This is a genomic window from Dyella psychrodurans (assembly GCF_003363265.1).
Lineage (GTDB): Bacteria > Pseudomonadota > Gammaproteobacteria > Xanthomonadales > Rhodanobacteraceae > Dyella_B > Dyella_B psychrodurans.
The window spans coordinates 336283-393953 of the sequence record NZ_QRBF01000001.1; the positions used below are offsets into that span (position 1 = coordinate 336283).

Consider the following 57671-nt stretch of genomic DNA (forward strand, 5'->3'; position numbering starts at 1 on the left):
ATGCGCGCCACCGTGCGGGTGGCTTTCATCGGCAAGCTGAAGACCGTGATGCAGATGGTGGCCCTGATCGTGCTCATTCTTCAGCACGAAAAAAGCGCCGAAGCCTTGCGCCTCTACCACATCGGCGAAGCGTTGCTGGTGATTGCCGGCGTGCTGACCATTTGGTCCGGCCTCTACTACCTGCGCGCCGCGTGGCCGGCCCTGCACGGCGACGCCCCGGTTCTCACGCCCGGGCAAGATCGAAACGCTTGACGAGCCCGTGACAGCCGTTACAATGCGCGGCTCCGATGCGGGAATAGCTCAGTTGGTAGAGCACGACCTTGCCAAGGTCGGGGTCGCGAGTTCGAGTCTCGTTTCCCGCTCCAGATTTCAGACAAGGCCCCTGGCGCAAGCTCGGGGCCTTGTCTTATGCAGTACTTCAAGTTTGTGCGGCAAGTGGCTTGAATTGCTGCAAAAAATCAGCTTCGGCTATTCACAACGTGGCCGAATCTGCTATAGTTACAAACTCCGATGCGGGAATAGCTCAGTTGGTAGAGCACGACCTTGCCAAGGTCGGGGTCGCGAGTTCGAGTCTCGTTTCCCGCTCCAGTTTCAAGCAAAGCCTCGGACCACCGGGGTTTTGTTTTTTAGAGAAATCCCGATCCGGTAAGATCGTGATTTCCAGCAATGGCCGGGTGGCAGAGTGGTCATGCAGCGGCCTGCAAAGCCGTGTACGCCGGTTCGATTCCGACCTCGGCCTCCATTGCAAATCAAGTGGATCAAACAGTTAACCGCCGCAAGGCGGTTTTTTGTTGCGTGAAATTCCTACGTTTCAGGGCAAAACCCCTTTTGCCACCCGGTTTCGGATGGCAATTAAAGGAAAAAGGGCAGGGACTTGGCACTACGTCATCAAGCGAGCGGAGTGCTTCCAAAACCCATCTATCTGAGCTTCGAGACTGAAATAGAAGGCGATGAATAGGTAGGTCGGCTGGAGGCGTTGCTCGATCGTCGTGTGGTGCGTAAGTGTTAGAAAGGTGGTGACAGAGGGGGCGGCCGATGGGTCGCTTTTTTGTGGCTGCAACATATATGTTTCATGCAACAAAAATGTTGTATACAATACATGCGTACGGTGGCGGCACGGCACGGAGGCGATGAAGTACAGCGAATTTATCCGGTGGTTGAGGCGCAGGGCGTAGTTTTTGAGCGGCAGCGCGGCAGCCATCTATTTGTGAAGTTCGACGGCAAAACTTCGGTGGTACCGAATCACGGCTCAAAAGAAATACCCGAGCCGCTGAGAAAGAAGATCAGGAAAGACCTCGGCCTGTAATGGGCCGAGGAATCGAGGAAGGAAGAAAACTATGCGCTATGCCGTGAAGTTGATGGAAGACGGTGGTGCCTTCGTGGTTACCTGCCGCGATCTGCCCGCATTCAACAGTGTGGGCGATACGGTGGAGGAAGCCTTGCGCGAGTCGGTTGATGGGATCGCGTTGGCATTGGAAGGCTACATGGACGAGCGGGCGCCGATTCCCGCCGCGACCGAAAAGAAGCGCGGGGAACATTGGGTTTCACTGCCGGCGCTGGACGTTGCCAAGATCGGGCTATACCAGGCCATGCTGGCTAACCATCTACGAAAGGCGGATCTCGTTCGTCTGCTTGGTGTCCACGCGCCACAGGTGGATAGGCTGCTGAGTCTTTCGCACAAGTCGAAGTTGGAGCAGGTTGAAGACGCGCTCGGGCACCTTGGTTATCGGGTGAATGTCACTGTCGAACGCGTGACTGCACGGTACGCGGCCTAAATTTGCGCGGCCAGGAACTGGCGAGTACAGCCTTGGTGTCGGGAACGGGTAGCCACTACTGCTCTCTGCTTCACAATGGTCTTTAAAAACGTTGCAGTTGGCCCAGTACCTTTCCGGTTGATCTTCGTCTGCGAGAAGGGTTGCAAATTCCATAACACGATCCCAAACGTCCGATCTAAGTTCCATCGCTTTCACACCTCAACCCTTGATCGCGGATAAGCCGCGACCTTTAGCGATCACTCCGTAGTGAAAAGGACAGCAGTCGCCGAGATGGACGGATTCGATGCTCGTGAATCCTGCTTGTCGAAGCCATTCGATGCACTGCTCGGGCGTCGGCCGAATGGCGAGCGGTGGTCCGCGCGGTGTCGGAATATCGCTGCGCCAATGCATGACGGAGAGCGTGCCTTCTCGATCAAGTGCAGTGAAGGCCTTTCGCAACAGGGCAACAGGTTCTTCGATATGCAACAGGTTGTAGATCATCACGTGCGACTGGCTGCCAGGGGCTACGCCGAAGTCGCTTTCGATGAAGTCTCTTTCCACTGCGCGGATATTTGCGATGCCTAGTTCCTCCGCCTTGCATCGCACGTGGGCGACCATGTCCGGATCGATATCCAGCGCGGTGACGATCCCTCGTGTACGCCGCGCGGCAACCAGGGTGAAGGTGCCATAGCCGCAACCCAGCTCGACGACGTCGCCGTGTGCGGCTGGCCACAGCTTGTCCATGGCAGCGGAAGCATCGAAAAAGGATGACCAGGTGGTCTCCTCCGGCATCCCGCTTTCCCGGCCCTTCAAGACCGGCCTCCCGCTGGTTTTATGGGGAAAAGGGGCAGGGGGCGGTGGTCGGCTGTCATAGTCGTATTGTTGACATAGTCCGACTACAAAGTAAGCGCTAAGCCAAAACCGCTAGTCTTATGCTGGTATAGGCCATGAGGCTGGAGGCGTTTCGGTGCGGTTGCTTAAAGTTTGGCCACATCAAAAAGCGGCATTTGGCTCGCGCCTGATGCGAGCGGGTGTGTTGGGGGGCGTGCTGGTGTTTGCCGGTTGCGCGACCTATTCGCCGCTGCCGCTGGGCGACGGTCAGGGCGTCAAGGACGCCTCGCAGCTCACCGTGAATGCCGCGGATATGCCCTTGCCGGCGTTGCGCACGCATACGTTCGATCCCTCGCATGGCTTGGACGTGACGGATGTGGCCATGCTGGCCGTGGCCAACAATCCCGATCTGCGCCTCTTGCGGGATCAACTGGGCATAGCGCGCGCGCAGGCTTTTCAGGCAGGGTTGTTGCCGGACCCGCAGATTTCGATCAACCAGGAATTCCTCGATCACGCCGTGCCTGGTTACACCACGTCGTATGCCTATGGCATCAGCGAAGACATCACCAGCCTGCTGTTGCGCTCGACGCGGAAGGCCGCGGCGAACAGCCAGGCCGATCAGGTGAATCTGGAATTGCTTTGGGCCGAATGGCAGACCATTGCGCAGGCCCGGCTGCTGTTCAATCAAGTGGTCTCCTTGCGCCTGCAGCAACACCAGCTTGCCGACGAACAAACGGCGCTGGCACCTGTCGACACCTATGTGCGCAAGGCGTTGCTGGACGGAAACCTGACCCATGACACCGCCAGCCCCGGTATCAATGCGTATGCCGATGCCAGCAAGCGGCTGTCCGATTGCACGGTTCAACTGCATCAGGCCGAGCATGACCTGCGCCTGCTGCTCGGCCTCGCGCCGGACGCTTCGCTCGATCTGATCGGCGAACCGTTCCAGGCGTCGCCCACTGCCGAACAGATGCAGACCGCGCTGAGCGATCTGCCGAAAAGGCGTCCGGATCTGCTGGCCCTGCAGGCTGGTTACAAGGCGCAGGAAGCCACGCTGCGAGGCGCCATTCGCGCGCAGTTTCCCGCGCTCAGCCTGGGTGTCGATCGTCAGAGCGACAACAGTGGCGTGTTGTCCCACGGCATCAATATCGGATTCACGCTGCCGTTGTTCGACCGCAATCGCGGCAATATCCGCATCGAAACCGCGACCCGGCAACAGCTCAAGGACGACTACGAAGACCGCGTGCTCACCACGCGCAACGACATCACGCAACTGACGGCCGACCTGGAAACACTGAGCCGGCAACGCGATCAATTGCAGATTCAATCCGCGCGCATGGATGAAGCCAGGCGCGCGGCAGAAGCGGCCTGGCAGAAAGGGTTGCTCGACTGGCCGACGTATCTCTCGATTCGTGCCAATGCATTAAGCGCCGACATGGATTACATCGCCGCATGCGATCAGCAATCGCAGCAGGCCATCGCGTTGGAAACGCTGCTCGGCGATACCGATCTTCAACCGCCTTCATCATCTCCGTCAAAATCATGAATCGACTTTTCCTGACTCGTGCCGCCATCGTGGCGATGCTTGCGTTGCTTGCCGGATGTGGTGGCGGTGCCGCCGATGATGGCGCCGACGCCGACGTGAGCGGCCAGGTGCTGGTAACCACCACGGTACCCGTGAGCCGGACGTTCAACGACACGATTCAGGCGTGGGGAAACGCGGCCGGCGATCCGCATCGTGCCACCAACATAAGTCTGGGGCACGGTGGCTTGGTGACTGCGCTGGATGCCGCGGCAGGACAAAGCGTGCATCGTGGCCAGGCGTTATTGCACGTTGCGCCTGATCCTGCCGCGCGCAATGCCTATCGGCAGGCGCAAAGCGCATGGACCCTGGCCAGCGGCGAGTTGAAACGCACCGAGCAAATGGTCGCGCAGCATCTGGCGACGCAATCCCAGCTCGCCGCGGCGCGCAAGGCACTCGACGATGCGCAAGCAGGGTTGGAAGCACAGCGTGCGCTTGGTGGTGGATCAGCCGAGGAAATCATCAGCGCTCCGTCCGATGGCGTGGTGACGGTGCTCAACGTCAATCTGGGGGATCGATTCCAGGCCGACGCGCCGTTGTTGTCGTTCACGTCTTCGCATGGATTGATCGCGCGCCTCAGCGTGCAGCCCGAAGACGCTCCTCGCCTGAAGACAGGGATGCCGGCGTGGGTACAGGGCGAGTACGGTTCTGCAGACGTGCTGAAGGGGCAGGTCAGCATGGTCGGCCAGTCGGTCGACGCGCAAACGCACCTGGTGCCGCTTCAAGTGACCTTGCCACCCGAGGCCAGTAACACGCTGGTGGCAGGTGCCGCGGTGCGCGCCACCATCGATACGGCGGGCTACACGGCCTGGGCTTTGCCGCGCGAGGCGGTGCTCCACGACGACAAGGGCGATTACGTCTTTACCGTCGATCACGACAAGGCCAAGCGCATCGATGTCACGTTGAAACATCCCGAAGGCGATACCGTCGGCGTGCAAGGCGCACTGGATGCGAAGACGCAGATCATCGTGCTCGGCAGCTACGAGTTGAATGACGGCGATGCTGTACGCGAACAGCAGGAGTCGTCCAAGTGAGTATTACGGCATGGATGCAGCGCCATCGGCGCTCGCTGTTCTTTCTGGTGTTGATGTTGGCGGTCGGTGGTATCGCCAGCGCCATCTACATGCCGGTCGCGTTGTTTCCGAACGTGGCGTTTCCCCGCGTGCAGCTTTCGCTCGATGCCGGCGATCGTCCTGCGGACCAGATGGCGATCGAGGTCACCACGCCCATCGAAGATTCGTTGCGCCGCGTACCCGGCGTGCGCGACGTGCGATCGACCACCAGTCGCGGCAGCGCCGATATCTCCGTGACGTTCGATTGGGGCACCGACATGAGCCGTGCCCTGGGCGATGTCAATGCCGCGGCGAGCCAGGTGCTGCCCGAGTTGCCGGCAGGCACGGTGCTCACCAGCCGGCGCATGGACCCGACAGCCTTTCCGATGCTGGCCTATAGCCTGCGTTCCCACACGGTGTCGCCGAGCGCGCTTTACGACATCGCGCAATATCAATTGCGCCCGCTGCTCAGCAGCATCCCGGGCGTTGCGCATGTGAGTGCGCAGGGTGGGGAGGTGGCGGAGTTCCATGCGGATGTCGATCCCAGCAAGCTGCGCGCGCTGGATCTCAGCCTGGTCGACGTCGCGACGGCAGTCACCCACGCGGCAACCATCCAGGCGATGGGGCATGTCTCCGATCACTACAAGTTGTATCTGCTGTTGGCCGACAACCAGCCAGGCACGGTGGCGGCGTTGCGCGATATCGTCGTGCGCGCGGACAGTCACGGCGTCGTTCGTCTGGGTGACATTGCGGACATCACGCTCAGTCACGTGCCGCAGTGGATTCGCGTCACGGCCGACGGTCAGGATGCGGTGCTGCTGCAAATCTTCCAGCAGCCCGACGGCAACAGCGTGCAGATCGCGCGCGACGTAAAACAACGCCTGCACGACTACGCCCCGCAAATGCCGCCTGGCGTGAGAGTCGCCAACTGGTACGACCAGACGCAACTCGTGACCGGTGCAGCAGGAAGCGTGCGCGACGCGATTCTGGTCGGCATCGTGCTGGCGGGACTGGTGTTGTTTGTCTTTCTGCGCAATACGCGCGTGATCTTCGTCGCCATGATCGTGGTGCCGGCGGTACTGACCATCACGGTACTTCTGCTGCACATGCTCGGCATGAGTTTCAACATGATGACCCTGGGCGGCATGGCCGCCGCAGTGGGCCTGATCATCGACGACGTGATCGTGATGCTCGAGCACATCATGCGCCGGTTGCGTGACAACCCGGGCGAAGTGCGCGAGCGCATTGCGCATGCGGCGTGGGAGTTCACGCGGCCGCTTACCGGCTCCAGTGCCGCTACGGTGGTGATCTTCCTGCCGCTGGCGTTTCTCACCGGCATCACGGGCGCGTTTTTCAAGGCGCTGTCGCTGACCATGGCCAGCGCGCTGGTGATCTCCTATCTGCTCACGTGGATTGTCGTGCCGTTGCTGTCGGAGCAACTGCTCGATCGGGAGCACATCGCCGATCACGGTGCGAATCGTGCGTCGCAGCGATTGATCGGCGGCTATCGAAATGTATTGCAGCGCTGGCTGAAGCGGCCGGTATGGGTGTTGGTATTGGTGCTGCCGCTGCTTGGCCTGGGCGCATTGGCCTTCAGTCGCGTCGGCACCGGTTTCATGCCTGCCATGGACGAGGGCGGTTTTACCTTCGACTACGTTTCCAAGCCCGGCACGTCGTTGGAAGAAACCGGGCGCCTGCTCAACCAGGTCGAAGAGATCATTCGGTCCAATCCCTATGTGGATACCTATTCGCGTCGCACGGGCCTACAGCTGGGCGATTGGTTGACGGAAGCGAACACGGGCGACATTTTCGTTCGCCTGAAGCAGGGGGCGCGTCCTCCTACCGAAGACGTAATGAACGACGTCCGCAAGGAAGTGCAGGAGAAAGTGCCGGGTCTCGATGTCGATGTGTCGCAGCTGATGGAGGACATGATCGGCGATCTGGTGGCGGTGCCCGAGCCCATCGAGATTCAGCTGTACAGCGACAACGCCGACGAACTCAACGATACCGCGCTACGCGTTGCCGATGCCTTGGGCAAAATCAAAGGTGTGAACGGCGTACTCAACGGGATCAACCCAGCTGGCGACGCGCTGACCATGACGGTTGACCCCGCCAAGGCCGCATTGCAAGGCCTGGATCCGCAGGCCATTACCGATCAGGTTACGACTGCGATCGATGGCACCGTTGCGGCCCAGCTACCGGCAGCGGGCAAGGTGGTGGGTGTGCGCGTGCGCTTGCCAGCAACCTCTTATCGACACCTGGAGCAGGTGTCGGCTTTGCCGATTCGCGCGGCTGACGGTCATCTCTTTCCGTTATCGCAAGTCGCCACGTTGCAAGTGGTGCAGGGGCAGCCGGAAATTACTCGCAACAATTTGAAACGCATGGTGGCGGTGACCGGTCGCATCGCCGGGCGGAGCATGGGCGCAACGGTCGACGATGTCAAAACCATGCTGGCCAAGCCCGGCCTGTTGCCCAAGGGCATGTACTACGAGCTCGGTGGTTTGTATCAACAGCAACAGGAAGCCTTTCGCGGCCTGACCGTCGTGCTGCTTGCCGCGATCGCGCTGGTGTTTACGCTGCTCTTGTTCCTTTATGAGAGCTTCCGTGTCGCCATCTCGATCCTGGCCATGCCGCTGCTGGCCATCGGCGCCGTGTTCATCGGCTTATGGATCACCGGCATCGAGCTCAACATTTCCGCGATGATGGGCATGACGATGATTGTCGGCATCGTCACCGAAGTGGCGATCTTCTACTTTTCCGAACTGGAGGAGGTGGCTGCGGACCTTCCACTGCACGATGCGTTGCTCGCCGCCGCCCAGCATCGAACGCGCCCGATTTTGATGTCCACGCTGGCGGCTATTTTGACCTTGCTGCCGCTTGCCCTGGCATTGGGCTCGGGCTCCCAGATGCAGCAGCCGCTGGCTGTCGCCATTATCGCGGGCATGCTGGTGCAGGTGCCGCTGGTACTGTTGGTGATGCCGGTGCTGTACGGTCTGCTGATGCGCTCGCGCAAGCACGCTGCAGCATAACGACCTGCCTGCCTATCCGTTGCCTCGTCGGAATGACGACGAGGCTTGCAGGTATAGCCGCCAGTTCAAGCGTTTCGTGGTTCCGTCGCGGCGTCTGTCTTGGCCGTCCGTTTCAACAGCCAGGCGAGTATGGGCGGCGTCACCATTGCCGTCAGCAGCGACATGGCAACGATGATGGCGTACATCTGATCGTTGAAGACACCTGCGGCGAGGCCCAGGCTCGCAATGACCACACCAACCTCGCCACGCGGCACCATGCCGAAGCCCACGATGGCTGCGCCAAGGCGTCCCAGTGGCAGCGCGCCAAGAAAGCCGCCGAGCAGCTTGGACACGATGGCGATCACCGTCACCACGGTCAGTGCGATGAGTGCATCCGCATTGGCCAGCAGGTGCAGGTTGATCTTGCTGCCCGTCAACACGAAGAAGAACGGCGTGAGCAGGGCCAGCAACGGCTGGATCTGATTCTCTAGCGTGTGCTGCTGACGGGTTTCCGAAGCGATCATGCCGGCGAGGAAGGCGCCGATGATCGCCGCCAGTCCAAACAGCGTGGAGACGTATGCGAGCCCCAGGCACAGGGCCAGCACGATCAACAAGGGCGAATGGACGCTGCTGGGTTTGTCGAGCCAGGTTGAATTCCAGCGCATTACGCGCGTGCCGCCCCAGCCCATCACAGCGATAAAGCCGATCGCGCCGGCCAGGACCATCACCAGATGCGAAGGGTTGAAACCTTCGCCACCCTGCAACGACACCACGACACCGAGCAGCAGCATGGCCAAGATGTCGTCAATCACCGCGGCGCCGAGGATCACCTTGCTCTCCACGCGTTGCAGTGCGCCTAGTTCCTGGAGTACGCGGGCGGTGATGCCGGCGGACGTCGCCACGAACGCGGCAGCGACAAAAAGCGACTTGCCCCAATCATAACCGCTGGCATGTGCCCAGAAAGCACCCATGCCAAACGGAAGCAGCACGCCTAGTACACCGACGAGCATGGCCGATTTGCCGACTTTCTTCAGATCTTCCAGGCGCGTTTCCAGGCCAACCGAAAACAGCAGCAGCACCACGCCGATTTCGGACAGCACATCCAGCGGGGTACCCATGGCAATCTGTTCGGGCGTGATCCAGCCCAGCAGCGACGGCCCGATGATGCACCCCGCGGCGATTTCGCCAACGACGCCAGGCAGCTTCAGCCGCTGCGCGATCTCCGCGCCGATCTGCGCGGCGACGAAGACGATGAAAAGTGAAAACAGAATTTCGTTGGCATGGTGCATGGTCGGAATCCTTCGATCATGAGCATGTTCGCCATGCTACTCGGTCAGGCGGTCGATGACACCGTGGCCATGGGCTTTTTGTCGAGTCGGGCAAAGACGCGACTGGCGACGGCAGTGATGATCGCCAGCACGATGACCGTCCAGCGGAATGCCACGACATAAGCTGCCGCATCACCATGTCCATGCAACAGCGTTTGCATCAGCAGCGTCGCCAGCGCGATACCAAAGCTCATGGACAGATACTGTGTGGTCGACGCCATCGAGGAAGCCATCGATGCATATTTGACGTCCAGGTCGGTGTAAATCAACGTGTTCATGGTGGTGTATTGCATCCCCATGAAACCGCCATAGATGAACACCAGCAATGCAATCGCCGCCACGGGTGTATGTGGGCCGAGCAAGGCGAACATCGCCAGCAGTGCTGCCACGATCAACGTGTTGCTAAACAACATGCGGCGATAGCCCATCCGTATCAGCAGACGGTTCACCAGCCACTTCGCGCTGATCGAGCCGACAGCCTGCGGCACCATCATCAAGCCCGCCATCAACGGCGACCAGCCGCAGCCCACCTGCAGGAAAAGAACAATCAGCAGGAACATGCCGCTGACGCCCAGACGCGTAAGCAGATTGCCGGACAACGCCACCCACACACTGCGTACGCGCAGCAGGCTCAGGTCCGCTACTGGGTGATCGGTGCGGCGGCTATGCCACACATAGGCTGCGCCGAACGCGGTGGCCAGCAGCACCAGCGTTCCCATTTGCACCCAGCGGATCGTTTCGTCCGCGGCAAATTCGGAAGCAGTCAACAGTAATGCGGACGCCGCCGCAAACAGCAAGAAACCCAGCAGGTCGAAGCGATTGGCACGTTCCAGCCGATATTCGGGCATCTCTCGCAAATTGAGCCAGATGCCAACCAGGCCGACGGGCACGTTGAGCAGGAAGATCAATCGCCAGCTGGTGTATTGGACCAGCGCGCCGCCAAGCAGCGGCCCCAGCACCGAGCCAAGCAATCCGAAGGTGGCGACGGTGCTCATCACCTGCACGAAATCGCGTTTGTCGATGCTGCGCACGAGCACATAACGTCCCACCGGCATCAGCGCCGCGCCGCCGCAGCCTTGCAGCACGCGCGCCAGCACCAGTTCCGGCAGCGTCTGAGAAATGCCGCAGAGCAGGGAGCCGATCGCAAAGACGCCGATCGCGATGCCAAAGACCCTTCGGGTACCGAAGCGATCGCACAGCCAAGGGCTTGCCGGAATCAGAATCGCCAGCGTCAGTACGTAGCTGGTCAGCGAGCTGCGCATGTTGAGCGGCGTTTCGCCCAGGGCATTGGCAATGGCCGGAACCGCTGTATTGACGATCGTGGAGTCGAGCGCCTGCATGAAGAACGCGGCGGCCACCAGCCAGATCAGGCCGCTGTAGCGTTGGCGGGAGGACAGCTCCCCCATGTTTCCCGTGGCCGCATCGGCGGTGGCGGAGGAAACGGCAGACGTAGGGGGCATGGGCGTTATGATACCTGCTATGGCAGCTAATTTCGTGAATGGTGCCGTGCTGGAATAGGTGTGCGTACGCGGCTCCGGGAAAAACGGCACTGCAACGGCGGCCTTGGAGAACGCTATACCTCTCAGGCGAGCCCGGGTATCCCCATATCGGGCCATCAACCGGCAACCTCTGAATCGTTACACTTCGAAAATGAGCAAACCGTCAGCATCCCCTTTGCCGGTACAGCGCGCCGATGAGCTGCGCCAACGGATCGATCAAGCCAACTACCGCTATCACGTTCTCGACGACCCGGAGATTACCGACGCCGAATACGATGCCTTGATGCGTGAATTGGAAGCGCTGGAGACAGCGCATCCGCAACTGGCGACACCGGACTCGCCAACGCGTCGCGTGGGTGCTCGCGCGCACGGTGGTTTTGCCGAAGTAAGGCATGCGCTGCCGATGCTCTCGTTGAGCAACGCCTTCGAGCAGGAAGGCAACAACGATCGCGAACGATATCGCGACATCGCCGAATTCGAGCGCCGCATCGAACAAACCCTGGGACGCAGCAATCCGGTGTTTTCGGTCGAGCCGAAACTGGACGGCCTGGCGATCAGTCTGCGCTACGAGAACGGCGTTTTCGTGAAGGGTGCAACGCGTGGCGACGGTGAAACGGGGGAAGATGTCACCGCCAACTTGCGTACCGTGCGAGCGATCCCGTTGCGCCTGCGCGGCGACGATTGGCCGCGCGTGCTCGAAGTGCGCGGCGAAGTGATCATGCTGCGGAAAGATTTCGAAGCATTCAACGCGTACGCACGCCAGCACGACGAAAAGACACTGGCCAATCCGCGCAATGGCGCGGCGGGTTCGTTGCGACAGCTCGACCCCGCCATCACGGCGAAACGCAAGCTCAGCTTCTATGCCTATGCGGTGGGCGTGGTGGAAGGGCGGGAACTGCCGCCAACCCATTCCAGCACCTTGAAGACATTGCGCGACTGGGGTTTCCCCGTTTCGCCTGAAGTGGATGTCGCCAAGGGCTTCGATGGCCTGATCGCTTATTTCAAGCGCATCGGAGCCAAGCGCGACAGCCTGCCTTACGACATCGATGGCGTGGTCTACAAGCTGGACGATTACGCAGGCCAGCGCGAGATGGGCTTCGTCGCGCGCGCGCCGCGCTGGGCGATTGCGCACAAATTCCCGGCGCAGGAACAAAGCACGACGGTCGATGCGATCGAAATACAGATCGGTCGCACAGGTGCTGCCACGCCGGTGGCGCGTCTCGCCCCGGTGCAGGTTGCCGGCGTCACCGTCACCAATGCCACCTTGCACAACGCGGATCAGGTTGCGCGCCTCGACGTACGCGTCGGCGACACGGTGATCGTGCGGCGCGCGGGCGATGTGATTCCCGAAGTAGTACGTGTCATCCTCGAAAGGCGGCCGGAAAAAACCAAGCCATGGCACATGCCGACGCATTGTCCGGTGTGCGGTTCGGCGCTGGTACGTGAGGAAGGCGAGGCTGCATGGCGGTGTTCGGGCGGCCTGATCTGTGCCGCGCAACGCAAGGAAGCGCTGATCCATTTCGCCTCGCGTCGCGCCATGGATATCGAGGGTATCGGCGAACGTTTCGTCGACGCACTGGTCGACTTCGGCTACGTGCACACGCCAGCCGACCTGTACGGCCTGACACTCGATCACTTCCTTGAGATGAAGCAGCGTGCCGACGAACGCGACGGCACGACACCGGAGACTGTCAAGGCCGGCAAGATCGCCACGAAGTGGGCAGAGAACCTGGTCGAAGCCATCGACGCCAGCAAGAAGACGACGCTGGCGCGTTTTCTTTACGCCCTTGGCATCGTGCATATCGGGGAAAGCACGGCCAAGACCTTGGCAAGCTGGCTCGGGAGCCTGAAGTGGGTACGCAGCGCACCTGCGGCCATCCTGCGCGAATTGCCGGATATCGGTGGCGAAGTGGCCGGCTCGATTGATGCCTTCTTCAAGCAGGAAGGCAATCGCGCCGTGGTCGATGCATTGTTGAAGGCGGGCATGGCGATCGGCGATGAAGCCGCTCCGTCACCGCGTCTGCATCAAAAGCTGAGCTTTGCCGTGCTGCTGGAAGATGCGGGTATCAATGGCGTGGGGCGCCGCAATGCCGAACTGCTCGCCACCCATTTTCCGACGGCAGGTAAATTGCGCAGCAGCGGCAGTGCTCATTGGATTACGGCGGGTTTGTCCCAGAACGCCGCCATCAATCTTGAGGATTATCTTGCCGACGACGCCCGATTCAAGGTGCTGCACGAAGCAGAGGCCGCCATGAATCACCTTCTCGCCGCCGCGCCGCAGGAGGACGTTTCCGCGGATGCGCTCCCGCTATCCGGGCAGACCGCGGTGCTTACCGGGACCTTGGCAAGCATGGGTCGCGACGAAGCCAAAGAGAAACTGGAGGCGCTCGGTGCAAAAGTTGCCGGCAGCGTGTCGAAGAAAACCAGCTTTGTCGTGGCCGGCGAAGCCGCCGGGTCCAAACTCGACAAGGCGCAGGAACTGGGTGTCGACGTGTGGGATGAGCAGCGCCTGCTCGATCTGTTCAAGAAACATGGAGCCTGATTGCTCATGGACACCAATATCGTCACGCCATTTCTTAATCGACTGCAGGGGCGCGCCCAGCTTTACGCGATGATCCGCGCGTTCTTCGCCGAGCGTGGCGTGTTGGAGGTGGAAACGCCGATCCTGTCGGCCGCCGGCAACACCGACCCCAATATCGAGAGCTTCAACGCGCCTTTCAGCGGCCACGTCGATGCGGGTGCGCGCGAGCGTTGGTTGCGGACGTCGCCAGAACATCCGTTGAAACGGCTGCTCGCCGATGGGGTGGGCGATTGCTACGAATTAGGGCGCGTATTCCGCAACGGCGAAGCAGGGGAGCGGCACAACCCCGAATTCACCATGCTGGAGTGGTATCGCGTCGGCTGGAACCATCGGCAATTGATGGAAGAAACCATCATGCTGGTTGAAAGTGCGCTCGCGCTGACGGGGCGGCGCGCGGAAGTGCTCATCGAAGGCTACCGGCAATTTTTCATCGACGAGCTTGGACTCGATCCGCTGCATGCCGATATCGACGCACTGCGCGAACCGTTGGCCCAGTACCACATCGATCCTGCCGGCCTCACGCGGGATGACTGGCTGGATCTTCTGATCACGCACAAACTGCAACCGGCCTTTCCCCACGACCGCATTACCGTGATCCACGATTACCCCGCCAGTCAGTCCGCGTTGGCGCGCATCCGCCCTGGCGACCCGCCGATGGCGGAACGCTTCGAGCTTTATCTTGGTCCTTACGAGTTGGCCAACGGTTATCACGAACTCAACGATGCCACCGAGCAACGCGCACGCTTCATGCGCGATAACGAGCGTCGACGCGAACGTGGCCTTCGCGAAATGCCAATCGACGAACAACTGCTTGCGGTGCTTGGAAACATGCCCGATTGCGCTGGTGTGGCGTTGGGCATCGAGCGCTTGCTCATGTGTCTGGCGGGAACCGACAAGATCGGCGATGTCTTGGCATTCCCCTTCGCAAAGGCCTGAGCTTGTCAGTCGCTGAGCGGCTTTTTCCGGGTCAGCCCCAGTTCGATGGCGTATTTGAAAAGATCGGCATCGGTTTCGATGCCGAGCTTGCGCATCGCGGTGACCTTCTGCGTGCTGATGGTCTGCTTGCTTCGCTGCAATTTCTCGGCGATGGTGTTGATGCTGTCGCCACCGACGTATAGCGCGATGACTTCCGATTCGCGCTGCGACAAGCGCGCGGAGCCGGTTGCCGGCAACGCTTTCAGCAAGTTGGCAATGCGCGGTGAATAGTAGCGACGGCCCGTGCGCGTGGCTTGTATCGCTGCGCGCAAGTGGGACATGTCGTCGGCCTTGCTGAGAACGGCGTTGATTCCATGCGTCATCAGGCCGCGAATCAGGGCCAGCTTCTCCATGCTGGTAAGCACGACGATGCGCAGGTCGGGGTAGCGGTGGCGGACGAAGGCGATCAGTTCCATGCCATCGCCATACTGACCGCCTGGCATGGCGTAATCGGTGACCAGCACATCGCACGGCTGCGTATCGAGGAGCGCAACGAGTTGCGTCGAATCCGCAACCGAGCCGATCCTGTCGATGAAGGATATATCGTCGAGCGTGGCTTCGATGCCCATCCGTATCACCGGATGATCGTCGGCCACGGCTACCCGAACTTGGTTGTCCATCCTGGTCGCTTCCATTCACTGCGCAGCTTGGGGATGTTAGCGCCTGCCCAACGCGATAATCGTAATACAAGGCGTCAGCTTGAGTCAGGCTGGGCATACAAGCGCTGTGCTAGCTTAGATAGCGCCAGTCCGCCGGTTTGCGATGCGCAAGGAGTAGGGATTGACCATACGGGTTGCCGTAGCCGATGACCACCCGACCTTGCTGGCCGGGATGGAGCATTTGTTGTCCGGAATCAGCGGCGTATCGCTGATCGGCACGGTGACCAGCTCCACCGAACTCGTGGAGCTGCTGAGCAAAACAGCATGCGACGTCGTCGTCACGGATTTTTCCATGCCGCACGGACGTTACGGCGACGGCTTGTCGCTGTTGCGCTTTTTAAAGCGCCGTTTCCCCGCGACACGATTGGTGGTCCTTACCGGCATCGAGAACAATGCTGTCATGCACAGTATTTTCGATGTCGGTGCGATCGGGATCGTCAGTAAATCGGACGATTTGCAGCACCTGGAATCGGCTATCGGCATGGCTTATGCAGGCGACCGTTATCTTTCCCCGCGTGTCGAGCAGATTCTGGATCAATCCGAAGCCCAAGCGAGTACGTCCCCACCGCTACCGCAACTGAGCAAGCGGGAAACGGAAGTGCTTCGCCTTTATGCGGAGGGGCTTTCCGTGTCGGAAATCGGCGTGCGTGCAGGCCGGAGCAGCAAGACCATCAGTGCGCAGAAGGTGGCTGCGATGAAGAAGCTCGGGCTACAGGGCGATGCGGATATCTTCAAATATGCGCTTGCTCATGGGCTTGTATCCGCGTCGGAGACATCGCGACAAAAGGCCCGTCAAACCCATGACGATGTGGGAAACGACTGATGTCGTGTACGCCCAAGCTGTGGTTGTGATCGAGTCTGTCCGATAGCGTGACTGTTCGCGCGTAGCTAGCCTTGGCTCACTTCGGGACCGATTTCGGGGCGGCCCTCATCGCGCAGAGGCATGCATCGTGGACGACTCGTACGATACGGAAGTTTATGCCGTACTTCTCGGGGTTGGCACGCTCGACAGGGCGCAACGTGATGCGTTCGCCGAGGAATTCAACAAATTCATGTACGGCTCGCCGCAAGGGCAACGCCGGCTCATGGAGCATTGGTCCAGCCAGTGTGGCGAATCTGAAAATCCGACTATCCGAATGATCGCGGAGTCGTCAGCGGTCTATGTCGCCAGTACAAGAAAAAAAGCGGCGAAAACGAATCGCGGCGAGTAAACATCGACGCGCACTGCTGCAGTGACGCCTCGTAAAAGAAGCGTTTTGCCCACCCGCTGAGCAAAATTCAGACTGGTACTAATACGAATTCGGCCTGGTCCGATAGGTCGTCATCGTCCGAATTCCTAGGATTGCACTGTGCCCGGCGAACTACCTCGGGGCACGCCTTCTAGGCAATCGAAGCACTTCACCGAATGGATCTCGTTGCGCGATCGAAAGACCACGTGACGGGAAAGTGCGCCCGAATTTCAAGCTGACTCACCAGGAAACCATTTTATGAATACCATCTATCGCATCGTCTGGAACGCCACCACGGGTAAGTGGGTGGTGGCATCCGAATTGGCCAAGGGCCGCAAGAAGACTTCCCGCAAAACACTAGTCGGCGCGCTTGCTGTCGCACTGGCCGCATCCGCGCCGTTTGGCGCTGCGCTCGCTCAGGACAGCGGCACCGCCTGCACCACATCCGGTGGTCAGTCGGGCACGCTGAATGCTGCGGGTGTGTGTGAGGCGGATTTTGTTATCACGCCTTTGGATGCAACGCTGCCGTCATCTCCCGGCATCGCGATAGGAAATGGTGGCGCGGTCACCACCAGCAATGCTAATGACATTGCCATTGGCAATGCGGCAAATGGAAGTTCAACGGCCGCTGCCTATCCGGCGATCGCTATTGGTTATGGGGCAACCGCTGACAATATGAACACCATTGCTCTCGGTACAGGGGCACAAGCTACCAATGGGGGCGCCATTGCTATTGGCAGTGGTGCTGATGCCTCAGGTTCTCTAGCCATGGCCTTGTACGGCACAGCCTCGGGCACTTCTTCTGTGAGCATGGGCACGGGCTCCAACGTGGGCGTGAACGGAGACTATTCGATGGCACTGGGTTACAACACCAGTGTGCTGAACAACAATTCGGTTGCCCTTGGTAGCCAGGCGTCCACCAACGGTGCTGGCTCCACGGCGATCGGCGCCAATACCGCTGCCACTGGCCTTAAATCTATCGCCCTTGGTGGTTCAACGACGGCAGGTCAGGGAGCGATTGCCTCTATGATTCAATCCATCGCGGTCGGTGAGCTGAGTGCTTCAAATGCAAACCAGGCCGTAGCCATCGGTGCCAGTGCCAACATCGCTTCGACCGGCACCGGCTCGGTAGCGTTGGGCACTAGCGCCAGTGCCAGCGTGGCCAACGCCGTCGCCCTCGGCGCAAACGCGGTGGCCGACCGTGCCAACACCGTATCGGTAGGCAGCGATGTCAGCGGCTCGGCCTTTACCCGCCAGATCGTCAACGTGGGCGCCGGTACGCAAGCTAACGATGCCGTCAATGTCAGCCAGCTCACGCCCGTAGTGAGTGCGCTGGGCGGCGGAGCCTCGATTAACGCAGCGACGGGTGCGGTCACCGGCCCGACCTACGAGCTAGCCAACGGCGGCACGCAAACCACCATCGGCGCCGCGCTGGGTGCGCTTGACAGCAGCCTCACGACGACGAACACCAACGTCTCCACCAACACGGCTAACATCGCGACCAACACCAGCAACATCGCCACCAACACGGCGAACATCGCCACCAACACCACCAATATCAGCAACCTCGCCGATCAGATCAGCAGCGGCAGCGTGGGTCTGGTGCAACAGGCCTCGACCGGGGCGAACCTGACGGTGGGCGCCAACACCAATGGCACCGTGGTGAACTTCACCGGCACGGCCGGCACCCGCACGCTGACTGGCGTGACGGCGGGCAATCTGTCCTCGACGAGCACCGACGCGGTGAACGGCTCGCAGTTGTTTGCCACCAACGAAAACGTGGCGACGAACACGGCCGACATTGCGACGAACACGGCCAACATCGCGACCAACACCAGCAATATCGCCACCAACACGGCGAATATCGCGACGAACACGGCCAACATCGCCAGCAACACCACCAGCATCACGAACCTGGATGGGCGTGTGACGCAGAACACCAGCGACATCAATGACCTCGCCGATCAGATCGGCAGCGGCACGGTGGGTCTGGTGCAGCAGAGCGCCGCCGGTGCGAACCTGACCGTGGGTGCGAACACCGACGGCACGACAGTGGACTTCACCGGCACGGCCGGCACTCGCACGCTGACTGGCGTGACGGCGGGCAATCTGTCCTCGACGAGCACCGACGCGGTGAACGGCTCGCAGTTGTTTGCCACCAATGAAAACGTGGCGACCAACACGGCGAACATTGCGACGAACACCGCCAACATCGCGACCAACACCAGCAACATTGCCACCAACACGGCGAATATCGCGACGAACACGGCCAACATCGCCACCAACACCAGCGACATCAGCAGCCTCGCCGATCAGATCGGCAGCGGCACCGTGGGTCTGGTGCAGCAGGCGTCGGCCGGGGCGAACCTGACCGTGGGCGCGAACACCGACGGCAGCACGGTGGATTTCACCGGCACGGCCGGTGCGCGCACCTTGACGGGTGTGGCCAATGGCAACGTGTCGGCCGCCAGCCTGGATGCGGTGAACGGCTCGCAGCTCTACGGCGTGTCCGAAAGCGTGGCCTCCGCGCTGGGCGGCGGCTCGACGGTGAACGCCGACGGCTCGATCAGCGCGCCGAGCTACAGCGTGGGCGGCACCACCGTGAACAGCATCGGTGGTGCGATCAGCAACATCGACGGCCGCGTGACGCAGAACAGCAGCGACATCTCGGATCTCAACGACCAGATCAGCAGCGGTACCGTGGGCCTGGTGCAGCAGAGTCCGACCACCGGCAACCTGACGGTGGGCGCGAACACGGGTGGCGCTTCGGTGGACTTCACCGGCACGTCCGGCCCGCGTGTGCTGACTGGCGTGGCCAACGGCACGGGCGATACCGATGCGGCAACGATCGCGCAGCTGAAGGCGATGGGCTTGTTCGACCCGAACTCCAACCTGCCACTCGCGGCCGTGGTGTACGACGGCGTCGACCTGTCGAGCGTGACCTTCGGCGGCAGTAACGGCACTTTGCTCAACAACGTGGCGCCGGGCCTGATTGCCTCGGGCAGCATGCAGGCGGTGAACGGTAGCCAGCTGTTCGACCTGCAGCAGACCTTCCAGAGCCAGTTCAGCCTGCTCAATGGCCAGTACGCCTCCCTGGATGGTCGCTTGACCACGATCGAGCAGGGTGTTGCCGACGGCAGCATCGGCGGTCCGGTACCCTCGCCGGGCCCGGGCACCGACAGCACCCAGGTGGGTAACGGTGCGAACGCTTCCGGTACCAACAGCACGGCCGTAGGCAACGGCGCGGTGGCATCGGGCGACAACAGCACCGCTACCGGCGCTGGCTCGCAAGCAACGGGAAGCAACAGCACGGCCACCGGCGCGGGCTCGGTCGCTTCAGGCAGCAACAGCACGGCCAATGGCGCCAATGCAGTGGCCTCCGGCAGTGGCAGCACGGCAGTGGGTGAAAGCGCTTCAGCCACGGGGACCAACAGCACTGCGCTGGGTTCCAACTCCAGCGCCACGGGCAACAACTCCGTAGCACTGGGTGCGGGTTCGGTGGCGGATCGCGACAACACGGTCTCGGTCGGTTCGCCGGGCAACGAGCGCCAGATCACCAACGTGGCTGCCGGTACGCAGCGCACGGATGCCGCCAACTGGGGCCAGGTGCAGGATGCCGTCAATGGTGTGCAGAACTGGGCCAACCAGAAGTTCACGCAGATGGACAAGCGCATCAACGGCATGGGTGCGATGAGCGCCGCCTACGGCCAGATGGCCTTCAGCGCGCAAGGCATCGACAAGCCCAACAGAATGGGTGTGGGCGTGGGCATGCAAAACGGCCAGTCGGCCATCGCCGTGGGTTACTCGCGGCAGATCAAGCCGAACTTGAACCTGTCGTTCGGTGGCTCGGCTTCGGCTAACGATGTGTCGGTCGGTGCAGGCATGTCCTTCGGCTGGTAAAACCCAGGCGTTACCGGCAACCCGCAAGGCGATGTCGGTGGGGGCTTCGGTGCCTCGATGATGAGGTCACCGAAGTCATGTGTCAGCGGCGAAGGCGTGCTTCCTGGTGAGCCTTCGCCGATTGTCCCGGGCGCTTCGGCGCCCGGTTTTTTTTGCCTGTCGCGCTACCAGCGCAACAAAAGCTTTCCGATATGCGTGCTGCTTTCCATCAAGGCATGCGCACCTGCAGCGTCGCTGGCTGGAAATACTTCGTGTATCACAGGGCGCAGACGTCCTTCCGCGAAGAGCGGCCATACGTTGTCATGCAACTTGGCAGCGATGGCGGATTTGAATTCGACCGATCGCGGCCGCAAGGTGGAGCCGGTCATGCTGATGCGACGATGCATCAGCTTGCCGGCATCCAGCTTTGCGTTGGTACCGCCTAGCGTGGCGATGATGACCAGGCGGCCATCGTAAGCCAGCGCATCGATTTCGCGCGCGACGTAATCACCAGCGACCATATCCAGAATCACATTCACGCCACGGCCTTCGGTCATGGCCTTCACGCGTTCGACGAAATCCTCAGTGCGGTAATTGATGGCGCGAGCGCCGAGTGCTTCGCAGGCGCGGCATTTCTCATCGTTGCCGGCGGTGGCGAATACCGGGTGTCCCAACGCATGCGCCAATTGAATGGCGGTTACGCCAATGCCGCTGGAGCCGCCCTGAACCAGCAGGCTTTCCGGTGCGCCCGCTTGGTCACGCCCCAAGCCACCGCGATCGAAAACATTGCTCCACACCGTGAAATAGTTTTCCGGCAACGATGCGGCTTCAAGCGCATTCATGCCCGACGGAACCGGCAGGCATTGGCCCAAGGGCGCTACCGCGTATTCCGCGTAACCGCCACCGGCCAACAAAGCACAAACCGCATCGCCGGGTTTGAGCCCAAACGGATTGTGGCCGCTGAAATCGCCATTCACCAATTCGCCCACCACTTCCAGGCCGGGGAGGTCGGAAGCTCCGGGCGGCGGAGCGTAATGTCCGGCGCGCTGAAACACATCGGGCCTGTTGACGCCCGATGCGGCTACCTTGATCAACACTTCGCCTGTGCGAGGCTGCGGGATGGAGCGCCGAGTCAGCCGCAACACATCCGGGCCACCGGGATGAGCGATTTCGATGGCTTGCATGTTTGTCATAGCGACAGGCCTTGCGAGACAGTGATGGAATGACACGCTTGACCGCCGTTGCGGCGGATCGTCCCATCATGGCGTTGAATGCGTGCAACGCAAGGTTCTTGCTGTACTCGCCCGCTGAATCATGGCGACACGGTATCGCTGACACCGTGTCGCCCGGGGCAAACGCCATACGAATTATTGTGCGGTATCGACAAGCACCAATTCGGCATCTTCCAGTGCTTTCACTTCCAGCGACGGCTCGTTGAGGATCGCCGCACCGTCACGAGCATCGAGTTTGATGCCGTTGATTTCAACGGAGCCTTTGGCCGGCACCAGGTAAGCGTAGCGATTTTTCTCCAGCGGATAGCGCGTGGTTTCACCCGCTTTGAGCGTAGCGCCGAGCACGCGTGCGTTGGTGCGCAGGGGCAGGGCGTCGGTGTCTTCCTTGAAGCCGCTGGCCAGGGCCACGAAGCGCCCTGAGCGTTCGCCGGCCGGGAAGGGTTTGGCACCCCATGTCGGCGGCTGCCCGTGCTCATCCGGAATAATCCAGATCTGAAAGATACGTGTGGCGCCCGGCTCCAGGTTGTATTCGCTATGTGTGATGCCGGTACCGGCACTCATCACCTGCACATCGCCCGCTTCCGTGCGGCCCTCGTTGCCGAGGCTGTCGCGATGGGTGATGGCGCCTTCGCGCACGTACGTGATGATTTCCATATCCGCATGCGGATGTGGCGGGAAGCCGGTCTGCGAAGCGATGGTGTCATCGTTCCACACTCGCAGCGCACCCCAGCCCATGCGGCGGCCGTCGTGGTAGTTGGAAAATGAAAAATGATGCTTGGCCTTGAGCCAGCCGTGATCGGCTCCGCCAAGGCTGCTGAAGGGGCGACGTTCGATCATGAGAGCACCTGTAACCTTGTGGTTGTGATGGCACCCAACATAAGGCCAGGCATGATTTTGGGTAGCACCTGGTTTGGAAACAGTGTGTTGTCCGGGCGAACCATGGCGAGGCGCGGCGGCTGGCCAACCGCGCCTCGAGCCGGGATCTTTTATTGCTTGTCGGCCACGAAGGTCGTTGTCGTGCCGCGCAATTTGTCGTGGAAAACAACGCTCATGGTCTTGCCGTCGGGTGCGATTTTCACTTCCGCGATGGCGACGGGTTTTCCATTCCGCTTGTCCGTTTCCGTGAAGCTGCTCGTCCCGGTTTTCATCACCGTCACACTGGAGATGCCCGGGTCGCCTTTGTATGGGGCCTCGGTGCCGTCCATTTTGGCGCTGTAGGACTGGCCGGTCTGGGTGGTCATGTTGAGATGATCGCCGTCGACCTTGAAGGTCATGATCAGGCCGTTGTCGGACATGCTTTGCATCTTGGTGTTGCGCCACGAACCGGATACGGCATGCGAGCCGGCGGGACCCGGCGCAACGAGTGAGAGCGTCGCCTTGCCGCTGACGGGCGCGGTGTTGGTGTCGCTGCTGTCGGTGAAGTCCACCGCCGCAGTCTTGCCATCGGCCGACACGGCAATCGTGGAAGTGGCTACGACTTTGCCGTTCTTTTTGTCGGTTTCCTGAATCGTGTGGTCGTCTACGACTTTGATGGCGACCGAATCGTAGTAGGGATGACCCGTGACGCTGTGGTCATCTCCGTCGGCCTTGACGGTGATGGGAGGCGTGCACGTCTTGCATTGGTAAACGCCGTTCTGCAGCACCAGCACATCGGGCTTGGCCGACATCTGCACTTTGTTGAGGTTGATCTTCCACGTTCCGTCGAAAGCGTTTTGCGCCATCGCGAACGCCGGCAGCAGGGAAACCAGTGCGACCCCAAACAACAATGACTTTTTCATCGTCGATCCTCCTTAGGGTTGGTTGGTACCGGGTTCTTCGGAAACGCCGCAGAAACGCCCCTGCCGCTCGTCTTGCGTCCGGGTGAGATTCCCAGTCTTTTCGAATGTACGCTGATGCGTGTCAAACAGGTAGTGGCCGAATGTTTCTCAGTGAGAACCTTCGGCCGTCGACCCGGACCGGCGGTGTCCGCTCATTTCGTGCCCCGCATCGGGCGCGAAGGCTCGATGCCAGCGCGTGGAGCTCAGCGATATCAGGGTGACGATCAGGAAGGCCACCGAAAAATTCAGTCGACTGGGCTCGGTATTGTGGCTTGCAGCCATGGCGAGCTTGAGAATGAGCGCCCCGCAACACACGCCCACCGACAGCATCAACTGCTGCAAGGTGGAATAGAAACTGTTGGCGGCGCTCATGCGATCGGTAGGCACGGCCTCGTAGGCGATGGTGTTGTAGGCGGCGAACTGGAACGACATCACGATGCCGCAACAGGTCAACAAACCGAACATCAGCCAGAACGGCCAGTCGGCCTGGAAAAAGGCGCAGATGGCGTAGCTCATGCTGGCCAGCACGCCGTTGTAAACCATGGCGCGGCGGAAGCCGATGCGGCGCAATATACGTGTGGTGAGAACGCGCGCCAACAGTGCGCCCAGGGAAATGGCGAGGATCAACTGGCCGCTGCGCAAGGCGGAAAAACCAAGACCGATTTGCAGCAACAGCGGTAGCAGGAACGGTTGCGCGCCCTGGGTGATGCGCATCAGCGAACCGGAGATCACCGACAGGCGGAAGGAATCGATGCGCAGCAAGGTGAGATCCACCGCCGGGTTGGCACAGCGTCGCGCATGCCACACATAAGCCAGGCATCCTGCCGCGCCGATGGCGACGAGCAACATGGCGTTGCGCATGTCGGTGTTCTGGCCGAACAGCTCCAGCCCGAACAACGAGCACGACAAACCGACGCTGCAGAGCGCAAAGCCTAGCCAGTCGAAGCGCGCCGGCTTCGTCAAACAGCCAACGACGGGAATGTACCGCCGTACCAGCCAGTAACCCAGTACGCCGATCGGTACGTTGATGTAGAAGATCCATCGCCAGTCGAAGTACTCGACGATGAAGCCGCCGAGCGGCGGCCCGGCCATGGTGCCAAGGATGGCCGGTATCAGCGTCCACATCATGGACGACACCAGATGGCGGCGCTCCACGGTGCGCAGGATCACCAGTCGTCCCACCGGCGCCATCATGGCGCCGCCGGTGCCTTGCAGCAGCCGCGCCGCCACCATCATCGGCAGTGTCTTGGTCAGCGAACACAGGATCGAGCCGATGATGAACACCACGATGGAGCTGTTGAACACGCGCTTGGCGCCGAAGCGATCCGACATCGCGCCGCTGACGGGAATCAGGATCGCCAAGGCAAGCAGGTAACTGGTGACGGCCACGCTCATCGCGGGTGCGGAGACGTGGAAATCGCGGGCCATCGTCGGCAATGCCGTCGCCAGCACGGTGCCGTCCATCTGCTCGAGGAAGATCGCGCAGCCTACGATCAGGGATGTTACGCGGTAATCGGGAAGCACCGGCACAGAAGCAGTCGGCGTGTCTGGATTTTCCTCACTCTGCAGGGATACCACGTCGCTTCCTTGAACGAGCGCGCGAAGCACGGCAACACGGTTGCCGGTTGCGATCGTCGAGACATCGGCACATGGGGTATGTGCCGTAATGCGGGCATTATTCGACGCCTGCGCTATGTCATCAAGCGACCCATGTCGTCATTCCGGCAAGAAAACGGCGCCGTATGGCTACGGCGCCGTTCTCGTTCTCGGCAGCGGTTTAGACGATCAGACCGCTTCGAAAATACCCGCCGCACCCATACCCGTGCCGATGCACATGGTCACCATGCCGTACTTCTGCTTGCGACGGCGCAGGCCGTGCAGCAGGGTGGCGACGCGGACGGCGCCGGTGGCGCCCAGCGGGTGACCGAGGGCGATGGCGCCGCCCAGCGGGTTCACCTTGGCCTGATCCAGGCCCAGATCGCCGATCACGGCCAGCGCCTGCGCGGCGAAGGCCTCGTTGAGTTCGATCCAGTCCAGCTGATCCTGCTTGATGCCGGTTGCCTTCAGCGCCTTCGGAATCGCTTCCTTCGGGCCGATGCCCATGATGTCCGGGCGCACGCCGGCGACGGAGTAGCCAACGAAGCGGGCGAGCGGGGTAAGGTTGTAGTCCTTGATCGCCTGTTCGCTGGCCAGCAGTACGGCACCCGCGCCGTCGGAGGTCTGCGAGGAGTTGCCGGCCGTCACCGTGCCGCCGAACTGGCCGTTGCGGAACACCGTCTTGAGCTTGGCGAGCACTTCCGGCGTGGTGCCGGCGCGCGGGCCTTCGTCGGTGTCGATCAGGCGGCTGTCGGTCTTGATGCCGCGCGTGGCGAGATCCGGGTAGTGGTCATCGAGCTTGAACGGCGTGATTTCTTCCTTGAATTCGCCGGTTGCGATGGCGGCCAGTGCACGGCGGTGGCTTTCCACCGAGAAGGCATCCTGCTGTTCGCGTGACACTTTCCACTGCTTGGCGACGTTTTCGGCCGTGATGCCCATGCCGTAGGCAATGCCGATGTGTTCGTTGTCGAAGATGCCCGGGTTCATCGCCACCTTGTGGCCCATCATCGGCACCATGCTCATGCTTTCGGTACCGCCGGCGAGCATCAGATCCGCTTCGCCGAGTCGGATACGGTCGGCAGCCATCGCCACCGCCTGAAGGCCGGAAGAGCAGAAGCGGTTGATGGTGACGCCCGGCACGGTGTCCGGAAGGCCCGCCAGCAGCAGGCCAATGCGCGCCACGTTCATGCCTTGCTCGGCTTCCGGCATGGCGCAGCCAATGATGACGTCGCCGATGCGATGCGGATCGATGCCCGGCGCCTGCGCCATCACGGCGCGGATGACGTGGGCGAGCATATCGTCGGGACGGGTGTTGCGGAATACGCCGCGCGGCGCCTTGCCGACCGGGGTACGGGTGGCGGCGACGATGTAGGCGTCTTGCACTTGCTTGGTCATGGTCTTTGCTCCGTGGCGTCGCGCAGTTCGCAGCGACGCGCTTTGGTTTTTTGCCGTCGTCCCGGCGAAAGCCGGGATCCAGTGTCTTTGATACGTTCGAAAGTCGCTGGGCCCTGGCTTTCGCCGGGGCGACGGGTGTTTAGTTCCTCAGCGGTTTGCCGGTGGTCATCGTGTGAGCGATGCGTGCCTGGGTCTTTTCGGTCTGCGCCAACTCGACGAAGTGCTTGCGCTCCAGAGCCAGCAGCCATTCCTCGTCGACCAGCGAGCCGCGCTCGATCGCGCCGCCGCACAGCGTGTCGGCGATGCGCGTGGCGATCGCCACGTCATGCTCGGAGGCGAAGTAGCCGGCCTGCAGATTGGCGAGCGATGCCTTGAACGTCGCGGTGCCGACATCGCCGGCCACCGGAATGTTGCGGTCATACAACGGCGCACGCCAGCCGCTTTCAGCGAGCGAGCTTGCCACTTGCTTGGCGACGTACAGCAGTTCGTAAGCGTTGAACACCACTACGTCGCTATCGCGCAGCAGACCCGATTGCTTGGCTTCAAGCGCGCTGCCGGAGACCTTGGCCATGGCCACCGTTTCGAACACTTTCTTCAACGATTCGAACGGGTCGGTCGGATTCGACTGTGCCGCGCGAACCGCGAGTTCGTGCAGACCGCCACCGGCCGGCAGCAGACCCACGCCCGCTTCGACGAGTCCGATGTAGCTTTCCAACGCCGCGACGGTGCGCGCCGAATGCATCTGGAATTCGCAGCCGCCGCCGAGGGCGAGTCCACGCACCGCCGACACCACGGGCACCAGCGAGTGCTTGATGCGCATGCTGGTGCGCTGGAAGTTGGCGACCATCGCCTTGAAGTCGTCGATCTTGCCGGCCTGCAGCAGGCCGAGCGCGCCCTTGAGGTCAGCGCCTGCCGAGAACGGTTCGCTGGTCTGCCAGATCACCACCGCCTTGAGCTTCTCCTCGGCGACGCCGATCGCATGCTGGATGCCGTCGAGCACCTGATCGTTGACCGTGTTCATCTTGGTCTTGAACGAGATGATGCCGACGTTGTCGTCGCCCAGTGTCCACAGGCGGATGCCGTCGTTCTCCCACACCGTCGTGCCCTGGTCGAATTTCTCGCCGAGGATCGGATCGGGGAACAGCTGACGCTTGTAGACAGGATGCTGCGAACGCGGCTTGTCGGCGTTGGCGGCGGCAGAGTACGAGCCGTTCTTGCCATGTACGCCGGTACGGCCATCAGTGACCCAGGCCGGCAGCGGCGCCTTGCTCATGGCCTTGCCGGCCGCAATGTCTTCGGCGATCCAGCCGGCCACCTGCTGCCAGCCCGCGGCCTGCCAGGTTTCGAACGGACCGAGCTTCCAGCCGTAACCCCAGCGGATGGCGAAGTCGACGTCGCGCGCGGTGTCGGCAATGTCGGCCAGGTGATAGGCGGTGTAGTGGAAAAGATCGCGGAACGTCGCCCACAGGAACTGCGCCTGCGGATCGCTCGATGCGCGCAGCTTGCCGAACTTTTCGGCGGGGTCCTTGATGGCGAGGATGGCGGAAACTTCGTCCGAGGCTTTCTGCTCGGACGGGCGGTAGTCGCGCTTGGCGACATCCAGCACCACGATGTCCTTGCCGGCCTTGCGGTAGAAACCAGCGCCCGTCTTCTGGCCCAGCGCGCCTTGCTCGATCAGTCCGCTCAGCCAGGCCGGTGCCTTGAAGTATTCGTGCCACGGATCGTTGGCCAGCGTGTCGGCCATGGTCTTGATCACGTGCGCCATGGTGTCCAGGCCCACGACGTCGGCGGTGCGATAGGTGGCGCTCTTCGGGCGGCCAACAGCCGGGCCGGTCAGCGCGTCGACCGTGTCGAAGCCGAGCTTGAACTGCTCGGTGTGGTACATCGTGGCCAGCATCGAAAACACGCCGATGCGGTTGCCGATGAAGTTCGGCGTGTCCTTGGCGTAGACCACGCCCTTGCCGACGGTGGTGGTCAGGAAGGCTTCGAGGCCTTCGAGCACGCTGGGGTCGGTGAGCCTGGTCGGGATGAGTTCGACCAGGTGCATGTAGCGCGGCGGATTGAAGAAATGCACCCCAGTAAAACGGTGGCGCATCTCTTCCGGCAGCGCTTCGGCCAGGCCGTTGATCGACAGGCCCGAGGTGTTGCTGGCCAGCACGGCGGTCTTGGAGACGTAGGGAGCGATCTTCTTGTAGAGATCCAGCTTCCAGTCCATGCGTTCGGCGATGGCCTCGATCACCAGGTCGACGTCCTTCAGGTGCTCCAGGTCATCGTCGTAGTTGGCGGGAATGATCGCGGCGGCGCGGGTGCTGTCGGCCAGCGGCGCGGGCGAGAGCTTCTTGAGATTCTCGATGGCCTTGAGCGCGATGCCGCTCTTGGGACCTTCTTTCGCGGGCAGGTCGAACAGCACGGTTTCGACGTTGGCATTGGTCAGGTGCGCGGCGATCTGCGCGCCCATGACGCCGGCACCGAGCACCGCGGCCTTGCGGATGCGTAGTGCCGACTTCGGTTGAGATGGAGCGGTCATTGGCTTCTCCGAGGGTACGAATGCGAAACAGATTGAACGAAGCAGGTTGCAACAGGGGGACGGCCGGGGAGGGCCGCAACACGAAAATCAGGGGGCGCTCAGGCCGGCGGCTGAAAAGCGGATCAGGTGCGCGGCGGTCTGCTCGCGGTGGGTGGTTTCGCTGACATCGCTTTTGCGCTGGATGATGCCGAAGCCGGACATGGCATGCGTCAGGGCACCTGTGACGAGGTCGATGCGCCAATACAGCTCTTCCTTGCTGAGATGGGGCAGCAGCCGGGCGAATTCGGTGGTGAACTGGCGCATGACGTGGCCGTAGTTCTCCGACAGGAACTTGCGCAGGCTGTCGTCGTGCTCGGCAAAGGCCCGCGCCAGCACGCGCATGAACAACCCTCCGCCGCCATCGTGCGAGAGGTCCAGGGCAGGGCGGATAAAGGCCGCCAGAATGTCTTCCAGCGTCGTTTCAGGTTGGCCGGCCACCTGCTTCAAGGCCGCCAATCGGCGGGCGCTGAGCTGGTCCAGGCGGCGTTTGAAGACCTCTTCGACCAGCTTTTCCTTGGAGCCGAAGTGGTAATTCACCGCGGCAAGGTTGACGCCGGCGGCGGCGGTCAACTGGCGTAGCGAGGCACCCTCGAACCCACGCTGGGCAAACAGCGCTTCGGCAGAAGTGAGGATGCGTTCCTTGGTGGAGGCGGAGCTGTTCACGGTGATCGCCCATGGAAGGAAATCAAACGATCGTTTGAGCCTACACGGATGGCCCGGGAACAGTCAAACGGTCGTTTGGGAACGCCCTCGGCCGGGGTTGCTTATGGGCTAGAATCTGTCAAACTTTCGTGAGCTAAATCCGCATTTCGTGACGTATTTAGTTCTACATTCGCTGACAAGCAGTCAGACCGCCCGTCAAAAATAATCCGCATACCCGGAGCAGACCGTATGGCGCTGGAGCGCACCCTTTCCATCATCAAACCCGATGCCGTTGTCAAAAATGTGGTCGGTGAAATCTATGCACGCTTCGAGAAGGCGGGCCTGAAAGTCGTTGCAGCAAAGATGAAGCATCTTTCGCGTAAAGAGGCGGAAGGTTTCTACGCGGTGCATCGCGAGCGTCCGTTCTTCAACGCGCTGGTGGAATTCATGATCTCCGGTCCGGTCATGATCCAGGTACTGCAAGGCGACAATGCGATTCTCAAGAATCGCGAACTGATGGGCGCGACCAATCCGAAGGATGCCGCCAAGGGCACGATCCGCGCCGACTTCGCCGACTCGATCGATGCGAATGCCGTGCACGGTTCGGACGCTGCCGAAACGGCCGCGGTCGAAATCGCCTATTTCTTCGCTGCAACCGAAGTGTTTCCGCGCTGAGAGATGTGACGCCAGTGAGCCAGGTGGAAAAAGTCAATCTGCTCGACTTCGATCGCCAGGGTCTGCGCGAGTTTTTCGCGCAGCTGGGCGAGAAGCCGTATCGCGCCGAGCAGGTGATGAAGTGGATCTACCACCACCTGGAAGACAACTTCGAAAACATGACCGACGTGGGCAAGGCGCTTCGAGCAAAACTCGAGGCGTCCTGCTATATCGGCCCGCCGAAGACCATGTTCGAGAAGGGCGCTGCCGACGGCACGCACAAGTGGTTGCTCGGCATGGACGGCGGCAACGCTATTGAAGCGGTGTACATTCCCGAGCCCACCCGCGGCACCTTGTGCGTGTCCTCGCAAGTGGGCTGCGGCCTGAATTGCCAGTTCTGTTCGACGGCCACCCAAGGCTTCAACCGCAATCTGGCGACGTCGGAAATCATCGGCCAGATGTGGGTGGCCGCGAAGTATCTGGGCAACGTCACGCATCAGAATCGCCGCATCACCAACGTGGTGATGATGGGCATGGGCGAGCCGCTGCTGAATTTCGACAACGTCGTGAAGGCGATGAGCCTGATGCGCGACGATCTCGGTTTCGGCCTTGCGTCCAAGCGCGTTACGTTGTCGACGGCCGGTCTCGTACCGATGATCGACAAGTTGTCCGAAAGCATCGACGTGTCGCTTGCCGTGTCGCTGCATGCGGCCAACGATGAATTGCGCACGGAGCTGGTGCCGCTCAACAAGCGTTATCCGATCGCCGAACTGATGGACGCGTGCCAGCGCTGGATCGCGCGCAAGCCGCGTACCTCGATCACCTTCGAATACACGCTGATGAAAGGCGTGAACGATCAGCCGGAGCACGCGCGCCAGCTGATCAAGCTGATGCGCCGCCTGCCGACCTGCAAGGTCAATCTGATCCCGTTCAATCCGTTCCCCGGCACGCGCTTCGAGCGTTCCGAGCCGGACGTGATCCGCTCATTCCAGACGCAGCTGCTCAACGCAAACATCCTGACCATGCTGCGCCGCACCCGCGGCGACGATATCGATGCCGCCTGCGGCCAGCTGAAAGGGCAGGTGCTCGATCGCACGCGTCGCCAGGCCGAATTCCGCAAACGTCTGGACGAGGATGCAGCTCATGCGGCGTGATCGTATTTTGCTTGGCATCAGCATGGCCGTATTGATTGCGGGCTGCACCAAGACGGATATGGTCGTGCCGCAGGCGCCGACGCCCAAGCTTCCGGAAGAAACCCGGGCGCAAAAGGCGGAAAGCGCCGCCAAGGTGCATACCAGCCTTGCCCAACATTACGTCGAAATCGGCGATTTGAAGGGGGCGCTCGAAAAGGTCAAGCTGGCGGTGAATGACGACCCAACGTACGTGCCTGCGCAGACCGTGATGGCGTACATCTACGAGCGCATCAACGACATGCCCAATGCGGAGATCCACTATCGCAAGGCGGTCGAGCTGGCGCCAACCAAGGGCGATACCAACAACAACCTGGGCGCGTTTTTGTGCCGCGACAACAAGGTTCGGGAGTCCTTTGCGTATTTCACCAAGGCGCTCGCCGATCCTTTCTACGCGACGCCCGACGTCGCCCTGGACAACCAGGGCGTCTGCCAGCTGAAGTTGAACGATCGCGTCGGTGCCGAAGCCAGTTTCCGCAGTGCCGTCGAACGCAATCCGAACAATGCAAGCGCGTTGCTGGAACTTTCCAACGTGCTCTATCTCAAGAACGACTACTTCCACGCCAGCGCTTATTTGCAGCGCTTCGACGCGGTTGGCCAACCCAGCCCGGATTCGCTCAAGCTGGGCTATGACATCGAAACCCGCCTGGGCGACAAGGATGCCGCTCAAACTTACAGCAAACGGCTAATGGACCAGTTCCCGGATTCGGAACAGGCCCAGGCCCTCAATCAAACCGCACGCCCATGATTTCCGAGCAGTCCAATCCGGCAGGCCAGGAGGAAAAATCCTCTCATGCGTCCGCCACGACCGCAGTGAACATGGATCAGAACACTGCCGAATTCCGCTTCAACGAAGCTCCCGGCTTCGGCTCGCGCCTGCGCGCAGCCCGCGAGGCACGCGGCCTGGATGTGGAGACCTGCGGCCACGCGTTGCGCCTGCCTGTAAAGGTATTGCGCCAGCTCGAGGGCGACGAGCTCCAAAGCATCGACTACCAGGTCTATTTGAGCGGCTATATCCGCAAGTACGCGCGCTATCTCGAGATCGACGAATCGGAGATCGAAACGGCGGTCGCCCGACTGAAGCCTGCACAGCCGCCACTGGTGGCTACCGGAGGGGTTTCACACTCGCGTTATCTGCTTGATCGCTATGCCACGGCTGCCACCTATGTGGTGTTGACCCTGGTCATCGCCGTGCCCACGGTGTGGCTCGGCATGCGCGGCACCTTGACGCACGACATGAGCCATCTGGCGCCTCTCGACGCGACACCCGTCGCGCAACAGGACGCCCGGCCGCCAGCGGTTCCGGCTTCTTCGAGCAGTACGGCGAAAGCACCCGTCAACGTTGCCGAGAACGTGGCGCAGGCCGCCGCTCCAGTGCCCGCTCCGGCGTCTTCCGCACAGCGTTCCGCCGACCAGCAGCCGTTGCTTGCCTCGATGGTGCCCGTGCCCAACCTTGACGCGGATGCGAATGTTGCGCCGTCACCCGGCAACCATCCTCCGGCGGCCTCGGTTGGCGACGGCGGCCACACGCTGACGCTCGCCCTGTCCAACAGCAGTTGGGTGGAGGTCACCGGCAAGGACGGTTCACGTCTTGAATATGGCTTGCTGCCGGCAGGAACAGTCAAAACCTATCGCAGCGATCAACCGCTTGAAGTGCGCATCGGCAACGCCACCGGTGCCGAGGTCAACCTCGACGGCCAGCCGATGACGCTGGATCCGTATCGGCACTCGAACGTGGCGCATTTCCGCGTCGATATCCAGGATGGCAAGGCAGCTCCGGCCGGCGCCTGACCGCAGGTTCGGCGTTCCTCGATCATCCTGATCGGTTATGCTTGCGCATTGTCCGCCCGCAAGGCGGGCGATGCCGGCTGCCGCCGGATAGCGGTGGCTCTCGAACACCCCCTCTGGCGCCCGCGGCGTCATTTCGCGACACGGTGATTGCATGGCATTTGATGCTTACGACGACTACGAACAAAGCGAACGCGTACAAAAATGGCTCAAGCAGAACGGCCTGTCGATCGTCGTGGGCGTCGTCATCGGATTGATCGGTATTTTCGGTGTTCAACAGTGGCGCAACCATAAGGCCGCGCACCAGGCTGCCGCCTCGGAGCTCTATCAGGAACTGCAGCCGCTCCTGGACACCGGCAACACCAACGGGGTCGACGTCATCATGCAGCATTTGATGAGCGACTACGCCGATACGCCTTACGCGATGTTCGCCGTGAGCGACCGTGCTCGCCGGCAAGTGGAAGCCAAGCAATTCGACAAGGCGGTGGAATCCCTCGACTGGGCCGAGCAGCACGCGTCGAGTCCGGCATTGAAGGCGCTGGTGGATCTGCGAATTGCCCGCATACAGCTCGCCCAGGGGCACGCGCAGGACGCCTTGAGCGTGCTCGATCGCATCCCGGCCGGCAGCTATGCCGTCGTCGGCCAGGAACTACGCGGCGATGCGCTGGTCAAGCTTGGACGGCGCGATGAAGCCTTGAAGGCCTATCAGGCGGCCGTGAAGGCGATGGGCCCGCAGGCCTCAGCGAGCAATGAAGTGCAAATGAAAATCGACGATCTGGCCACGGCCGGGAAGCAGGGTGCATGAAACGTTTTTGGCTGATCGTATTGACTGGTTCGCTGGTGGCTCTCGCAGGCTGCCACTCTTTCAAGAAAGAAAACATCCAGCCGCCGACCCCGCTGGCGAAGGATTTCAAGCCCACCGTCCAGGTGACCAGGGTGTGGAAGACGCGTGTCGGCCATGGCGCTGGCATGAGCGGCGTCCGCATGCAGCCGACGATCGTCGACGGCGTTTTGTATATCGCCAGCACCGATGGTGCCATCGAAGCGTTCGATGCGGCCAGCGGCAAGCAGCTGTGGGAAAAGAAGACACGCACGCACGGCTGGTTTGGCTGGGGCGATAGCAAGCGTCCCGATGCGTTCTATTCGGGCGGTCCGGCCGTGGCGGGCGATCTGCTTGCCATCGGTACGCTGGACGGTCATGTGTACGGCCTCAACGCCAAAGATGGCAGCCAGCGCTGGATGATCGCGCTGCCGTCGGAAGTCATCGACTCACCGACGATTTCCGGGCAGCTCACCATCGTGCGCACGCAGGATGGTCGTGTCTACGGTCTGGACAGCAATACCGGCGACCGTCGCTGGGTGAACGATCAAGGCAACGTGCCGCTGCTCAGCCTTCGCGGCAACGGGCCGCTGCTGGTGGCCAACGGCGTGGTGTTCTTCGGCAGCGACGACGGCAAGTTGATGGCGCTGCGCCTCGATAGCGGCGACAAGCTTTGGGAACAGAAGCTTTCCACCGGCGAAGGCCGCACCGATATCGAACGCATGAACGATGCCGACGGCAGCGTTCTGCTTGATGGCACCAACCTGTACGCAGCGGCCTATCACGGCAACCTGACGGCGTTGGATGGTCCCAGCGGTCATCCGATGTGGGCTCGTCCGTTCTCCACCTATACCTCGCTGGCGGCTAATGGCAACAGCCTCTTGGCGGTCAACGACGACTCCCAGGTGTGGGCGTTCGACAAGAGCAGCGGTGCCGACATGTGGAAGCAGGACGGCCTGAAATACCGTTGGCTGACGGGACCGGCCGTGCAGGGCGACTACGTGGTGGTCGGCGATATCGAGGGCTATGTGCACTGGCTTCAGATCGGCGATGGTGCGTTGGCCGCGCGTGAGCGCATTTCCAAGAAAGCCATCCGCGGACAGCCCGTGGTCGCCGGTGACCTGGTGTACGTCGTCGACGTAGAGGGCCATTTGGCCGCCTATCGCCTCGGCGCGAAATAATTTCTGGAACCATGATTCGTGCTGCCCGTCATCGCCCTGGTCGGTCGTCCCAACGTCGGTAAATCGACCCTTTTCAATGCGCTGACGCGTAGCCGCGACGCCCTGGTAGCCGACATGCCGGGCGTCACCCGTGATCGTCATTACGGCGTGTGCCGCATCGGCTCACGTCCGTTCGTGGTGGTCGACACCGGCGGCCTATCCGGTGTCGACGAAGGCATCGATGCACTCACTGCGCAACAGGTGCGTCTCGCCATCGACGAGGCGCAAGTGTTGGTGTTCGTCGTGGATGCGCGCGATGGTCTGCTGCCACAGGATCGCAGCATCCTCGACGAGCTTCGCCGCAGCGGCAAGCCGATCATCGCAGCCGTCAACAAGACCGATGGTCTGGACGAACAGAACGCGATGGCGGAATTCGCCGTGTTCGGTATTGCCCAGACCTTGCCGCTCGCCGCTGCACACAACCGCGGCACCGAGGATCTGATTGCCTGCGCATTGCCGCTGTTGCCGGAAGACACTCACGAAGAGTTGTCGCCGGAAGAAGCAGACAGCATTCGCGTCGCCATCGTCGGCCGCCCCAATGCAGGCAAATCGACGCTGATCAATCGCCTGCTCGGCGAGGATCGCCTGATCGTTTCCGACGTCGCCGGCACCACGCGCGACCCGATTCGCGTACCGCTGGAACGCGATGGCAAACGCTACACGCTGATCGACACCGCGGGCGTACGACGCAGGGCGCGCGTCGAAGAAGTCGTCGAGAAGTTCAGCGTCATCAAGACGCTGCAATCCATGGCGGCGGCGCAGGTCGTCGTGGTGATGATCGACGCTCGCGAGAATCTCGCCGATCAGGACCTTACGCTGATCGGTCACGCGCTCGACGAGGGCAGGGCGCTGGTCATTGCCGTCAACAAGTGGGACGGCATGGATACCTACCAGCGCGAACAATGCCAGCGCGCGCTCGAACGCCGGCTTGTCTTCGTCGACTGGGCCAAGCAAGTATTCATTTCTGCGCTGCACGGCTCTGGTTTGCGCGAACTGATGCGCGCCATCGTGCGCGCACATGCTGCTGCCACACGCGAGCTCGGTTCGTCGGATCTCACCAAGACGCTCGAACGTGCTTACGAAAGTTATCAGCCGCCGCTGGTACGCGGGCACGCGCCGAAACTGCGCTTCGCTCATCCGGGCGGTAGCAATCCGCCGACCATCGTCATTCACGGCAGCCGCACCAAGCACATCGCGCCAGCCTATCAGCGCTATTTGGAAAACTTCTTCCGCAAGCGCTATAAGCTGGAGGGAACGCCGGTCCGTATTGTGTTCCGCGACGGCGACAACCCTTTTGCGGGCAAAAGGAATGTGCTTACCGAGGGGCAGCAGCGCAAGCGCCAGCGCATGATCCGTGAAATGAAACGGCGCAAATAACGGGCATTGGACCTGCTTCGTCCTACACTGTGCACATGAGCGAATCCCTCGACCGCGAATCCTGGTTGGCCGCGTTGCGTCAGCGTGTGCCGGAGATTTCACCCACCGAGGCTTTCAATCGGCAGGCGCAAGGCGCGCTGCTGATCGACGTACGAGAAGACAACGAACGCGCTGCCGGCATACCTGCAAGTGCATTAGCGATATCGCGCGGCTTCCTCGAACTGCGCATCGAAGACCATGAACCCGATCGTGATCGCGCGATTCTCACATTGTGCGGCAGTGGTCGACGTTCTTTGCTAGCTGGCGAAGCGTTGCAGCGAATGGGCTATCGCAACGTTTCATCGGTGGCTGGCGGCTTCGAGCGATGGAAGAACGAAGGCCTGCCGATACATACCGGTAATCTCGACGCCGATTCGGCAGAACGATACGCAAGACAGTTGCGCTTGCCGCAGGTCGGCGAGGCCGGACAGCTCAAGCTGGGGCAGGCGAGTGTCGCGCTGCTTGGCGCCGGAGGATTGGGGGCGCCCGCCGCGTTGTATCTGGCCGCAGCAGGCGTGGGGCGGATGACGCTTATCGACGACGACCGCGTCGAGCGTTCGAACCTGCATCGGCAGGTGATCCACGCCGATGCGCGCGTCGGCATGGCCAAGACCGAATCGGCACGGATGACGCTGGCTGCGCTCAATCCACGCGTCGAGGTGAATGTGCGGAATGAGCGCCTGCGCGCCGACAACGTCGAGCGCCTGCTTGCAGGGCACGACCTTGTGATCGACGGCGCGGACAACTTCCCCGCGCGCTACCTGCTCGCCGCGGCGACGCGACGACTGAATATGCCCATGGTTTACGGTGCGGTGGAACGCTTCACCGGGCAGGTGAGTGTCTTCGATCCACGCCGGGACGATTCGCCGTGCTATCGCTGTCTGTTTCCGGAACCTCCCGCGGCCGCGGATGCGCCCAACTGCAGCGAAGCGGGTGTGCTTGGTGTCCTGCCCGGCATCGTCGGCCTGCTGCAGGCCACCGAGGCGCTGAAGTTGATGCTCGGACTTGGCGAACCGCTGGTTGGACGGCTGCTGTCGTTCGACGCGCTGAGCATGCGTTTTCGCGAAACGCGACTGCCGCGCGATCCGGCGTGTCCGGGGTGTGGTTCGGCGGCAGTGTTCCAGGGGTATGAGGACGTCGAGCGTTTCTGCGCCGCGCATAGCTGACTTGGACGGTATCTCGACGGCGATGCACGCCAATCGTGGCGAGTTTGCGGCCAAGCCACGATAATGGCCACCCAGGAAGGCCAGGACACTCTATGAACGCACGCATCCTCGACGGCAAGCGCATCGCCCAGGAACTGCTGGATCGCATCGGCAAACGCGTAAGCGAACGCAAGGCTCAGGGATGGATCGAGCCTGGCCTGGCCGTCGTACTGGTCGGCGATGACGCGGCGTCTTCCGTCTACGTGCGCAACAAGCGCAAGGCCTGCCACCAGGTCGGTTTTCGTTCTTTCGACTACGACCTCCCGTCCACGACGACGCAAGCCGAATTGTTCGCGTTGATCGATCGCCTCAATGCCGACACGGCCGTGCACGGCATCCTGGTGCAATCGCCGCTGCCGGATCACATCGACGAAGATGCCCTGGTCGATCGCATCGATCCCAACAAGGACGTGGATGGCTTCCAGGCGGTCAACGTCGGTCGTCTTGCCCTGCGCCGCTTTGGCTTGCGGCCTTGCACGCCCAAGGGCGTGATGACACTCCTGGGGCATACCGATCGTCCCGTGCGCGGGCAGCACGCCGTTGTAGTGGGCGTATCCAACCACGTTGGCCGTCCGCTCGTGCTGGAATTGCTGATCGCCGGTTGCACTACCACTTGCTGCCATCGTTTCACGCGCGACCTGGAATCCTATGTTCGCCAGGCCGACATCCTCGTCGTGGCCGTCGGCAAGCCGGGGCTGGTCAAGGGCGATTGGATCAAGCCGGGTGCCGTGGTGGTCGATGTGGGCATCAACCGTCTGGACGATGGACGGCTGGTCGGCGACGTGGACTTCAACGTGGCATCGCAACGGGCAAGCTGGATCACTCCCGTTCCAGGTGGCGTGGGCCCGATGACGGTGGCGACCTTGATGGAAAACACCCTGGAAGCCGCCGAAGCGAGCGGTTAGTGTCATTCGACGACAGGTCCAGCGCCATGCCTCGTTAATGTTGATTAAACGAGCGGGTTCGCCAGCGCATTTTTGAGCGCCAACTGGCACCATTCTTGTCGGCGATAGTCGCGTTGAGACTCGCTCCCGCGTATAATCCTCTCTTTGCAGCGGGACTTATCGCATGCGCATCCTCGCCGAGGCCCTTACTTACGACGACGTCTACCTCGTCCCGGCCCACTCCCAGGTTCTGCCGCGCGACGTGGATACCTCCACGCGCCTCACGCGGAACCTTCGACTGAACATTCCCATCGTGTCCGCCGCGATGGACACCGTGACCGAAGCCCGGCTCGCCATCACCATGGCGCAGAACGGCGGCATGGGCATCATCCACAAGAACATGACCGCCGAGCAGCAGGCCGCCGAAGTCCGCCTGGTGAAGAAGTTCGAAGCGGGCGTCATTCGCAGCCCGATCACTGTCGGGCCGCATACGTCGATCCGCGATGTGCTCAAGCTCACCCGCGCGCACAACATTTCCGGCGTGCCGGTGGTCGAAGGCGAACAACTCGTCGGCATCGTCACCAGCCGCGACCTGCGTTTCGAGCGCAAGCACGACGATCCGGTGCGCAACATCATGACGCGTCAGGACAAGCTGGTTACCGTGCGCGAAGGCGCCAGCCAGGACGAAGTGCTGCTGCTGCTGCATAAAAACCGCATCGAAAAAGTGCTGGTCGTGAACGACGCCTTCCAGTTGCGCGGCCTCATCACCGTCAAGGACATCCAGAAGGCCCGCGACAACCCCAATGCCGCCAAGGATGCGCACGAGCGCCTCGTGGTCGGCGCAGCGGTTGGTGTGGGCGGCGATACCGAACAACGCGTCGAGGCACTGGTCGACGCCGGCGTGGACGTCATCGTGGTCGACACGGCCCACGGTCATTCCCAGGGTGTGATCGAACGCGCTGCCTGGGTGAAGAAGCATTACCCGCAAGTGCAAGTGATCGCCGGCAACATCGTGACCGGCGAAGCTGCGCGCGCTTTGCTCGATGCGGGCGTCGATGCCGTCAAGGTAGGCGTCGGTCCCGGTTCGATCTGCACCACGCGTGTCGTTGCAGGCGTGGGCGTACCGCAGATCACCGCCATCGACATGGTGGCCACTGCGCTGAAGGACGAAATTCCGTTGATCGCCGACGGTGGCATCCGCTATTCGGGCGATATTCCAAAAGCACTGGCCGCAGGCGCGTCCACGGTGATGCTGGGTTCGATGTTCGCCGGTACGGAAGAATCTCCGGGCGAAGTCGAGCTGTTCCAGGGGCGCTCCTACAAGAGCTATCGCGGCATGGGTTCGCTCGGTGCGATGGCCTTGGGTTCCAAGGACCGCTACTTCCAGGACGAAGCCGATGCCGACAAGCTGGTGCCGGAAGGCATCGAAGGTCGCGTGCCGTATCGTGGTCCGCTGCGCAACATCATCCATCAGCTGATCGGCGGTCTGCGCGCCTCCATGGGTTACCTCGGCGCGGCGACCATCGACGACGTGCGCAACAAGGCGCAGTTCGTCAAAGTGACCTCGGCCGGTGTCACCGAAGCGCATCCGCACGATATCCAGATCACCAAGGAAGCGCCGAATTACCGGCTGAATTCGTGATCGCCACGAGCGTTTATTTGCGCGTCTTTCCAGCGCAGGCTGGAATCCAGCCTGGTACGCGTGCGAAGCACAAGGCATCGGTTTTGAGTGCTTCGCAAAACGTATTTCAACTGGATCCCGGCGTTCGCCAGGATGACTGCCAAGTACGCGCCATCCACTCATCACATTCTTGACCTCGCCGCCATGACCAACATCCATAGCGACAAGATCCTTATCCTCGATTTCGGCGCGCAGTACACGCAGCTGATCGCGCGGCGCATTCGCGAGATCGGCGTCTACTGCGAAATCTGGGCCTGGGACCACAACCCGGCCGAGATCGCCGCATTCGGCGCCAAGGGCATCATTCTTTCCGGCGGTCCGGAATCGACGACGCTGCACGGCGCGCCGGCGGCACCGCAGGAAGTCTTCGATTCGGGCCTGCCGATCCTCGGTATCTGCTACGGCATGCAGACGCTCGCAGCGCAGCTCGGTGGTGCAACGGAAGCCGCGGATGCACGCGAATTCGGCCATGCGCGCGTCGACGTGGTGGTCGCGGACAAGCTCTTCGCCGGGCTCAGCGACCACGATTCCCCGCAGGCATTGGATGTATGGATGAGCCATGGCGATCACGTCGCGAAGGCGCCGCCGGGTTTCACCATCACGGCTACCACCGACCGCATTCCGGTGGCTGCCATGTCGAACGAAGCCAAACGCTGGTATGGCGTGCAGTTCCATCCGGAAGTGACGCACACCAAGCAGGGCAACGCCTTGCTCAAGCGCTTCGTCACCGAGATCTGCGGTTGCCAGACGCTGTGGACGGCTGCACACATCATCGACGATCAGATCGCGCGCGTGCGCGAACAGGTCGGCAAGGATCACGTGCTGCTCGGTCTTTCCGGCGGCGTCGATTCGTCCGTCGTCGCCGCGCTGCTGCATCGCGCGATCGGCGACCAGCTGACCTGCGTGTTCGTCGACACCGGCCTGCTGCGCTGGCAGGAAGGCGACCAGGTGATGGCCACCATGGCCGAGCACATGGGCGTGAAGGTCATCCGCGTGAATGCCGCCGAGCGTTATTTCAAGGCGCTGGAAGGCGTTGCCGATCCGGAGGCCAAGCGCAAAATCATCGGCCGGCTTTTCGTCGAGATCTTCGACGAGGAGTCCGCCAAGGTCACGGCGGCCGGCAACGGTCATGTGAAGTGGCTGGCGCAGGGCACCATCTATCCGGACGTGATCGAGTCGGCCGGCAGCAAGACCGGCAAGGCGCATGTCATCAAGAGCCACCACAACGTGGGCGGCCTGCCGGAGCACATGAAGCTCAAGCTGGTCGAACCGCTGCGCGAGTTGTTCAAGGACGAAGTGCGTCGCATCGGCGTCGAACTCGGCCTGCCGCGCGAAATGGTCTACCGCCATCCGTTCCCGGGACCGGGCTTGGGCGTGCGCATCCTGGGCGAGGTGAAACCCGAGTACGCCGAACTGCTGGCGCGTGCCGACGCGATCTTCATCGAGGAACTGCGCCGGGACGATCTCTACGACCAAGTCAGCCAGGCGTTTGCGGTGTTCCTGCCGGTGAAGTCGGTGGGCGTCGTGGGCGATGCCCGTGCCTACGAGTGGGTGGTGGCCTTGCGTGCTGTGGAAACCATCGATTTCATGACGGCCCATTGGGCGCACTTGCCATACGAATTTCTCGGCAAGGTTTCAAATAGAATTATCAATGAGTTGCGCGGTGTTTCTCGAGTCGTTTATGACATCAGCGGCAAGCCACCGGCCACCATTGAGTGGGAATAATAAGATCAATCACTTAGCGCGCCATCGGCACTGACCTGTCATATTGCCTACTGTAAGAAAAGCCTCCAAGGCCTTGAAATGGCTGACGAACTGATCAGCAACCCCGCCGCATACGCTTTCAGTGCCGACGACGAGGCCTACATGCGGCGCGCGTTGCAGCTCGCCGAACATGCCCGCGACGCCGAAAACGAAGTGCCGGTCGGCGCCGTGCTGGTGCAGGAAGGCCAGATCGTCGGCCTGGGTTGGAATCGCAACATCACGCTGCACGATCCCACCGCGCACGCCGAGATCATGGCCTTGCGCGCCGCGGGCGAGAAACTTGCGAACTACCGCATCGTCGGCGCCACCCTGTATGTCACGCTGGAGCCATGCGCCATGTGTGCCATGGCGCTGGTCCATGCGCGCATCGGCCGCGTCGTCTATGGCGCGACCGATCCCAAGACCGGCGCTGCCGGCAGCGTGTTCGACACCCTGGTGTCCGACCGGCACAACCATCGCATCGATGTGCAAGGCGGATTGCTGGCCGACGAGTCGTCGGTGCTATTGCGCGACTTCTTCCGCGCGCGACGCTGATTCGTCGTCGAACAGGAAAGCCAGCGCTTCGGCGCACGGTTGCTGGATCTTCATCTGAAGCAGCGGGTCGGCGCGGGTGCGCCCCAGGTTGACCGCTACGATCGGCTTGCCAGCTTTCGCGGCCGCATGTGCGAATCGAAAGCCCGAGAAAACCATCAGCGATGATCCGACGACCAGCATGGCATCGGCTTCGTCCAGCGCCCGCATTGCGGTCGCAACCCGATCGCGCGGCACGTTCTCGCCGAAGAACACTACGTCCGGCTTCAAGATACCGCCGCAATGCGGGCAGGGCGGTACGACAAACGTACTGAAGTCGTGACCATCCAGGTCCGCGTCGCCATCGGGCGCATCGGCAGCATCCAGCTGCGCCCACGCAGGGTTGAAGGCCAGCAACAATTGCTGGAATGCCTGCCTCGGAGAGCGATGCTCGCAGCCCATGCATCGCACCGTATCGAGCCGGCCGTGCATATCCACCACGTCACGGCTGCCTGCACGCTGATGCAATCCGTCCACGTTCTGTGTCATCAGCAATTGCAACTTGCCCTGTTGCTCGAGCCGGAACAAGGCATGGTGAGTGCCGTTCGGCTGGGCGTGCCCGAATCGACGCCAGCCCACCAGGCTGCGTGCCCAATAGCGTTTGCGCGTAAGCTCCTCACCCATGAATGCCTGATACGTCACCGGCTGCGAGCGCTTCCAGCTGCCATCGGCATCCCGGTAATCGGGAATACCCGAATCGGTACTGCAACCCGCACCCGTCAATACAAACAGGCGGCGGTGTTCTGCGATGAAATGCTTGAGGGCGTGGCTATCGGTTTCCGTGCGCATCGGATTCACAAACACACATGTCATGTGTGGTCGATTATGGCGTGACTGTATTGACGGCGTTGAAATGCACTCCTTCAAGCACTACAACGCGGCATTAACATCATGGCTTCCTGAGGGGAAACCCAATGAATGTGCTTCTATATGGCGCCACCGGCATGGTTGGACAAGGCGTATTGCGGGAATGCCTGCTTGCGCCGGACGTGGCGCTGGTGCAAACCGTGGGAAGGGCGCCAACGGGGCAACAGCATCCCAAGCTGAATGAAGTCGTGCAGCGCGATCTGTTCGACTCGCTTCCTGTCGCCGGGGAACTCAAAGGTTTCGATGCCTGCTTCTTTTGCCTCGGCGTTTCATCCGCCGGCATGACGGAAGCGGACTATGTGCATCTGACCTACGATCTCACACTTGCCGTGGCGCAAACGTTGGTCGACCTCAATCCCGGGATGACTTTCGTCTACGTATCCGGTGCCGGCACCGACAGCAGCGAGCACAAGGGCAGCATGTGGGCGCGGGTGAAGGGGCGCACCGAAAATGCCTTGCGGCGATTGCCGTTCAAGGGGGTCTATCTGTTTCGGCCGGGCGTGATACAGCCTTTGCACGGTATCCGCTCCAAAACAGCTTCCTACCAGACGTTTTACAGCTTGAGCAAACCGTTCTTGAAGCCTTTGCGCGCGCTTTTTCCCAACACGATTCTTTCCACGGAAATCATGGGGCGAGCCATGCTGGCTGTCGCACGGCGCGGTGCGGACAAGCCTGTGCTGGAAGCGTCGGATATACGCGCCTTGGCCACGACGATTTAATCGCTGTCCAGAGTGCGCTTCCGGGTAGGTGTAAAATTGCCTGCAAGTTCCAAGGCGCAGGACGGTCGGTAGCCGTCACTGCATTGTTGGACATCGACATGGTGAGTGCGATGCATGCAAAAGGGTCGAATGACCCGAGGAGGCATCATGTTCTCGCACATTCTGATTGCAACGGACGGGTCCGATCACGCCACCCACGCCGCGGAAACCGGTATCGAACTGGCGCGCAAATTGGGCGCGCGCATCTATGCGTTCCATGTACTGGCACCGCTCCCTGCGGTGGCCTATTTCTCCGATGTCATTCGACACACGGAAGATTCGTACGAGGACAGGGCGGTAACGCGCGCCCAATGGCACCTGTCCGCCATCCAGGCGATGGCGGACAAGGCCGGCGTGGTCGCTCATGGTGGCTATGCGTTCGATCGTCGACCTTATGTCGCCATCGTCGGCGCGGCCAAAATGCAGCAATGCGATCTGATCGTGATGGGGACACACGGGTTCACGGCGCTCGATCGCTTGCTGTTGGGCAGCGAAACGAACAAGGTTCTGACGTGCTGCGACATACCCGTACTGGTTTGTCACTGAGGGCGGATGGATATTTACGATCCGTGCACTACAAATGCACGATCGAGCCTTGATTTGGGCATGGGCGGCGAGACCTTCGACAACGCGGAAGATTTTCTTCGAAGTCCCTCGCGCAGCGCCACGACGTCGGGCGACGCAGGCAGTTGCTCGACCGCCCGCAGGAACACACCGAAATCCTGACGCCATCCAAGCCGATCGATAGTCAGGGTGAGATCCTTCAGGCGATCGTCGTATCGCTCGGCGCGCCTCTTTTTGATGTCCATCACGCGACGAACCTTGCGCACAAATTCGAGCTGATAGCGGAGCTGCCGCGCCCGGCGACGCCATCGATGGTAGGCAGGGACTGAGCGCTCCTCCAGTGCTTTTTTCTTGGCTTTCTTGGTGCGCCGAATGCTTTGTTTCAACGCCTTCCTTACCTCGATGGCGTCGACTTGCTGCCAGGGCAGGCGAGCCATGGCGGTGGCGATGCGGTGAGCTTTCGCGCGCCGGCGACGCCAGCCTGGGTCCTTCTCGAGCGCTTGCTTCAGCGTGGCCTTGCTCTGATCCTCAAGCGCATCGAGCAGCGATGATGTCAGCGCGGCGTGATGTGTTGTAGCCAGCAGCCGTGCAGTGCGTGCGGCCACATGGGCGTCGCGCAATGAGGAAAAGCCGCCTGCCAGCTGTTTTAGGCTTTTGTCGAGTGTCGTTGTACGCCGATCGATGGCCGCGGGCAGGAAGGCAAGCAGACTGCGCAGACGACGACTCGATTTTCTCGCTTCGTGGATGCCATCGTGGCGTCCTTTGCGCAACGCCAGCGCACGTTCCATGGCGCGGCATTCTCTGGCCGCGATTGAAGCCAACGTTGGTCCGGCATGTGGACTTGGGCTTCGTTTCGCGTCGTTCATCGCCTGAGCTCGCCAAGAAGATAGGCTTCCTACGTGCGTTCAGGCGCCATCATAACCTTCCGTCGATCCTGCCCGCCGATGTCGGCAGCGGCCGGTCGCTGCAGCCGGGATCCGCAGGGTCCGGCCATACGTCCCAGTCGGCCTTGGTCGTGGCCGGATCGCAGGTCAGGCGGTGAACGGACAGGAAGTCCTCGCGAGGCGGTTTTTGGGGTGCCCAGCGTTGAATCGAATAGGTATCCAGGCTGTACGGTGCTCTGGTAGGTCCTGCATACGTGTTAAGCAGGTCGACTACCACACGATCGCCCAGCGTTGCCCTGTCGTGATTGGTCAACTGAATATCGAGGGAGGGCGGCGGCTCTACGCTCGCGCCGGAGGCCGCTTGTGGTATCGCCAGATAGACGTAGCCCTCGGGATTCCGTCTCCATACCAGACGCCAGCGTTCGTACGTATCGAATTCCTGCATCACGACGCGACGTGGCGCGACGCCCGGCTGGCGAGCGAGATCCAGGGCAATCTTCAGTGCCGAGGTTTCGTCCAGGTCATGCACCCCCCAGGCGAGCAGCGTACAACCTCCTGTATCGGCGTTGGCGGCACGCGATGCGAGCAACTGCGGCAGGCCGTTCGCCAGGCGTCGCTCGGCGAATTCCGCAGGCAAATACGCCTGCGTCTGCGCGGTCTTCGGCAGGTAGTAGCCGAAGAAATCATGTTCGGCGAGCGCGCGGAAGAACGCGGTCGAATGACCAAAGCGATAGGGAAGGATGACCGGTATCTGCTGGTTGGAGCAGCCTGGGAGCTGTTCGACGTATTGCGCCGTTGTACGCCAGCTTTCCGTGCGTGGCAGTTCGCGTCCACGTAACAGCAGCAGGTAGGACCCGACAAGCAGCATGATCAACACCGCGATGATGGTGCTGCTGCGGCTATATCCCCGTGGCCCCACGGCGTCGTAAAGACGTCCGAGCAGGAGCCAGGCAAAGGGAGCGCAGGTGAGCAGATTGCGATCGGAGAATGATGGCGCCACCAGCAATGAGGTGCCGATGCCGCAGACGATCACCCCAATCAAGACGAAGCAGGCAAGTGCCGTAGCCCAACGCGTGTCGAGTTCGTCGAAGACAAAATAGGGTTCGCCGACGATGCGTCGTTGAATGCCGAAAAGGATCAAAAGAGCGACGACAGCGATGGTCTGGCGTGCCATGAGGCGAATGATGGCCTCATGAAATTGATTCTTGAAGAATCCGACGTCATTGCCAAACCACATGTTTTGCATGTCCTGTTGGGACGAATGCATCATCATCTTGTAATAGGCGACGTTGAAAGCAAGCACAACAAGGCCTGTGATGACCAAAGCCACCCGAAGCCGCCACGACGAGACACTCAAGATGAGAAACAGCAAAACCATCCCGAGCGCCAGCAATAGGTACGCATGAGTGAGGCTTGCGAGTAGTCCCAACACACTCAGTCCAAGCCAATGTGCGGTGGGAAAATCGTTGCGGGCTCGTACTCGTGCACGCAGGGCAAGGGCTAGTGACAGCAAACCTGCTGCGAAAGCCATGCACAGCGCATAGCTTCGCGCGTTCTGCGACTGATCAAACCAGAAGGCCGACAAGGTAGCCACGGCGCATGCAAAGGCGATCGCTGCGGGGCTCAGTATCCGCCTGGTCCCCGTGGCAAAAATAACGATGGCAAGTACCGCAAAAACAGCGCTTGGCAATCGCAGTGACGACTCCGAAAAGCCGGCCATGCGAGTCCATTCGTACAAAAAGAAATAGTAGAGCGGGGGATGCGTATCGGTAAGCGCCCGGCGAAACACTTCGCCAAGGCCGCCGTCGTGGTGAATCAGGTGAACGGTAAAAAGCTCGTCGATCCACAAGCCGCTGGAGGACAACCCGACAAATGCACCACAACATGCGATCAGTGCAACAAGCCCGAATACCCAAGCCTGCCAGCGGGCCGGAGCCCGGAGGGATACATTCACGCGCCAGTCCTCGCGCTGTTTCCAATGTGATAACGCGCTTCGGCCAACAGTACACCCGCAAGCGCCGCGAGTGGCCATGCAAAACGAAGCACAGTGCAAAGCGCGATGGCGACGCAGGCATTCAACAGCAGGTCACTCCAGCGGCTGACGTAGAACGCTGACCATTGACGACGAAACTCGCGCAAGGTGTGCGGGCGCAGCGACCGCGACGTCAGGAGATACGTCAAACCCCAACGACCGGTCAGCCCGAAGCCAACGGACAGAAATAATGCCGCCCAAAGCGGACAAGCAAACTTTAGCAGCAATGCCAAAGACAGCAACTGCATGCACAACGTACTCAATACGGCCAGGCCATTCATCATCGCCTTCGCGGTAAGCGAGCCGCGCGTGCGCTTTTCAATAAGCAGCGTGAGAAGATCGATGACGACACGCGCATCCAGTTTGGAGGCACCGCCTGCACGAGCACGCAACAGGGTAGGGATTTGCGCGGTACGTGGATGACGCTTCGCAGATGCAATCACGTCGATCAGGATCTTGAAGCCCAGTCCCGACAATCGACCGCGTACTTCCTCATACCACTCGCGCCGCATCGCAAAGCAGCCGCTCAATGGATCGGCCAGCGGCACTCCGAGCATGGAATCGGTCAGCCAGATGCCTGCGCGACTCAGACGATGGCGAAGACCATGCAGACCGGAGCGAGAGTCTTCCAGATAGCGGCTGGCAACCGCCACGTCGATGGCCGGATCGTCCAGTTTTCGCAGCAGTGCCTTCATCAGCGCGGGATCGTGCTGGCCGTCGCCATCCATGATGGCAAGGAAGCGACCGCGTGCGGCATCCCAGCCGTTGATGGCCGCCGATGACAATCCGCTGGCGTTGTGGCGCCGTATCAACCTTACCTGGGGAGCTTCTCGTGCATAGTCGTTTACAACCACTGCGGTACGCTCGTCGGTGGAATCGTCGACTACGATGACTTCGTGTTGGATCCCTTGCAGATGTTCGCCTAGCTCGCTCAGCACGCCGCGGATGGCTTCATGCTCATCCAGGGTGCAGATGACGACAGACAGAACGGGACTATCCGACGCTGAAATACGGTCGGAATCATCGCGTGGTTTTGAGGCATGAATCGCCTGGGTCGCAGGAACTTTTGTTGTTTCCACGTGTGGTACGCCTGACAAAAACCATCTGGAATGCAAACGCGCCGGTCAACGCTGTGTTGACCATGGTGGCGTCGCCATGCATCCGAATAGCTGGGCCCCTGTTTCCGCGGTCGTCTACTTCCAGCATCGCCGCTAAACGCTACGAAAACCTGGCCATTCCGCTGCCAAGCCGCCTTATTCTCACCCGAATCTTCGTAGAAAAACCTGAAATGGGTCTTTCAATGAACCATCGACCCATAGCTTCCCATGCGGGTCCCTTCGAAATGTGAAGTTATTAAGGAGCCCGCCGGCCAGTTGCTGCGGAACTGTCATAAACGTTCAGAAGATCGAAATTCCGCCATGATGGAGGCGGGTCAGCTCACAAGGTCGATCCCGAATGTCTGCAACACAAGAAGGGCGTCGAGCACCAACACCATCGCGACGGCCAATAACGCCATCACCCGGATGGCCAACCCATTGCGGTAACTGCCCATGAGTTCGCGCCGACCGGTGAACCACACCAGCGCGATCATCGGGAAGGGGAGCGCGAGGCTCAGCACCACCTGGCTGGCAACCAACGCACGGGTCGCGTTGACGCCGATTCCAACGACGACAAAGCTGGGAACCATGACGATCGCACGACGTACCCAGAGCGGAATCTGGAAACGCGTAAACCCTTGCGTGATCATTTGTCCCGCCATGGTTCCGACCACGGAGCTGGAAATGCCGGACGCTATCAGTGCGACGAGAAAGAGCTTGGCCGCAGCCGCACCGAGCAACGGCGTGAGCGTCTGATAAGCGACCTGGATTTCCGCAATGCCGGCATGATTCGGGTGAAAAGCGCCGGCCGCCATCACGATCATGGCGACATTGATCAGGCCGGCAATGCCCAGCGCGACGATAACTTCGGTGTTGGAATAAGCAAGCAACCTGCGACGCTCGGCATCGCACCGAGGCGGTACTCGCGACTGGGTCAGCCCCGAGTGAAGGAAAAGCACATGCGGCATGACCGTCGCACCGATGATGCCCACGGCAATATGCACGGCTTGCGTATCGGGCAACTCGTAAACCACGAGTCCTTTCGCCACGTCGGGCCATTGAACATGCGTGACAAGGATTTCCATCAGGTAACACAAGCCGATGGTTCCCACCAGCGCGCCAACGACCAGCTCAAGCGGACGAAAACCACGCTTTTCCAGCAGCAATACGGCGTAGGTCACGATGGCCGTCACCACCATGCTCGGCAAAAGCGGCATGTGAAACAACAGCGAAATTCCAAGTGCGCCGCCGAGGAATTCGCCAAGGTCGGTGGCCATCGCCGCCAACTCGCTCACGCCCCACATCACCCACGTCAGCGGCGGTGGGAAATGTTCCCTGGAGAGTTCGGCGAGATTGCGCCCGGTGACAATGCCAAGCTTGGCCGACAGTGTCTGCAACAGCGTAGCCACGAGGCTGGCTACGCCGGCCACCCAAAGCAGGCTGTATCCGTATTGCGCTCCCGCCTGGAGATTGGTCGCGATATTGCCGGGGTCGATGTAGGCCACCGAGACCACTACCGCAGGCCCTGCCAGCTTGAGCAGCGTCGCCCATCCATGCCCGGGCTTGTCGAGGGCCCGCCGGATGGTCGTTACGGCGTTGTCGGTGGCGGCAACGGTGCTGTTCAAAACCTGGGCGTTCATAGTCGGGCCAAGGGCCGTTGGTGAGGAAAAAGGGCTTTTTCCAGTCTGTGGACGACTGTAAGTGCCGCCCTTGCGCAGCGGAATTCGATTGTTTTGATGCCTTCGATTGATCAAGCCTATCCAGGATGCAAGTCGGGCGCGGAATAGCTCAGGCCGACGGTGGGGAAGCCATCGTCATGTGTGATATGTCCCATGGAACTCTGAGACCGAAGCGCGGTAATTTGGGCGTTCCGGGCTTGGACCCATGCCGCAGTGGGGACGTATGTATTCGCGTATGAAGCCGACCTTGACCGTTTACCCATGCCGCCGCCGCTCGCCCTCCCTCGGCTCGGATCCGGAAGCGACCCCATTCGCCTGGATCACCTGGGAAGGTGTCGAGCGCGAGCACTTCAGCGCCACCGGTTCGCTGGTTGCCGACTTTTCACAACCGATGGAGGTTGATGCGTCGCTTGTGAAAGATCACTACTACATACCGCGGTAGCTGCTGATCGCGATCAACCAATCGAGCTCTTTCGCGCACATACATCGGCTTTCACGTCTGGGCACGTAAAGGCCATCGCTGGTGGTGCCTGCATGTAAAGGCGCTGCTTTCGCCGATCTGCTTTCGATGGCTTACGTCGTCCTTCGATATTTTTCAATGAGGAATGCAAGAATGAAAAAGCGTCTTGTGGGCTCGATTGTCGCAAGTGCTGCGGCAACGATGTTTTTCTTCGCAACACCGGTGCTTGCGGCGCTCGGTCCGGGTACCGCGGCACCCGATTTCACCGCCCAGGCCAGCCTCGCCGGCAAGGACTTCACCTTTTCTCTCAAGGAAGCGCTGAAGAAAGGGCCGGTGGTGGTCTATTTCTATCCATCCGCCTACACGGGCGGCTGCGATATCGAAGCGCACACGTTTGCGACCGACAAAGCCAAGTTCGATGCCGCCGGCGCCACCATCATCGGCGTGTCGGAAGATAGTCTCAAACGCCTCAACGCGTTTTCTTCCGATCCGAATTACTGCGCCGGCAAGTTCCCGGTGGCCTCCGATGCCAATGGCAACATTGCCACGTCCTATAACCTCAAGATGGAGGCTGCGCAGCCCGGCGTGAAGGATGTGCGTGGCGTCGAGATCGATCACGGGTTTATCGAACGCACGACCTTCGTCATCGGTAGTGACGGCAAGATCGTCGCGACGCTTTCGTCGGAAGCGGATCACCTTCATCCCCAGGACCATGTTGCGAAGTCGCTGGCCATCGTGCAGCAGCTGAAGGCAGGGAAGGCGCCTTAAGTACACAGTAGAGCCAAGAATGGGTGGCAGACTTCCGCCACCCATTCATCTACCCGCAGTTTCGTATCCATCTGTTAACGCAACGACCTCCTAACACTGGTATAGAAAGTAGCCATACGCATTTGTCATCCCCGAAGCCGCGCAAGCTGCCGTGCGAAAAGGAGTGCATGATGAGCGCCGTAGCCAAGGCATTACTGACCGCGATAGCAGGCTTTGCCGTTGGTGCGCTATCGGCCGGGGTTCCTCCGGTGCATGCACAAGGGGCGAGGCCAACGGTCTACTGTGCCAGCAACGACAATCGCTTCGCGCGTTGTCAGGTTCCGTGGCGTGATGCCCAGCTGATGCAGCAAATGTCCCAGACGCGTTGCGTGCGCGACCAGACATGGGGCTTTGATCGCGGCAGCATTTGGGTGGACCGCGGGTGCCGCGGTCAATTCGCCGATGCTCGCGGTGGCTGGGGCGATCATCCGCGCGGCCCTCAAGTGCTCAGGATCCGATGCGAGAGCAGTGGCGGGAATTACCGGTTCTGCCCGGTCGGGCTTCGTCGTGATGACGTCGTCCGCATCGACAGGCAACTTTCCAGTGCGCGCTGTCGGCAAGATGACGGCTGGGGCTGGAGGCCCGACGGCATCTGGGTGAATCGCGGTTGCCGTGCGGACTTCATCGTCGAGCGGCGCTACTGATCGATCCCGCACGCTTGCGTAGGCGTGGATATCCGATGCGTTTCCGTGGCGTCATTTATTGTGCACTGCAACGGTGCAAGTAGAGACGCCATAGCCCTTTCCTGGTGCACTTCACCAGCGCTTGTGCAGCATTCCAGGCAAAAAGAAGCTCAAATCCAGCAAGTTCCGGCATGGCACAAATGATGCAACGCATCATTCATCAAGGCCCGCCGATCGCCTCTTCGTGACGGACGGGCCGCAGTGCCAGGCAGGTCGTTACGGCGGGGTAGACATGTCGGACAGAGCTACGCGGATCGAACTTTTTCGGCTGCGCACGCCACAGATGCGTGCGTTTCATCTTAGCTGGCTGGCGTTTTTCGCCTGCTTCTTCGCCTGGTTCGCGGTCGCTCCCTTGATGCCGCTGATCAAGGACGAGTTTCATCTCGACAAGAACCAGCTCGCCAACATCAGCATTGCCGCCGTGGCGGTCACGGTATTCGGTCGGCTGATCGTCGGACCACTGTGCGATCGCTTCGGCCCGCGCCGCACTTACACATGGCTGCTCGTGCTTGGTGCGATGCCGGTGTTCGGCATTGCTTTCGTGCACAGCTATGCCGCGTTCCTGTTCTTTCGTCTTGCCATTGGCGTGGCGGGCGCCGGGTTCGTCATCACGCAGTACCACACGTCGGTCATGTTCGCGCCGAACGTCGTAGGCACCGCGAATGCCACGGCAGCGGGGTGGGGCAACGCGGGTGGCGGTGTCGCGCAGTCGGCCATGCCGTGGGTGCTCGCAGCGATGTTGGCACTTGGCGTACAGCACGATCTGGGTTGGCGCGCGGCGATGTTCGTACCGGGCGTGCTGATGCTGGTGGTTGCCGCTTTGTATTGGCGTTACGCACAGGATGGTCCGCAGGGCGATTATCGAACGTTACGCGTGCAAGGCATCGCACCCGGTAGTGGCAAAGCAGGCGGCTGGGCGGTGTTTCGAGCAGCAATAAGCAACTACCGTGTGTGGATGTTGTTTACGACATACGCGGGTTGTTTCGGTATCGAGCTGTTCGTGCATGGCGTGGCCGTCAGTTATTACGTCGATCGCTTCGGCATGGATTTGCGCCACGCGGGGCTGGCCGCGGGCAGCTTCGGAGCGCTGGCCTTGTTCGCGCGCGCCTTGGGCGGCATCGCATCCGACCGCATCGCACGCAGTCAGGGATTGGCGGCGCGCAGCTGGCTGCTCGGCGTACTCATGCTCGGCGAAGGATTGGGGCTGTTGTGGTTTTCCAGTGCGCAGGCGCTGGGCCCTGCCATCACCGCGATGATCGCATTCGGCTTGTTCACTCATATGGCCTGCGGCGCTACGTATGCCCTGGTGCCGTTCATCGATCGCAAGGCGCTCGGTGGAGTGGCCGGCATCGTTGGTGCGGGCGGCAATGTGGGTGCGGTAGCCGCGGGATTTCTTCTCAAGAGCACCGGCTCGGTGCAACACACCTTCGCACTGCTCGGCGGCTTCGTCATCGCGGGTTCGCTGTGCGCGCTCGCGGTGCGCTTCAGTGCCGAGCATACGGCGCGCGAAGAACAGTTGTACGTGGAAGCACTACATCAGGCGATCGACTGAGCGAGGAGGGGCACGACCCATGGCAATCAAGCTGCTCGTGATCGGCAACGGCATGGTGGGGCACAAGCTATTGGAAGAACTGGTCGCGCGACAGCCGCCTGGCCTGGACATCACCGTGTTATGCGAAGAAAGCAGGCCAGCCTACGATCGCGTGCATCTATCGGAATTTTTCAGCGGCAAGCGTGCCGAAGATCTTTCCCTGGTAACGCCGGGCTTTTTCGATCAGCCGGGACTGCATCTTCGCCTGGCGTCGCGCGCTGCGCATATCGACCGTGCACAGAAGCGGGTGACGACCGCCGACGGCGAAGTGATCGCCTACGACAAACTCGTCCTGGCGACCGGTTCCAAACCTTTCGTTCCACCCATTCCGGGCAATGATCGCCCCGCGTGTCTGGTCTATCGCACCATCGACGATCTGGAAGCGATGACGACGTGGGGTGCAAGCTCCAGAACAGGCGTGGTGATCGGCGGCGGCTTGCTTGGTTTGGAATGCGCCAAGGCGCTGCGCGACATGGGCCTGGAAACACACGTGGTCGAGTTCGCGCCGCGACTCATGGCCGTGCAGGTCGACGACGTCGGCGGACAGATGCTTCGACGCAAGATCGAGGAACTCGGCGTCACCGTCCACACAGGCAAGAGCACGACGGACATCGTAGATGGCGAATCTGCGCGTCATCGCATGAAGTTTGCCGATGGAAGCCACCTGGACACCGACATCATCGTGTTCTCCGCCGGCATCCGTCCTCGCGACGAACTGGCGCGGCAATGCGAACTCGGCGTGGGGGAGCGTGGCGGTATCCATGTCGACAACTACTGTCGCACGCGCGACTGGGATGTTTACGCCATCGGCGAGTGTGCGTATTGGGGCGGCAAGACATTTGGCTTGGTCGCACCGGGTTATGACATGGCACGCGTTGTGGCCGCGCACTTGAGTGCGCTGCTGGAACGCAAGCATATACAGGCGTTGCCGGAATTCATTGGCGCGGATATGTCCACCAAGTTGAAGCTGATGGGCGTGGATGTGGCCAGCATTGGCGATGCACACGGCACGACCCCAGGCAGCCGCTGCTATCAGTTCAGCGACGAACGTCGCCAGATCTACAAGAAACTGGTGGTGTCGGGAGACGGCAAGCAATTGCTGGGCGGTGTGCTGGTGGGCGATGCCGCCGAATACGGCACGCTGCTGCAGATGATGCTCAACGGCATCGAGCTGCCGGAAGATCCGGAGTTCCTGATCCTGCCGTCGCCCGATGGCAAGGCCAAGCCTGGGCTGGGCGCGGATGCGTTGCCGGCTTCCGCGCAGATCTGCTCGTGCAACAACGTGTCCAAAGGACAGTTGTGCGAGGCGGTGGCAGCCGGCGCGACTTCCGTCAGCGAATTGAAAGTAGTGACCAAAGCCGGCAGCACGTGCGGAGGCTGCGTGCCGCTGGTCACGCAGATCATGAAGGCGGAGATGAAACGCCAGGGGATGGCGGTCAACAACCATCTCTGCGAACACTTCGCCTATTCGCGTCAGGAGCTCTATCACCTCGTGCGCGTCGAGCACATCAAGTGCTTCGACGAGCTTATCGATCGCCACGGAAAGGGTCTTGGTTGCGATATCTGCAAGCCGGTTGTTGCCAGCATTCTCGCATCATGCTGGAACGAGTTCGTACTGCAAAGAGAACACGCGTCGTTGCAGGACTCCAACGATTACTTCCTGGCCAATATCCAGAAAGACGGTACGTATTCGGTGGTACCGCGCATGGCAGGCGGTGAGGTGACGCCCGATGGCTTGATCGCAGTTGGGCAAATCGCGAAGAAATACGGTCTCTATACCAAGATCACCGGCGGGCAGCGCGTGGACATGTTTGGGGCGCGCATGGAACAGCTTCCGCTGATCTGGGAGGAACTGATTTCGGCTGGCTTCGAATCGGGGCACGCGTACGGCAAGGCGGTGCGCACGGTGAAATCCTGCGTGGGTTCCACGTGGTGCCGCTATGGCGTGCAGGATTCCGTCGGCACGGCGATCGAGCTGGAAAATCGCTACAAAGGGTTGCGGTCGCCGCACAAACTGAAATTTGCCGTATCCGGCTGCACGCGCGAATGTGCAGAGGCGCAGAGCAAGGACGTCGGCGTCATCGCGACTGAAAAGGGCTGGAATCTGTACGTATGCGGCAACGGAGGCATGAAGCCGCGCCACGCGGAACTTCTGGCCGGCGACCTGGATACGTCCACGCTCATCCAGTACATCGACCGCTTTCTGATGTTCTATATCCGCACCGCGGATCGCCTGCAGCGTACCAGCGTATGGCGCGACAACCTGGAAGGCGGTCTCGATTACCTGAAGGAAGTGGTCATCCACGACAAGCTCGGCATTGCCGGTGAGCTTGAGGCAGAGATGCAGCACATCGTGAACACCTACGAGTGCGAGTGGAAGAAAGCCGTCAACGATCCGCAAACGCGTCGCCGGTTCCATCACTTCGTCAATAGCAACGAAGGCGATGGCAACGTGGCGTTCGTGCCCGAGCGTGGGCAGATCCGCCCGGCCAGGTCCAACGAAAAGCGCAGCCTGCGCATTCCCGCCAACGTCGTGACGGAGTAAAGCGATGGACGATAGCCTGACGAAACACGGCTGGGTGCTGGTCTGTGAGTTGGAAGACATCGTGCCGAACACAGGCGTTTGTGCTTTGGTCGACGACGAACAGGTTGCCGTGTTTCGCGTTGGCGAACATGAGCTATATGCCATCGACAATGTCGATCCAAATGCGGGTGCGTCGGTGCTCTCGCGTGGTCTCATCGGCAGCCTCGGCGAACGCGTGGTCGTGGCGTCGCCGATCTACAAGCAACATTTCGACCTTCATACCGGCGAATGCCTTGAGGCGCCGGAGCACTCCGTGCGCACCTGGCAGGTTCGAATCGATCGAGGCCTCGTGCTGTTGGGACAGCCGAAACGATGAGCGCGACGCGGCCGAGGCTGGTCGTCATCGGCAATGGCATGGCCGGCATGCGCACCGTGGAAGAGCTGCTTCTGCTTGCGCCAGGCTTGTACGACGTCGCCGTGTTCGGCGCCGAGCCTTACGGCAATTACAACCGCATCCTGCTTTCGATGTTGCTCACTGGCGAAAAAAGCGTGGACGAGATCATGCTCAACACGCCGGAATGGTACGTTGAGAACGACATTGCCTTGCACACCGGCGATCCGATCGTGGCGATCGATCGACGTCGCAGGCGTGTGCATTCGCGTAAAGGCATCGAACTCGGCTACGACCGCCTCTTGATCGCCACCGGCTCGCAACCGGCGATCCTTCCTCTGCCCGGGCGGGACCTTTCGGGGGTTACCGGCTTTCGCGGTATCGATGATGTCGAGCACATGCTGGAAGCAGCGCGCACGTACCAGCATGCGGCAGTCATTGGAGGTGGCCTGCTCGGCATCGAGGCTGCCAACGGGCTTTCGCGCCGGGGCATGCGGGTGACGCTGATCCATCGTAC

49 protein-coding genes and 3 tRNA genes (2 of these 52 only partly in view) are annotated in these 57671 nt (G+C 61.2%); 35 read left to right on the top strand and 17 right to left on the bottom strand.

What is annotated here, in order from left to right; translation table 11 throughout:
* From pgsA to DWU99_RS01685, 4 genes are all read left to right on the top strand, one after another.
* Nucleotides 1-252, top strand: the end of a protein-coding gene (gene pgsA / locus DWU99_RS01670; RefSeq protein ID WP_115476263.1) for a CDP-diacylglycerol--glycerol-3-phosphate 3-phosphatidyltransferase. Its footprint begins 360 nt before the window's first position; the window shows 252 of its 612 coding nt (coding positions 361-612); the start codon falls outside the window, past its left edge; it ends in the stop codon at nt 250-252.
* 37 nt (nt 253-289) lie between these two features.
* Nucleotides 290-365, top strand: a tRNA-Gly gene (locus DWU99_RS01675).
* 147 nt (nt 366-512) lie between these two features.
* A tRNA-Gly gene (locus DWU99_RS01680) sits at nt 513-588 on the top strand.
* Between the two features lie 80 nt (nt 589-668).
* Nucleotides 669-742, top strand: a tRNA-Cys gene (locus DWU99_RS01685).
* A 138-nt stretch (nt 743-880) separates the two neighbouring features.
* Here the strand turns inward: DWU99_RS01685 and DWU99_RS21385 are convergent.
* Nucleotides 881-1201 (bottom strand): hypothetical protein, encoded by a 321-nt coding sequence (locus DWU99_RS21385; protein WP_325048455.1) that lies wholly within the window; start codon nt 1199-1201, stop codon nt 881-883.
* A gap of 6 nt (nt 1202-1207) precedes the next feature.
* Between DWU99_RS21385 and DWU99_RS21415 the strand changes: the two genes are divergently transcribed.
* Nucleotides 1208-1306 carry a type II toxin-antitoxin system HicA family toxin gene (locus DWU99_RS21415; protein WP_425476798.1) on the top strand — a complete coding sequence of 33 codons (99 nt, stop codon included), beginning with the start codon at nt 1208-1210 and terminating at the stop codon, nt 1304-1306.
* A gap of 31 nt (nt 1307-1337) precedes the next feature.
* Nucleotides 1338-1775: a type II toxin-antitoxin system HicB family antitoxin gene (locus DWU99_RS01700; protein ID WP_115476265.1), complete on the top strand. Its 438-nt coding sequence runs from the start codon at nt 1338-1340 to the stop codon at nt 1773-1775.
* 198 nt (nt 1776-1973) lie between these two features.
* Here DWU99_RS01700 and DWU99_RS01705 read toward each other — a convergent pair whose 3' ends face one another.
* Nucleotides 1974-2546, bottom strand: coding sequence for a class I SAM-dependent methyltransferase (locus DWU99_RS01705; RefSeq protein ID WP_233510807.1), 573 nt, complete (start codon nt 2544-2546; stop codon nt 1974-1976).
* Nucleotides 2547-2775: 229 nt separating this feature from the next.
* On the opposite strand from DWU99_RS01705, the gene DWU99_RS01710 reads away from it, so the two are divergent.
* Genes DWU99_RS01710 through DWU99_RS01720 form a run of 3 tightly spaced genes read left to right on the top strand, consistent with a single transcriptional unit; the run spans nt 2776 to nt 8248 of the window.
* A complete protein-coding gene (locus tag DWU99_RS01710) occupies nt 2776-4131 on the top strand; it encodes a TolC family protein (RefSeq protein WP_115476267.1) in 1356 nt (451 codons plus the stop codon).
* A complete protein-coding gene (locus DWU99_RS01715; protein WP_233510809.1) occupies nt 4128-5201 on the top strand; it encodes an efflux RND transporter periplasmic adaptor subunit in 1074 nt (357 codons plus the stop codon). Before DWU99_RS01710 ends, DWU99_RS01715 begins: the two co-directional genes overlap by 4 nt.
* Nucleotides 5198-8248 (top strand): efflux RND transporter permease subunit, encoded by a 3051-nt coding sequence (locus tag DWU99_RS01720; protein ID WP_115476268.1) that lies wholly within the window; start codon nt 5198-5200, stop codon nt 8246-8248. The genes DWU99_RS01715 and DWU99_RS01720 overlap by 4 nt, the downstream gene beginning before the upstream one ends.
* 65 nt (nt 8249-8313) lie before the next feature.
* Here the strand turns inward: DWU99_RS01720 and DWU99_RS01725 are convergent, their stop codons facing one another.
* Both DWU99_RS01725 and DWU99_RS01730 read right to left on the bottom strand, forming a co-directional pair.
* A complete protein-coding gene (locus DWU99_RS01725) occupies nt 8314-9516 on the bottom strand; it encodes a cation:proton antiporter (RefSeq protein ID WP_115476269.1) in 1203 nt (400 codons plus the stop codon).
* Between the two features lie 44 nt (nt 9517-9560).
* The gene (locus DWU99_RS01730) at nt 9561-11015 is read right to left on the bottom strand and encodes an MFS transporter (RefSeq protein WP_425476796.1); all 1455 of its coding nucleotides are present in this window, start codon (nt 11013-11015) and stop codon (nt 9561-9563) included.
* A gap of 190 nt (nt 11016-11205) precedes the next feature.
* Here DWU99_RS01730 and ligA point away from each other — a divergent pair, with 190 nt between their 5' ends.
* Nucleotides 11206-13596, top strand: a complete 2391-nt coding sequence (ligA, locus tag DWU99_RS01735) for an NAD-dependent DNA ligase LigA (protein ID WP_115476271.1) — start codon at nt 11206-11208, stop codon at nt 13594-13596.
* A gap of 6 nt (nt 13597-13602) precedes the next feature.
* A complete protein-coding gene (gene epmA, locus DWU99_RS01740; RefSeq protein ID WP_115476272.1) occupies nt 13603-14571 on the top strand; it encodes an EF-P lysine aminoacylase EpmA in 969 nt (322 codons plus the stop codon).
* A gap of 5 nt (nt 14572-14576) precedes the next feature.
* Here the strand turns inward: epmA and DWU99_RS01745 are convergent, their stop codons facing one another.
* Complete coding sequence (locus tag DWU99_RS01745; protein WP_115476273.1) at nt 14577-15230, bottom strand: response regulator; 654 nt, start codon at nt 15228-15230, stop codon at nt 14577-14579.
* A gap of 160 nt (nt 15231-15390) precedes the next feature.
* Here DWU99_RS01745 and DWU99_RS01750 point away from each other — a divergent pair, with 160 nt between their 5' ends.
* The 3 genes from DWU99_RS01750 (at nt 15391) to DWU99_RS01760 (ending at nt 20398) form a co-directional block, all read left to right on the top strand.
* Entirely contained in the window at nt 15391-16092 is a 702-nt protein-coding gene (locus tag DWU99_RS01750) for a response regulator (RefSeq protein ID WP_115476274.1), read from the top strand.
* A gap of 127 nt (nt 16093-16219) precedes the next feature.
* Nucleotides 16220-16480, top strand: coding sequence for a hypothetical protein (locus DWU99_RS01755; protein ID WP_115476275.1), 261 nt, complete (start codon nt 16220-16222; stop codon nt 16478-16480).
* A gap of 276 nt (nt 16481-16756) precedes the next feature.
* Nucleotides 16757-20398 (top strand): ESPR-type extended signal peptide-containing protein, encoded by a 3642-nt coding sequence (locus DWU99_RS01760; protein ID WP_115476276.1) that lies wholly within the window; start codon nt 16757-16759, stop codon nt 20396-20398.
* A 164-nt stretch (nt 20399-20562) separates the two neighbouring features.
* Here the strand turns inward: DWU99_RS01760 and DWU99_RS01765 are convergent, their stop codons facing one another.
* The 7 genes from DWU99_RS01765 to DWU99_RS01795 all read right to left on the bottom strand — a co-directional run bounded on the left by DWU99_RS01765 (nt 20563) and on the right by DWU99_RS01795 (nt 29646).
* Nucleotides 20563-21570, bottom strand: coding sequence for an NAD(P)H-quinone oxidoreductase (locus tag DWU99_RS01765; protein ID WP_233510810.1), 1008 nt, complete (start codon nt 21568-21570; stop codon nt 20563-20565).
* 174 nt (nt 21571-21744) lie between these two features.
* Entirely contained in the window at nt 21745-22446 is a 702-nt protein-coding gene (locus DWU99_RS01770; protein WP_115476277.1) for a pirin family protein, read from the bottom strand.
* Between the two features lie 149 nt (nt 22447-22595).
* Nucleotides 22596-23387: a hypothetical protein gene (locus tag DWU99_RS01775; RefSeq protein WP_233510811.1), complete on the bottom strand. Its 792-nt coding sequence runs from the start codon at nt 23385-23387 to the stop codon at nt 22596-22598.
* 147 nt (nt 23388-23534) lie between these two features.
* Entirely contained in the window at nt 23535-24995 is a 1461-nt protein-coding gene (locus DWU99_RS01780; protein ID WP_115477138.1) for an MFS transporter, read from the bottom strand.
* Nucleotides 24996-25211: 216 nt separating this feature from the next.
* A complete protein-coding gene (locus tag DWU99_RS01785) occupies nt 25212-26417 on the bottom strand; it encodes an acetyl-CoA C-acyltransferase (protein ID WP_115476278.1) in 1206 nt (401 codons plus the stop codon).
* Between the two features lie 139 nt (nt 26418-26556).
* Complete coding sequence (locus tag DWU99_RS01790) at nt 26557-28944, bottom strand: 3-hydroxyacyl-CoA dehydrogenase/enoyl-CoA hydratase family protein (protein WP_115476279.1); 2388 nt, start codon at nt 28942-28944, stop codon at nt 26557-26559.
* Between the two features lie 87 nt (nt 28945-29031).
* Nucleotides 29032-29646, bottom strand: coding sequence for a TetR/AcrR family transcriptional regulator (locus tag DWU99_RS01795; RefSeq protein ID WP_115476280.1), 615 nt, complete (start codon nt 29644-29646; stop codon nt 29032-29034).
* A gap of 228 nt (nt 29647-29874) precedes the next feature.
* Here DWU99_RS01795 and ndk point away from each other — a divergent pair, with 228 nt between their 5' ends.
* The 12 genes from ndk (at nt 29875) to tadA (ending at nt 42781) form a co-directional block, all read left to right on the top strand.
* Nucleotides 29875-30300, top strand: a complete 426-nt coding sequence (ndk, locus tag DWU99_RS01800; RefSeq protein WP_115476281.1) for a nucleoside-diphosphate kinase — start codon at nt 29875-29877, stop codon at nt 30298-30300.
* Nucleotides 30301-30314: 14 nt separating this feature from the next.
* On the top strand, nt 30315-31433 hold the full coding sequence (gene rlmN / locus DWU99_RS01805) for a dual-specificity RNA methyltransferase RlmN (RefSeq protein WP_199535666.1): 1119 nt from the start codon (nt 30315-30317) through the stop codon (nt 31431-31433).
* Nucleotides 31423-32217, top strand: coding sequence for a type IV pilus biogenesis/stability protein PilW (gene pilW, locus DWU99_RS01810; protein WP_115476283.1), 795 nt, complete (start codon nt 31423-31425; stop codon nt 32215-32217). Before rlmN ends, pilW begins: the two co-directional genes overlap by 11 nt.
* Before the next feature lie 71 nt (nt 32218-32288).
* A complete protein-coding gene (locus DWU99_RS01815) occupies nt 32289-33260 on the top strand; it encodes a helix-turn-helix domain-containing protein (RefSeq protein WP_233510813.1) in 972 nt (323 codons plus the stop codon).
* A 151-nt stretch (nt 33261-33411) separates the two neighbouring features.
* Nucleotides 33412-34062, top strand: coding sequence for a YfgM family protein (locus tag DWU99_RS01820; RefSeq protein ID WP_115476285.1), 651 nt, complete (start codon nt 33412-33414; stop codon nt 34060-34062).
* On the top strand, nt 34059-35258 hold the full coding sequence (bamB, locus tag DWU99_RS01825; RefSeq protein WP_115476286.1) for an outer membrane protein assembly factor BamB: 1200 nt from the start codon (nt 34059-34061) through the stop codon (nt 35256-35258). Before DWU99_RS01820 ends, bamB begins: the two co-directional genes overlap by 4 nt.
* Before the next feature lie 18 nt (nt 35259-35276).
* Complete coding sequence (gene der / locus DWU99_RS01830; RefSeq protein WP_115476287.1) at nt 35277-36674, top strand: ribosome biogenesis GTPase Der; 1398 nt, start codon at nt 35277-35279, stop codon at nt 36672-36674.
* Between the two features lie 35 nt (nt 36675-36709).
* Nucleotides 36710-37879, top strand: a complete 1170-nt coding sequence (gene moeB / locus DWU99_RS01835) for a molybdopterin-synthase adenylyltransferase MoeB (RefSeq protein WP_115476288.1) — start codon at nt 36710-36712, stop codon at nt 37877-37879.
* 92 nt (nt 37880-37971) lie between these two features.
* The gene (folD, locus tag DWU99_RS01840; protein ID WP_115476289.1) at nt 37972-38823 is read left to right on the top strand and encodes a bifunctional methylenetetrahydrofolate dehydrogenase/methenyltetrahydrofolate cyclohydrolase FolD; all 852 of its coding nucleotides are present in this window, start codon (nt 37972-37974) and stop codon (nt 38821-38823) included.
* A 163-nt stretch (nt 38824-38986) separates the two neighbouring features.
* Nucleotides 38987-40444: an IMP dehydrogenase gene (guaB, locus tag DWU99_RS01845; protein WP_115476290.1), complete on the top strand. Its 1458-nt coding sequence runs from the start codon at nt 38987-38989 to the stop codon at nt 40442-40444.
* Between the two features lie 183 nt (nt 40445-40627).
* Complete coding sequence (gene guaA / locus DWU99_RS01850; protein WP_115477139.1) at nt 40628-42208, top strand: glutamine-hydrolyzing GMP synthase; 1581 nt, start codon at nt 40628-40630, stop codon at nt 42206-42208.
* Nucleotides 42209-42286: 78 nt separating this feature from the next.
* Nucleotides 42287-42781 (top strand): tRNA adenosine(34) deaminase TadA, encoded by a 495-nt coding sequence (tadA, locus tag DWU99_RS01855; protein WP_115476291.1) that lies wholly within the window; start codon nt 42287-42289, stop codon nt 42779-42781.
* Here tadA and DWU99_RS01860 read toward each other — a convergent pair.
* Nucleotides 42749-43606: an NAD-dependent protein deacetylase gene (locus tag DWU99_RS01860; protein ID WP_425476799.1), complete on the bottom strand. Its 858-nt coding sequence runs from the start codon at nt 43604-43606 to the stop codon at nt 42749-42751. The genes tadA and DWU99_RS01860 overlap by 33 nt on opposite strands.
* A 125-nt stretch (nt 43607-43731) precedes the next feature.
* On the opposite strand from DWU99_RS01860, the gene DWU99_RS01865 reads away from it, so the two are divergent.
* Both DWU99_RS01865 and DWU99_RS01870 read left to right on the top strand, forming a co-directional pair.
* Nucleotides 43732-44403, top strand: a complete 672-nt coding sequence (locus DWU99_RS01865) for a Rossmann-fold NAD(P)-binding domain-containing protein (protein ID WP_115476293.1) — start codon at nt 43732-43734, stop codon at nt 44401-44403.
* A 147-nt stretch (nt 44404-44550) separates the two neighbouring features.
* Complete coding sequence (locus DWU99_RS01870) at nt 44551-44988, top strand: universal stress protein (RefSeq protein WP_115476294.1); 438 nt, start codon at nt 44551-44553, stop codon at nt 44986-44988.
* A gap of 14 nt (nt 44989-45002) precedes the next feature.
* On the opposite strand, the gene DWU99_RS01875 is transcribed toward DWU99_RS01870, so the two are convergent.
* The 4 genes from DWU99_RS01875 to DWU99_RS01890 form a co-directional block, all read right to left on the bottom strand.
* On the bottom strand, nt 45003-45794 hold the full coding sequence (locus DWU99_RS01875) for a CHAD domain-containing protein (protein ID WP_158543203.1): 792 nt from the start codon (nt 45792-45794) through the stop codon (nt 45003-45005).
* A gap of 127 nt (nt 45795-45921) precedes the next feature.
* Complete coding sequence (locus tag DWU99_RS01880; protein ID WP_158543204.1) at nt 45922-47844, bottom strand: glycosyltransferase family 39 protein; 1923 nt, start codon at nt 47842-47844, stop codon at nt 45922-45924.
* Nucleotides 47841-49001, bottom strand: coding sequence for a glycosyltransferase (locus DWU99_RS01885; RefSeq protein ID WP_158543205.1), 1161 nt, complete (start codon nt 48999-49001; stop codon nt 47841-47843). Before DWU99_RS01885 ends, DWU99_RS01880 begins: the two co-directional genes overlap by 4 nt.
* 353 nt (nt 49002-49354) lie before the next feature.
* Nucleotides 49355-50659 carry an Nramp family divalent metal transporter gene (locus DWU99_RS01890; protein ID WP_115476298.1) on the bottom strand — a complete coding sequence of 435 codons (1305 nt, stop codon included), beginning with the start codon at nt 50657-50659 and terminating at the stop codon, nt 49355-49357.
* A 274-nt stretch (nt 50660-50933) separates the two neighbouring features.
* Here DWU99_RS01890 and DWU99_RS01895 point away from each other — a divergent pair, with 274 nt between their 5' ends.
* The 7 genes from DWU99_RS01895 to DWU99_RS01925 all read left to right on the top strand — a co-directional run.
* Nucleotides 50934-51140: a hypothetical protein gene (locus DWU99_RS01895; RefSeq protein WP_147292870.1), complete on the top strand. Its 207-nt coding sequence runs from the start codon at nt 50934-50936 to the stop codon at nt 51138-51140.
* Between the two features lie 171 nt (nt 51141-51311).
* Nucleotides 51312-51926, top strand: coding sequence for a peroxiredoxin (locus tag DWU99_RS01900; protein ID WP_115476300.1), 615 nt, complete (start codon nt 51312-51314; stop codon nt 51924-51926).
* 170 nt (nt 51927-52096) lie between these two features.
* Entirely contained in the window at nt 52097-52609 is a 513-nt protein-coding gene (locus DWU99_RS01905; protein ID WP_115476301.1) for a DUF3011 domain-containing protein, read from the top strand.
* A 271-nt stretch (nt 52610-52880) separates the two neighbouring features.
* Complete coding sequence (locus DWU99_RS01910; protein ID WP_115476302.1) at nt 52881-54200, top strand: MFS transporter; 1320 nt, start codon at nt 52881-52883, stop codon at nt 54198-54200.
* Between the two features lie 19 nt (nt 54201-54219).
* Nucleotides 54220-56784: a nitrite reductase large subunit NirB gene (nirB, locus tag DWU99_RS01915; RefSeq protein ID WP_199535667.1), complete on the top strand. Its 2565-nt coding sequence runs from the start codon at nt 54220-54222 to the stop codon at nt 56782-56784.
* A 4-nt stretch (nt 56785-56788) separates the two neighbouring features.
* Nucleotides 56789-57139: a nitrite reductase small subunit NirD gene (gene nirD, locus DWU99_RS01920; RefSeq protein ID WP_115476303.1), complete on the top strand. Its 351-nt coding sequence runs from the start codon at nt 56789-56791 to the stop codon at nt 57137-57139.
* Nucleotides 57136-57671: the 5' end (the start) of an NAD(P)/FAD-dependent oxidoreductase gene (locus DWU99_RS01925; RefSeq protein WP_115476304.1), read on the top strand. It continues 709 nt past the right edge of the window; the window shows 536 of its 1245 coding nt (coding positions 1-536); its start codon is at nt 57136-57138; the stop codon falls past the right edge of the window. Before nirD ends, DWU99_RS01925 begins: the two co-directional genes overlap by 4 nt.

Bases quoted from the DNA above. Each gene is read 5' to 3' on its own strand.
- ligA (WP_115476271.1), top strand. From the start codon at position 11,206: ATGAGCAAACCGTCAGCATCCCCTTTGCCGGTACAGCGCGCCGATGAG.
- DWU99_RS01820 (WP_115476285.1), top strand. From the start codon at position 33,412: ATGGCATTTGATGCTTACGACGACTACGAACAAAGCGAACGCGTACAA.
- DWU99_RS01815 (WP_233510813.1), top strand. From the start codon at position 32,289: ATGGATCAGAACACTGCCGAATTCCGCTTCAACGAAGCTCCCGGCTTC.
- DWU99_RS21385 (WP_325048455.1), bottom strand. From the start codon at position 1,201: ATGGCTGCCGCGCTGCCGCTCAAAAACTACGCCCTGCGCCTCAACCAC.
- DWU99_RS01865 (WP_115476293.1), top strand. From the start codon at position 43,732: ATGAATGTGCTTCTATATGGCGCCACCGGCATGGTTGGACAAGGCGTA.
- DWU99_RS01905 (WP_115476301.1), top strand. From the start codon at position 52,097: ATGAGCGCCGTAGCCAAGGCATTACTGACCGCGATAGCAGGCTTTGCC.
- ndk (WP_115476281.1), top strand. From the start codon at position 29,875: ATGGCGCTGGAGCGCACCCTTTCCATCATCAAACCCGATGCCGTTGTC.
- DWU99_RS01705 (WP_233510807.1), bottom strand. From the start codon at position 2,546: ATGCCGGAGGAGACCACCTGGTCATCCTTTTTCGATGCTTCCGCTGCC.
- pilW (WP_115476283.1), top strand. From the start codon at position 31,423: ATGCGGCGTGATCGTATTTTGCTTGGCATCAGCATGGCCGTATTGATT.
- nirB (WP_199535667.1), top strand. From the start codon at position 54,220: ATGGCAATCAAGCTGCTCGTGATCGGCAACGGCATGGTGGGGCACAAG.
- DWU99_RS01900 (WP_115476300.1), top strand. From the start codon at position 51,312: ATGAAAAAGCGTCTTGTGGGCTCGATTGTCGCAAGTGCTGCGGCAACG.
- DWU99_RS01890 (WP_115476298.1), bottom strand. From the start codon at position 50,659: ATGAACGCCCAGGTTTTGAACAGCACCGTTGCCGCCACCGACAACGCC.
- DWU99_RS01765 (WP_233510810.1), bottom strand. From the start codon at position 21,570: ATGACAAACATGCAAGCCATCGAAATCGCTCATCCCGGTGGCCCGGAT.
- DWU99_RS01870 (WP_115476294.1), top strand. From the start codon at position 44,551: ATGTTCTCGCACATTCTGATTGCAACGGACGGGTCCGATCACGCCACC.
- moeB (WP_115476288.1), top strand. From the start codon at position 36,710: ATGAGCGAATCCCTCGACCGCGAATCCTGGTTGGCCGCGTTGCGTCAG.
- DWU99_RS01860 (WP_425476799.1), bottom strand. From the start codon at position 43,606: ATGCGCACGGAAACCGATAGCCACGCCCTCAAGCATTTCATCGCAGAA.
- DWU99_RS01710 (WP_115476267.1), top strand. From the start codon at position 2,776: ATGCGAGCGGGTGTGTTGGGGGGCGTGCTGGTGTTTGCCGGTTGCGCG.
- DWU99_RS01910 (WP_115476302.1), top strand. From the start codon at position 52,881: ATGTCGGACAGAGCTACGCGGATCGAACTTTTTCGGCTGCGCACGCCA.
- DWU99_RS01775 (WP_233510811.1), bottom strand. From the start codon at position 23,387: ATGAAAAAGTCATTGTTGTTTGGGGTCGCACTGGTTTCCCTGCTGCCG.
- DWU99_RS01785 (WP_115476278.1), bottom strand. From the start codon at position 26,417: ATGACCAAGCAAGTGCAAGACGCCTACATCGTCGCCGCCACCCGTACC.
- DWU99_RS01760 (WP_115476276.1), top strand. From the start codon at position 16,757: ATGAATACCATCTATCGCATCGTCTGGAACGCCACCACGGGTAAGTGG.
- guaA (WP_115477139.1), top strand. From the start codon at position 40,628: ATGACCAACATCCATAGCGACAAGATCCTTATCCTCGATTTCGGCGCG.
- DWU99_RS01770 (WP_115476277.1), bottom strand. From the start codon at position 22,446: ATGATCGAACGTCGCCCCTTCAGCAGCCTTGGCGGAGCCGATCACGGC.
- tadA (WP_115476291.1), top strand. From the start codon at position 42,287: ATGGCTGACGAACTGATCAGCAACCCCGCCGCATACGCTTTCAGTGCC.
- nirD (WP_115476303.1), top strand. From the start codon at position 56,789: ATGGACGATAGCCTGACGAAACACGGCTGGGTGCTGGTCTGTGAGTTG.
- DWU99_RS01745 (WP_115476273.1), bottom strand. From the start codon at position 15,230: ATGGACAACCAAGTTCGGGTAGCCGTGGCCGACGATCATCCGGTGATA.
- DWU99_RS01700 (WP_115476265.1), top strand. From the start codon at position 1,338: ATGCGCTATGCCGTGAAGTTGATGGAAGACGGTGGTGCCTTCGTGGTT.
- bamB (WP_115476286.1), top strand. From the start codon at position 34,059: ATGAAACGTTTTTGGCTGATCGTATTGACTGGTTCGCTGGTGGCTCTC.
- DWU99_RS01715 (WP_233510809.1), top strand. From the start codon at position 4,128: ATGAATCGACTTTTCCTGACTCGTGCCGCCATCGTGGCGATGCTTGCG.
- DWU99_RS01875 (WP_158543203.1), bottom strand. From the start codon at position 45,794: ATGGAACGTGCGCTGGCGTTGCGCAAAGGACGCCACGATGGCATCCAC.
- epmA (WP_115476272.1), top strand. From the start codon at position 13,603: ATGGACACCAATATCGTCACGCCATTTCTTAATCGACTGCAGGGGCGC.
- DWU99_RS01725 (WP_115476269.1), bottom strand. From the start codon at position 9,516: ATGCACCATGCCAACGAAATTCTGTTTTCACTTTTCATCGTCTTCGTC.
- guaB (WP_115476290.1), top strand. From the start codon at position 38,987: ATGCGCATCCTCGCCGAGGCCCTTACTTACGACGACGTCTACCTCGTC.
- DWU99_RS01730 (WP_425476796.1), bottom strand. From the start codon at position 11,015: ATGCCCCCTACGTCTGCCGTTTCCTCCGCCACCGCCGATGCGGCCACG.
- folD (WP_115476289.1), top strand. From the start codon at position 37,972: ATGAACGCACGCATCCTCGACGGCAAGCGCATCGCCCAGGAACTGCTG.
- DWU99_RS01790 (WP_115476279.1), bottom strand. From the start codon at position 28,944: ATGACCGCTCCATCTCAACCGAAGTCGGCACTACGCATCCGCAAGGCC.
- DWU99_RS01895 (WP_147292870.1), top strand. From the start codon at position 50,934: ATGAAGCCGACCTTGACCGTTTACCCATGCCGCCGCCGCTCGCCCTCC.